We start from the raw sequence: 47,680 nt of genomic DNA, 5'->3' as shown, positions 1-47,680 counted from the left end.
TTCAGCAAAATTAAGCACTTCCGTGCGGTCGCGACCCGATACGACAAGGACCCGGAAAACTTCCTTGCCAGCGTCAAGCTCGCCGCCGTCCGCATCTGGCTTCGGATTTTATGAGTCCGCGACCTAGTCCGCGCCCTCGACCGGGTCCAGAAACGCACGATCCTGTTTCACCGCGACGCCATCGAGACGGGCAAGGCGCAGCTCGCCCAAACGTTTTCCGGGCAGCCGGCGGGCTTCCTGGCGAAGGAGGCCGGCGCCGCGCTCGGCATCTCGCGAAAGTTCTCGATCCCGCTGTTGGAGCACCTCGACACGGTGCGGTTCACGCGGCGCAACGGCGACCGGCGGGTGCTGTTGGGGGAGGAAGGCTGAGGACCGGCCACGCGCCTGCGAAGCGTGGCACGGCAGGCGTTGCGCCGCCTCTCGAGGACGCGCTAACAACATCCGTCGACTGAGTGGCAACTAGGGTTCCGGATGGCCGTCGCCGCCATCGCTGGTCCGAGCGTTGCGGACACCGTGTTCCACCCCACGGCTGCACCCGAGGGACAAAAGCCCAGAGGCGGAGACGTCGAGACCCGTTACGGCCCGGTCCGGGCACGGAGGTCTCATGTCGTTCGCGCCGTTCGTCCTCGTGGTTTCGGCCGCCTTCATCCACGCTCTCTGGAATCTGCTCTCGAAGCGGGCGGCCGATGCCGGCCCGAGCTTCGTCTTCGCCTACAACCTCTTCAGTTGCCTCGCCTACGCGCCCTGGGTGGCGGGGCATCTCCTGCAGGATGGGATGCCGGGGACGGGGCTCGCCGTCGTCGCAATCGGGCTCAGCGGGCTGATCCATCTCGCCTACAGCCTCTGCCTTCAGCGCGGCTATCAGGTCGCCGACCTCTCGGTGGTCTATCCGACGGCGCGGGGAACCGGGCCGCTGCTCTCTTCCTTCGGCGCCTTCCTGTTCCTCGGCGAGGCCGCGACGATCCCGAAGGCCGTGGGCCTGCTCGGGGTCGTACTCGGCATCGGCCTCATCGCGACGCGGGGCGATTGGGTCGCCTTTCGTCGTCCGGGCGGGCAGGCGGGGCTCCGCTGGGGCGTCGCGACGGGGGGCCTCATTGCCCTCTACACCGTCGTGGACGCCTACGCGGTCAAGGAACTCGGGGTGCATCCCGTCCTCCTCGATTGGTGCTCGAACCTCCTCCGCTTTCTCCTGCTCACGCCGTTCGTGTTGCGGGACCGCGTTCGGGCCCGCGCGCGGATGGCGGGACGCTGGCATCTGGCCGTCGCGGTCGGCCTGCTGTCGCCGCTCTCCTATATCTTCGTGCTGATGGCGTTGGAGCAGGGCGCTCCGCTCAGCGTGGTGGCCCCGGCCCGCGAGATGTCGATGATGATCGGCGCCTTGCTCGGCATGGTGGTGCTGCGCGAGGCGGTGGGACGGTGGCGGCTCGTCGGCTGCGTCGTGCTGATGCTCGGCGTCCTGCTGCTCGGGCGGGCCTGACCGCTCTTACGGCTTCACCAGCAGCACGTTCACCGCTTTGGCGATCACGTTGACCCGGTCGCCTTCGCTCAGGCCGAGTTCGTCGAGCGAGTCGACGGTCATCACCGAGGTGACGCGGTAGTCGGTGCCGACGATCTGCGCCTCGACCTGGGCCATTACCGAACCGCGCTTGATCGCCACCACCTCGGCCGGAATGTCGTTGCGGGCGCCGTGCTTCATCGGGGTCGTCTCCTGGGTTCGAAAAAAAATCAGATCACACGGGCTGCGGCCGGGCCGGGCTCGATGCGGCCGACGATCGCGGCCTGCGCGAAGCCGGCGGCGTGGATGGTCGAGAGGATCGCCGCGGCGCGCTCGGGCGCACAGGACACGAGCAGGCCGCCCGAGGTCTGCGGGTCGGTCAGCAGGTGGCGGCGCCATTCCGGAAAATCGGCCGGCAGGGTGACGGACTCGCCATAGGCCGTCCAGTTGCGGCGGGAGGCGCCGGTGACGAAGCCGTCTCGCACCAGAGCCTTGGCGTGAGCGAGCAGCGGCGCGGCCTCCGCCTCGATCACCACGGTGACGCCCGCGCCGCGGGCGAGCTCGAGCCCGTGGCCCAAGAGGCCGAAGCCGGTCACGTCGGTGACGGCATGCACGTCGACATCGCGGGCAAGCTCCGCGCCGATGCGGTTGAGCCGGGTCGTCGTGGCGACGAACTCGTCGTAGCCGCCGTCCGGCAGCGCCTCGCGCCGGATCGCCGCGGAATAGACCCCGACGCCGAGGGGCTTCGTCAGGATCAGCGCATCGCCGACCCGCGCGTCGGCGTTGCGGCGCACCTCGTCGCGGCGGCAGGTGCCGATGACGGCGAGCCCGTAGATCGGCTCCGGCATGTCGATAGAATGCCCGCCCGCGACTGGGATGCCAGCCTCGGCGCAGAGGCTGGTGCCGCCCTTGAGGATCGCTGCCACAGTCTCGGGCGCGATTTTGCCCACCGGCATGCCGAGGATGGCGAGCGCCATGATGGGCTTGCCGCCCATGGCGTAGATGTCGGAGATCGCGTTGGTCGCAGCGATGCGGCCGAAATCGTACGGGTCGTCCACCATCGGTGTGAAGAAGTCGGTCGTGGCGACCACGCAGGTACCGTCGTCGAGCGCCCAGACGGCGGCGTCGTCCGAGGTCTCGTTGCCGACGAGCAGGCGCTCGAACGGGCCAGCCATCGGCTGGTCGGCGAGCAGGCCCCGCAGCATGCCCGGATCGAGCTTGCAGCCGCAGCCGCCGCCATGCGCGAGCGTGCTCAGGCGTATCGGTGCCGCATCCATCCGTTCGCCTCCACTACGCGGGGTGCATATCGCCCGCGGCGTTTTAGGATGTCTACGTCCGATTTGAAGGGCATAATCGGCACTTGATGCCGGATCGGCGCTCGGTAAAAGTCGCGCCCGCACCGGGCGGCGTCCCGCTTCGAGGGTGCGATCTCTCGGAGTTTCCGAATGCTTGTGCGGCGCGCCGCCCTCTCGCTCCTTGCCGCCCTCCCTTGGAGCCTCGGCCCCGCCGTCGCCCAGAAGGCGGCCAAGCCACCGCTGGTCTTCACCGGCATCCCAGATCAGGACGAGAGTCGCCTCGTCGAGCGCTTCGGCAAGGTCGCGACCTATCTGGAGGCCAAGCTCGGCGTACCGGTGCGCTACATCCCGGTAAAGAACTACCCGGCGGCGGTCACAGCCTTCACCAACGGGCAGGTGCAGCTCGCATGGTTCGGCGGCTTTACCGGCGTCCAGGCCCGGAAAGCGGTCCGGGGCGCCCGCGCCATCGCGCAAGGCGCGGAGGACGCTGCGTTCAAGACCTACCTCATCGCCAACACCCGCACCGGCCTCGGGCTCTCGAAGGAGTTTCCGCAGGAGGTTTCTGGCAAAACCTTCACCTTCGGCGCTCGCGCCTCGACCTCGGGCCGGCTGATGCCCGAGCACTTCATCCGACAGGCGTTTCCAGGCCGGACGCCGGAGCAAGTGTTCTCCCGCGTCGGCTTCTCGGGCGACCATTCGCGCACGATCCAGCTCGTCCAGTCCGGCGCCTTCGAGGTCGGGGCGGTCGATTACACGGTCTGGGACCTCGACACCAAGGCCGGCAAGGTCGAGCCTTCCACCGTCAAGGTGATCTGGGAGAGCCCGCCCTATCCGGACTACCAATGGACCGTCCGCGGCGATGTCGAGGCGACCTACGGCGCCGGCTTCACCGAGCGCCTGCGGCAGGCGCTGACCGGCATCGACGATCCGGCGATCCTGGAGCCGTTCGGGCGCACGCGCTTCATCCCGGTCGATGACGCGGCCTACGCGCCGCTCGTCGAGGTCGGCCGCTCGACCGGCCTGCTCGACTGAGTTTTTTTAGTGCCCCATCCCCCGATCGTGCTGGCGAACGCCTCCGCCGCCTATCGCGGACGGACCGTGCTCGCCGGCATCGACCTGACGATCCGGGCGGGGGAGCGGGTGGCCCTGCTCGGCCGCTCCGGGGCCGGCAAGTCGACGCTGATCGGGCTGATCCACGCTCAAAGGGCGGGCGACATCGCCCTGGTGCCGCAGGCCGCCGCGCTCGTGCGGACGCTGTCGGTGTTCCACAACGTCTATATGGGCCGGCTCGACCGGCGCTCGACGCTCCACAACCTGCGCAATCTCGTCCGGCCGGCCAAAGCCGACGTCGAGGCCGTGCGCGGCGCGCTCGCCCGCGTCGATCTCGGCGACGCCCAGTGGGCGCGGGCCGGGGAGCTGTCCGGCGGGCAGCAGCAGCGGGTCTCCGTGGCGCGGGCGCTCTATAACGGCCGGCCGATCCTGCTCGCCGACGAGCCGGTCTCCGCCCTCGACCGGAGGCAGGGCGCGGCGATCCTCGAGCGCCTCGCCGAGACCCACGCGACCCTGATCGTCGCGCTCCACGACGTGCCGCTGGCGCTGGCGCAGACCGATCGCATCGTCGTGCTGGACGCCCAGAAAATTGTCCTCGACGCGCCCGCCCGCGACCTCGACGCAGGCACCCTCGCGCGCTTCTACGAGGCGGCATGAGCCCGACGCTGGCCCGCCCGCCGCTCGGGCACGGACGGGCCAGCGCCGGGTTCGCCCTCGTGGCGCTCGCGGCGCTGGTGCTCGCCGACATCCACATCGCGAGCCTCGATCCCTGGGCCGACCTGTGCCGGCTCCTCGCCGGCCTGATACGGCCGGATTTCGCGGCCGTCGTGCCGCTGAGCATCGCCTACACGGTCGCCTTCGCCGTGCTCGGCGTTGGGCTGGGCGCCGGAGCGGGGTTCCTACTCGCCATCCCCTTCGCCCGCTCGCGGGCCGTGCGGCTTCTCTGCGCGTCCTTGCGAGCGGTGCACGAGCTGTTCTGGGCGCTCCTGCTGATGCAGGTGTTCGGCCTCTCGGCGACGACAGGGCTGCTCGCCATCGCGCTGCCCTATGCCGGCATCTGCGCCAAGGTGTTTTCCGAGATCATTGAGGAGGCCGACCTCGCGGCTTTGCGCGTCCTGCCGCTGGGCACCGGCGCGATCTCGGCCTTCCTCTACGCCCGCCTGCCGGACGTGTCGGCGAACTTACGCCACTACACCCTCTACCGCTTCGAGTGTGGTCTGCGCTCGACCCTGGTGCTCGGCTTCATCGGCCTGCCGACCATGGGCTTCCACCTCGAATCCGCCTTCCGCCAAGGCCGCTACGGCGAGGCCGCCGCGCTCCTCGCCGTGTTCTACGTCCTGATCGGCACGCGCCGGCTCTGGGTGCGGCCCGCGACCCTGCCGTTCCTCGCGCTTGCGAGCCTTCTCGTCCTGCCGGCCACGGTCGGCGCGACCGACATCGGCGCCGGGCTCGCCCGCTTCCTCACCCATTCCATAGTGCCCGCGCCGCTGCGCGACGGCGCGCTCGCCGATCCGGCGACCTGGGCCCGCCTGTGGGCGTGGTTCACTCCGATCCTGACGGGCCAGATTCTTCCGGGCGCGCTCCAGACCCTGGTGCTGGCGCAGATCGCGCTGGTGGCGACCGCCATCGGCGCGCTCGTGCTGTTCCCGCTCACCGCCCGGCGCTTCACCGGGCCCTTGGGGCGCCCGCTCGGGCGCGCGCTTCTCGTCATCGTGCGCTCGACGCCGGAATACATGCTGGCTTACCTGCTGCTGCAGCTCCTCGGCCCCTCCATGCTGCCCGCGATCCTGGCGCTGGCGATCCACAATGCCGGCATCGTCGGCTACCTGATGGGCCGCCACGCCGACGGCCTCGCCTACCGCCTCGACGCGCCGAAGGGCCTGAATCTCTACGCCTACGAGACCCTGCCGCGGCTCTACGGGCAGTTCCTGGCCTACCTGCTCTACCGCTGGGAGCTGATCCTGCGCGAGGGCGCGATCCTGGGGCTGCTCGGTGTCGCCACCCTCGGCTTCTACGTCGATGCGGCGATCAGCGAGTTGCGCATAGACGTGGCGGTGGTGCTGATCGCTGCGACCGTGATCCTGACGCTTGCCGTCGAGGCGCTGTCGCGCCGGCTGCGGAAATGGCTTCGCATCGCCACGCTGCCGACCCGGCTGTCGCGCCCGCTCACCGACGCGGGCGAGCCCGCATGAAGAACGCCAAAAGAACACGATGAGCCAGACCGCCCCCGTCGCGCGCCCGCCCTCGGTCGATCGCCTGCTGGCGCACGAATCCGCGCTGGCTATGACTGAGACCTACGGTCGCTCGGCCGTCACCGACGCGATCCGCGCGGTGCTCGCCGCGATCCGCGCCGGGGAGACGGCCCTGGCAAGCCCGGACGCGCTGCTGGCCCGCTCCGCGCACCGCCTCGCGGACGAAAACCGGCCCTCGCTGCGCCCGGTCCTCAATCTCACCGGCACGGTACTGCACACCAATCTCGGCCGCGCGCCGCTGCCGCCGGAGGCGGCGCAGGCCGTCGCCGCGGTGATGACGGGCGCCTCGAACCTCGAATTCGATCTCGCCCGGGGCGAGCGGGGCGAGCGCGACGACCATGTCGAGGCCCTGATCTGCCGGCTGACCGGCGCGGAGGCGGCCATCGTCGTAAACAACAACGCAGCCGCCGTGCTGCTGGTGCTGAATGCGCTCGCCATGCGGAAAGAAGTGATCGTCTCCCGCGGCGAGTTGGTGGAGATCGGCGGCTCGTTCCGCGTGCCCGACGTGATGGTCCGTGCCGGCTGCCGCCTGCGCGAGGTCGGCACCACCAACCGCACGCATCTGCGCGACTTCGAGGACGCCATCGGCCCCCGCACCGGCCTCGTCATGAAGGTCCATGCCAGCAACTACGCGATCCAGGGTTTCACCGCTGAGGCCGGCGAGGCGAACCTGCACCGGCTCTGCGGGGAGCACGGCGTCCCCTTCGCGGTCGATCTCGGCAGCGGCAACCTGATCGACTTTGCCGCTTACGGCCTGCCGCCCGAGCCCACGGTGCGCGCAGCGCTGGGGAATGCCGACCTCGTCACGTTCTCCGGCGACAAACTGCTCGGCGCTGTACAATGCGGCGTAATTGCGGGTCGGCGCGACCTAATCGCCCGCGTGCGCAAAAGCCCGCTCAAGCGCGCGTTGCGTGTCGACAAGATGACCTACGCCGCGCTGGAAGCGGTACTGCGCCTCTATCTCCATCCCGAACGCCTGCAAGAGCGCCTGCCGACCCTACGTCTGCTGACTCGCAAGCGCGACGACATCGCCGCCCAGGCCGAGCGTCTGCTACCGGCCGTTACGCAGCGGATCGGCAGCATCGCCCAGGTCACGGTCGAGCCCTGCACCAGCCAGATCGGCTCGGGCGCGCTCCCGGTCGAGACTTTGCCGAGCGCCTGCCTCGCCTTCCGGCCACCGGCTACGGTCGGGCGGCGAGGCGAGGGGGCATGGCTCAAACGCCTCGCCGCGGCGTTGCGCGCCCTGCCGGTACCGGTGATCGGCCGTGTCACGGAGGGTGCGCTCCGCCTCGATCTGCGCACCCTGGAGAACGAAACCGTTTTCCTGGCGACGCTCGACCGGTTCGATGGAGGGATCACCGCTTGGTGACGATCCCGGTGCGCGAGCGTCGCAGCGCATTGCCGACGGGATCGTGCTACACGGCTCTCGGAGGCGAACGAGGCCTGGTGGCCTCCCTGGTCTTCAAAACCAGTGCTACGCCAACAGCGTAGGGTGGGTTCGATTCCCATCCGCTTCCGCCACGTTTTTGACGTCTTCGCTGCAGTATATTTCGTGGGCATTGCCTAAAATCTGCGTTAATATTTCAGCCATCTTATGCTTCTGCATGTCAATAGTGCGCCTGCAATTGGCTATCTTAGCCATAAATCGCGCCATATCAAAAGCATTTATTTCGACATGAAAAGGCGCAGAAGTTATAATTAGTATTGTTATCGCATTGTTATGCAAAAAATTTGACAAGGCAGCGTTAGCATGCGGTCTTCGTCGTGGCTCCCGGGCCTCGAGGGTTGCGCAAAGCAGACACTCTGCATCTTTGCGCTGAACATCCGCTTTCGGCCGCTGTCGAGCTCCAAGCGGCCATTCCAGCGGTTTCGGCCCAAGGTCCGCTGATGGCGCGTAGCCGACCAGTCGGCATGCTAACTCCTGACCCATTGCAGACCATCGAGCGTACCGGACCAGAAGTCCGCTCATTAGGAGTAAGCCGACCTGTAAGTGGCGGCTACGACATCATCAGGTACGGGCACATTGGCGACCGATGCTGAACCAGGATGGAAGGCGTACGGGTCCTATCCGGCGTCGTGGTTCACTTCGGCGCGAGCCTCTCCCGGCGATGGCCGCCTCAGAGTTGGCTCGCCTGACGAACCTGTTGCAGGATCGTGCCACGAACCTTTGGCCGACACGACCGCATGCGATGGGAGGTCACCCGATGATGAGGATCATCGCGCCGCTCGTCTTCCTGGGGGCCGCCGCGACCGCGGTTCTCCACTTCGCATACCCGGCGGCAGCGGCCGCGGGTTGCCCCTCCTGCTACGGCTTTACCGACCTGGGCGACGGCGTCTACGTCGAAGGAGGGATGGCCGCGGACCGCCGGGCGGCGGCCAAGGCCACGGTCGAGGCGGCTCGCGCCCGGGTGAGTGCGTTCTACGGCGACCTGCGGTCGTCCCGCGCGTGCTGCTTTGCGCGACCGAGGCTTGCTACCGGCCCCTCGGCGGCTGCTCGAGGGGCATCACCCTGCTCGACCGCGCGCTGATCCTGTCGCCCCGGGGCGCCGATGCGGTCATCGCGGCCCACGAGCTCGCCCACGCCGAGCTTCACCGGAGGATCGGCTTGGCGGCGACCCTCGGGCGAGCGGTGCCGCAATGGTTCGACGAGGGACTCGCCGTCGTCGTGTCGGACGATCCGCGCTACCTCGCGCCCGGGCCGGACCGCTGCCGCGTCGAACCCGGCGGCGACCTCCCGGCCTCGCGCGCGGCCTGGATCGAGACCGCCGAGGCCACGGGCCTCTACGCCCGGGCCGCCTGCAAGGTCAGCCGCTGGCTCCACGTCCACGGTGGCGCGGTAGGCATCCTGCGCCTCGTGGCGAGCCGCTCCTACGAAGGGATCACCTCAGGCACGGGTCCGTGAGCGGCCGGATGCAGGCGACGGCCCCGCGCTCTCACGAGCCGACATCCGCACGCGCCACCGCATCCCCGGCCTCCGTCCCCGGTGCGCGCCACCATCAGGGGGCCGGTCTCACGGTTTGAGACCGGGACAGAGGCGGAAACTCCCGCTGCCACCCCCTGTCAGGTCGGTGTAGCGCCCCGGACCGTCGATGCGGATGACGGAGCGTTCGATGCCCCTTTCGGGCCTCGGACCGCCGTATTCCCTGCAGTCCTGCTCGATCCGGAGGACATCCCCTCGCCGGGACAGGACGCGTGCCCAGCAATCGCCGGCCTTCGAGCTTCCAAGGCCCTTTCCGTCATAGACGCGCAACTCGACGTTCGGCGGGTCCTTGCAGTCCGTGTCGACGCCGACATAGGCGCCGCGGCGCAACGGCAGGGCGTCTGCCAGCACGGGCCAGGTACCGAGGATCAGGAGGCAGGCTGCCAGGGCTCGGATGTTCATCGGTCGTTCCTTGGTGGATGGGTTGGAGGTCGACCGTGCGGGTGTGTCAGGCGCCGACCGGGCCGAGGAGCCGGGAGAGGAAGCCGTAGTAGACCGGCTGCTTCCGGCGGAGCTCGTCCCGGGTGAAGGGCTCGCGGGCGAGGCGGCCGTGCAGGAAGACGCTCGCCGTCATCGCGAAGAACTCGGCTTGGTTCTTCAGGACGTAGGCGCCGGCCGGATAGAAGCCGCCGTTCCTCGCCCGCCCGTAAAAGGTCAGGATGTCGGGGTTGTTCCGGCCACCCGGCAGCTTCCGGAAGTGGTAGACGTGCATGTACTCGTGCAGCAGGATCGGCCGGTCGTCCATCGGGTCGTCGACCGCGATGGTGACGCTGTCGCCGCCGCTGTAGTGGCTTCCCTCGCCCGAGCCCGACCGGACGACGACCGGGAAACGCCGGAGGAAGGCCTTCGTGGACGCGTCGAGCCCGGTCGCCTCCACGAGGTCGACCTGGTGCTCGGCCGCCTGTCGCAACTTGCCGATCTCGGCGTTGGGGACGTCCTGGGCAATCTCGATCCGGTAGCCGCGATAGCGCTCGCCGCCATCGTCGAACCGCAGCGTCCCGCCGGTCGCCGGCCGTGGCGCCGCGTATGCCGGCCCACCGTGGACCGTCATCGTCCCTGCGATGGCCAGGGCCGAAACGACATGCCAGATCGGGGATATCGCCATGATGATCTCGCCTCCGTTCCTCCGGCCCCGCCGGTGTGGCCGCCTTAACGAAGGCAATCCTCGGACCCGGCCCATGCCCCGATATGACGGGAGTCCAGACCCGTGTAACGATGTGTAACGACGCCCGTTTTCGCGTTGCCGACCCGATCCCGCGACCTAACCTCGGGGCATGACCGACGGCACCATCATCGCCCTCGTCGAGGACGACGACGACATCCGCAGCCAACTCGCGGCCTACCTGGAGGACGAGGGATTCCGCGTGGTATCCCTCGACGGGGGCGCCGGTCTCGACCGCCTGCTCGCGACAGGTCCGAGGCCGAACCTGATCGTCCTCGACTGGATGCTGCCGGGCGAGGACGGGCTTTCCATCTGCCGCCGGCTGCGCGAGGCGGGCGGCCCGCCGGTCGTCATGCTGACCGCCAAGGACGAAGACATCGACCGGGTGCTCGGCCTGGAGATGGGCGCCGACGACTACGTGTCGAAGCCGTTCAGCTCCCGCGTCCTGCTGGCCCGCATCCGGGCGGTGCTGCGCCGGGCGAACGGCGCCGCCGCGGCGGAGACGGCGCCCGAGCGGCTCGCCTTCGCCGATCTTGTGATCGATCTCGCCGGCCGCGCCGTCACCGTCGGCGAGCCCGCCAGGGAGGTCCCCCTCACCAGCGCCGAGTACGACCTGCTGCACTGCTTCGTCACCCGGCCCCAGCGCGTGCTCTCGCGGGACCAACTCCTCGACTGGACCCGCGGCCGCACCGCCGACGCGTTCGACCGCACCATCGACGTCCAGGTAAGCCGCCTGCGCCACAGGCTCGACGGTGCCGGGAGCACGGCCTCGGCGCTGATCAAGACCGTGCGCACCGCGGGCTACATCCTGGCGGCGCCGGTGAAGGCCGCACCGTGATGGCCCGCGTCGGCCTGCTCGGACGGATCATGCTGGTCCTGCTCGGCGCGCTCTCGCTGCTGATCGTGGCGACCTTCGGCATCGACCAGTGGCAGCGTGGCCAGGAACGCTGGCCCTATGGCTCGCGCTTTCCCCGCCTCGACCAGGCTGCCGGCATCATGGTCCTGATGAAGGATGCCGGCCCGGCGCAGCGGCCGGCCATCCTGCGCGCGGTGAACGGCGAGGCGCTGCGGGCGGAGATTGCGGACACCCCGCCGGACGAGACCGCGCTGATCCGCGAGCCGGTCCTCGAAGCGCGCCTCCGCCGCCTGACCGGCGACGAGGCCGACGTCATCCGGGCCTTCACCACCACCGACATGCTCTACCGGGGCAACGGCCCCGCGGATGCCGGGACCGGCACCCGGCAGAGGTCCATCGGCAGCCTCGCACAGGCGACCTACCGGCTGCCCGACGGGCACATCCTCGTCGTCTCGGCCATCAGGGGCCATCGCTCGCCGATGCCATGGCTGCTCGGCCAGCCGCTGAGCCTATGGGTGGCCGTTCTGGGCGTGGCGGTCGCGGGCCTCGTCACCGTGGGCGCACGGCACGAGCTCGGCCCCCTGCGCCGCCTCACCGAGGCGGTCTCGCGGTTCGACGGCCGCGCGGCGGAGCCGGCGCCCGCCCGTCAGGGCGCCCCTGAGATCCGGCGCCTGGCCCAGGCCGTGCAGGCGATGCAGGAGCGCATCGTCGGGTTGATGGGCGAGCGCTCGATGCTGATCGGCGCGATCTCGCATGACCTCAAGACCTACCTGACACGGATGCGCCTGCGGGCCGAGCGCGTGGCCGAGCCGGAGCGGCGGGACCGGTTGCTGGAGGATCTCGACGCGATGACCGCGCTGATCGACACCTCGCTGGGCTTCGCCCGGGGCACCGCCGCCGGGGTCGGCCGCACTCCGGTGGACCTCGCCGACATCGTGGCGGTCGAGGTCGCCGAGCACGCCGCCCAGGGGGCCCGCATCAGTCTGTCGGGCGACGATGTGCCGGACGCGACCGTGGCCGGCGACGCCATCGCCCTGCGCCGCGTGATGGCAAATCTGATCGGCAACGCCGTCAAGTTCGGCCGATCCTCAATCGCCGTCGAGGTGCAGCGGGTCGGGGGGAGTTGCGAGGTCGTGGTGGAGGATGACGGACCCGGCATCCCGGAGGACGAGCGGTCGGCGGTGTTCAGCCCCTACTACCGTATCGACCGCTCGCGTAATCGCCGGACGGGCGGGACGGGCCTTGGTCTCGCCATCGCCCGGCAGATCGCCGAGGCGCACGGAGGCACCATCGTCGCCGAGGCGGCCCCATCCGGCGGCACCCGGCTCGTCGTGACGCTGCCGGCTCTGGCCTGACATCGGGCAAAGCTCCGAGGGCCGCCGTTACACGACGATACGATCCGGCGCGAACTCGTCACACCTGAGATCCCCCTCGGGGCGAACCTTCACGCAACCCGATGCGGCCCATCCGCCGCCGGGACGGGACGGCACGGTGCCGCTCCCGGTGATCAAGACGAAGGAGTTCGCCGATGCTCAAGATCCTCGCCCCCGCCGTGCTGCTGGCCGCGCTCGCGATCCCGGCCTCGGCCATTCCGCTCGTGCAGGACGCCGTGTCCGACGGCTCCGACGGGCCTCGGATCATCCAAGTCTACGGCGGTTGCAGGCCCTACGCCCACCGAGGCGTCTACGGCTACTGCCGCACGGGCGGCCAATGGGGTGGCTACGTCCGCGGCGCTTCCTGCCCGGCCGGCTTCCATATCGGTCCCTACGGTCGCCACTGCTGGCCGAACTGAACCCTCCCTTCCTGTGATTCGCGACGTCCGGCCTCACGCCGGACGCCCATGGTGCGCGTCCTGATCTACAAGCTCATTCTACCCATCGCCCTGGTGTCGGGCATGCTGCTCACCGCACCCACTGCGGAGGCCCGCGACGGATGCGGTCCCGGCTTCCACCGCGACTATTATGGCGGGTGCCGGCCGAATTGGCGGCCCTACGCGGATCGCCCGTTCGTCTACTGCCCTGGCTATCGCCGCTTCGGCGACCACCGCTGGGGCGGCGACCGCTGGCACGACCGCTATCACTATAGCGGGCACCGTGACTTCGCCTGGCATGCGGGCCGGCACCGCGGGAGCGGCTTCCGCCATGGCGGTTGGCATCGGCGCTTCTGAAGGATCGAGGCCGATCCGCCGGAACGCGGGCCGGCATGTGGCTGTGCCGCCGCATCGGTCGCCTCGCCTCCGACCGCTCGTCGGCCGCTCTCGCGCAAATCCGCGCCCTATCGGGAGCAGTAGGCCCGGAAGGACTCGACGAGGTGGTTGAACAGGGCGTCGATGCGGAGGCTGCGCCGCACGTCCTCGTGCGCCACGATCCACGTGTCGAGTTCGAACACGACGCGGTCCGGCAGGACGCGCACGAGGTCCCGCTCGCCGACCGGCACCTGCACCACGCCGATGCCGAGGCCGGCGCGTATGGCGGCGAGTTGCGCGGGATGGCTGTCGCTGCGCAGGGCGATCTGCAGCGGCCCGCCCGCCTCCCGGCTCAGGGTGTCCAGGATCGCGACGTAGGCCGGCATGCGGTCGGGCCCGACCATCGCATGCCGGGGTAGGTCCGCGACGGTCTCGGGAACGCCGTTCCGGTCGAGGTAGGACGGCGATGCGAAGAACCCGAGCGGGATGCTGCCGACGTGGCGCGCCACGAGCGAATTCTGGCTCGGCCGTACCATGCGCACCGCCACGTCCGCCTCCTGGCCGGTTAGGTCGGTGTTGGCGTTCGTGAGGAGCAGTTCGACCGCGAGACGCGGGTGGTGCTCGCGGAGATCTGCCAGCATTGGCGGCACGACTTCGATGCCGACGAAATCCGAGACGCTGAGGCGGACCGGACCGGCGACCTCGGACGCCGCGCCCTCGGCCTCGCGCCAGAAGGCCTCGGACGCGTGGGCCATGCATCTGACGTGCCCGGCCAGCCCGAGCGCCTCGGGCGTCGGCGCCAGCCCGTTCACCCCGCGGACGAACAGCGGCTGCCCGATGGCCCGCTCCAGCGTCTCGACCCGGTGCCGGACGGTGGGCTGGGTCAGGCCCAGGGCCCGCCCTGCGGCCGACAGGCTACCGGTGTCGAGCACGGCCAGGAAGGCTCGCTGATCGTCCCAGGCGAAGTCCGCATCGCTCATCGAATTTCGATAGGCGGCCCGTTGAAGCTCGTCAATTTCATCGGCCTCCCGTTCGACGCATCGAGGTGGCGGCGAACGGAGGATCAGGACGATGAGAACGGCTCTGGTGTTGGGGGCGACGGGCGGCGTCGGTGGTGCGGTGACCCGGGCGATGTTGGCGCGCGGGTGGCACGTCACCGCCTTGGCGCGTGATCCTAGACGGGCGGCGGTCACCTGGGGCGACTCGGTCGCGCCGGAGTGGCAGGCGGGTGATGCCATGAACCGGGCGGACGTGGTTCGCGCGGCGGAGGGGACGAGCGTCATCGTCCACGCGGTGAACCCGCCCGGGTATCGCGGGTGGGACCGGCTGGTGCTGCCGATGCTCGACAACACGCTCGCGGCGGCGCGGGACGCGGGCGCCCGGATCGTCCTGCCGGGAACGGTCTATAACTACGACCCCGTCCTCACCCCCGTGATCGACGAGACGACCCCGCAGCACCCGCGCGGGCGGAAGGGCGCGATCCGCGTCGAGATGGAGCGGCGCCTGGCGGAGGCCGCCCCGGAGGTGCGGAGCCTCGTCGTCAGGGCCGGCGACTTCTTCGGTCCGGAGGCGGGCCAGAGTTGGTTCGCGCAGGCCCTGGCGAAGCCGCCGCTCGCGCGCATCGTGAATCCCGGCACGCCGGGCGTCGGCCATGCCTGGGCGTATCTGCCCGACCTCGCCGAGGCCATCCTATGCCTGCTCGAACTGCCTTCGGATCGCCTGTCGCCCTTCGAGCGGCTCCAGTTCCCCGGCTACGACGACCCCGACGGCGGCGGGATGGTTGCCGCGCTTCGCCGCGTCTCGGGTCGCCCCGATCTGCCCGAACGCCGTTTCCCATGGGCACTGATGCAGGCGCTCTCACCGTTCGGGGGGTTCCCGCGCGAGGTCCTGGAAGTCCGCCCGTTCTGGAAGCACCCGGTGCGCCTCGACGGGCGACGGCTGACCGCCTTGATCGGCGCCCTTCCCCGAACGGCGCTCGACGAGGCCGTCGCAGCCTCGCTGCGGGGATCGAGTTGTGAGCGTCGACGTGCGCTGGCGGAGGACAGTTAATGCTACGGAATGCGCTGATGCCGAAAGTCTGACTTCTGTCGTCGATGATTATGCCGCGCTCGGCGGCCATCTCGTCAAAATGTCTTGGCCTCTTGGGCCTGTCATTCAGTGTTAATGTCAGATCCGGGAGGCCAAGCGGCCATTCCAGTAAATCTCCTCGAAGGTCTCCCTATTGGCGCACAGCCGAACAATCGGAGTGCGAACTCCTGACCCTTTGCGGACCTTCCGCCCTGCCTATTCGAATGTCCGCTCGGAAAGCGAAGCGGCCCCGATGCGCTGCATGCCTGTCCCGCCAACCGGCAATCGGCGTTGTTAAGGGCATGGGCGCCAGGTAAGCAGCGCATGCTCGGGCGGCCGGCTACCCAAGTGAAACCGAGGGAACATGACAAGTCAGGTTGCGGGACACGTCCGACTCCCGCCTACCAGACCGTGCCTGGCTTCGGCCTCCGGCAGCGGAAGCTCGATGTACTCGACCTGGGCGGCAGGAAGCGTCCGCCACCAGGCGTCCGGAGCATGGAATGCATCGTAAGTGAACCTTAGCACGTCCTCGGGCTGGACGTGCGACGGGTCGGCAGCGCCGCGCGCCGCGTTTCGAGCAAGAAGCACCTCCCATGGCACGTCGAACACCTTCCACCCGACGGTAAGGCCGTGGCGGGCGACGACATCGAGCTCGGCCTCGACCACGGCGCGGGTCAGGTGGGTATCGGCCATCACCACGCTGAAGCCCTGAGCGAGGGCGGTGTCGAGGGCGGCGACCTTCACCGCATGCAGAAGATGGTGGGACTGCCGGTCCCAGCCCCCGTAGCGAACTTGCCAATAGATCTGCCGGTCCGGCGGCCAGAGCGCCTGACGGAGATCGTCCAGGGTCAGGTGCACCCAGCCCTCCAGCGGGTCGAACCGACGCGCATAGGTCGTCTTGCCCGCTCCGGGACATCCGATCAGACCGACCACCCGCCGACGCTCGGGCTCAGGCATGGTCGGTGGCCTCGTCCTCGTCGGCCGCGGGATCGGCCGCGATGGTCTCGCCCCGGAGGAGGCGCGCCTGGACCTCGGCGACGCGGCGGGCGCCCTGCGCGTGACGGCTCGACACCGGGCTGTCCGGGCGCGGTTCGCCGCCCCGCTTGACCGCGAGCAGGTCCGGATCGCCCCAGCGGTCGAGCAGGACCTGGAAGGCCTCGTACCGGGCGGCGTCGAAGGCGATCCGCCGGCCCATCATGTCCTTGTAGGGGTGAGCCGGGTGGAGGGCGGCGCAGGGCACCCAGCCCGCCGGGATCGGCGTCGTCGCGGCATGCGTGCGCCCGGTCCGCAGGAGCTTGGGCAGGACGTGGGTATGCGGTCCCTCCGGGCTGGTGCCTCCCGGCCCCGGGATCGGAGCATAGACCTCGATGCGGCCGACCTTCGCCAGGAACACGCGATGCGGGCTCATCGCGACGAGGTGCTGACCGATAGGGTTCGCATGGTCGAACAGGGGGCGTCCGACGCCCGACCGGAGGCAGGCGATGGCCTCGGGGTCGCTCGTGCGCACGCAGGCATCGACCGCAAGGAGATCGAGACCAAGGTCGAACAGGATGGCTTCCCGGTCCCGTTCGCGGGCGGCCTCGCGGTCCGGGCCGAGTTCGGTCACCACGCCGCGCCGGCTCATGGCGCAGGCCGCCTCGGGCAGGCAGAGGGCGACCGCGTGGTTCCAGCCGGAGGCGACCGCGGTCTCGTAGGCGACGGGGCGCAGATCGGGACAGGCGCCGAGCGCGATGGCGCCGCGCTCGGTCGCCATGCCGAGGCGGTCGTCGGGCAGAGCGGACACCGCCTCGTCTTGGTCGCGCATGAACTCGGCGATGGCGCCGAAGCTGCCGAGGCTCCAGGCGGTGCCGGGATCGGCCAGGGCCTCGCGCAGCAGGTCCGAGACCGCATCAGCCCGGGATGATGACGCCATCGCTCGTCTCCCTCGTCGCCCCGGACCGCGCCCAGGGCAGGATGTAATGGGTTCCGTCCGCGCTCTCGCCCCGCTCCGCCGTCACGCCGAACACGCGGGCGAGCAGGGAATCGGTCAGCGCCTCCTCCGGCGTGCCGTCCGCGACGATCCGGCCGCCGGACAGCACGACGATCCGGTCGCAGAACCGGGCCGCGAGCGCGAGGTCGTGCAGGACGGCGACCACGCCGGCGCCGTCGCGCGAGGCGGCGCGCAGCAGGGCCATGGCGTCGAGCTGGTGGGCGGGGTCGAGCGCGGTGACGGGCTCGTCGGCCAGCAGCCACTCGGCCTCGACGGCGAGCGCGCGGGCCAGCAGCGCGCGCATGCGCTCGCCCGAGGACAGGGTCGGCTCGGTCCGGTCGGCGAGGTGGCCGACATCGGTGCGCGCCATCGCCCGCGCGACCGCGGCCCGATCGGCGTCGGAGAGCCCCGCGAAGGCGCGGCGGTGCGGCAGCCGGCCCAGCGCCACGATCTCGCGCACCGTCATCGGCCAGCCGACGCCGCCGCCCTGGAACAGGGCGGCGATGCGGCGCGCCCGCTCGTCGCGGTGCAGGTCGGGCAGGGCACGGCCGTCGAGGGTGACGCGGCCGTGGGCGGGGGCGACCAAGGCGGCCAGGACGCGCAGCAGCGTGGTCTTGCCGGCCCCGTTCGGTCCGACGAGCCCGATGAGGCGACCGCGCTCCAGCGCGAGGTCGATGTCCGACAGGATCATCCGGCCACCCAGCGTCACCCGAACGTCGTGGAGGGCGAGGCTCATGCCCGGCTCCCGCGGTTCTTCAGCAGCAGCACGATCAGGAACGGCGCCCCGACGAGCGCGGTGACCACGCCGAGCTTCAGTTCGGGGCGGGTGGCGAGCAGGCGCACGCCGATGTCGGCGGCGAGCACGAGGACCGCGCCGGCGAGCCCGCTCGGCAACAGGTTAGCGCCGGGCCGCGCCCCGACGAGCGGACGCATCAGGTGCGGCACGACGAGGCCGACGAAGCCGATAGCGCCCGACACCGCGACCCCGCTGCCGACCGCGAGCGCCGCACCGGTGACGAGCCGCACGCGGACCGAGACGAGGCCAACCCCCAGGCTCGCGGCGGTGTCCTCCCCGAGCGTCAGGGCGTCGAGGGCGGAGCCGGTCGAGAGCATCAGGCCCCAGCCGACCAGCATCAGCGGCAGGCAGAGGACCACGTGGTCCATGCTGCGGTCGCTGAGCGACCCCATCAGCCAGAATACGATCTCCAGGGCGGCGTAGGGGTTGGGCGACAGGTTCAGCGCCAGGGCGGTCAGCGCGCCCGCAAGGCTCGACAGGCCGACGCCGGCCAGGATCAACCCGAGCGTGGAGCTGCCGCGGGCGGCGAGCGCGTTGAGGAGCAGCGCCGCCACGCCCGCGCCCGCGATGCCGCCGAGCGGCAGGGCGAGGCTCAGTGAGGCGGCGAGCCCGCCGTAGAAGACCAGCACGGCGCCCAGCGCCGCGGCCGAGGAGAGGCCGAGGATGCCGGGATCGGCCAGCGGATTACGCAGGTAGCCCTGCATCGCCGCCCCGGTCAGACCGAGACTGAACCCCACGAGGCCGCCGAGCAGCGCCCGCGGGATGCGCAGCTCCCACAGCACCAGGGCCGGCAGCGCGGTCCGGCCCGCGACGAGGTCGGCGAAGGCGGTGGGCACGTCGAAGGCCGCGTAGCCAATGGCGACCGAGGCGAGCGTCAGAGCGAGGACCGCGGCGCCGAGGACAGCGACGACGGCACGATGGACGCGCGGCGTGTCCGGGCGCCGCGAGACGGGATCGGCGATGGTTCGAACAGGTGCGTTCATGGCCGAGGCGCCCGCGCGTTCGCGGCGGCCGCCCCCAGCCGTGCCACGACCTCGGCGACCTGGGGGCCCGGGCAGGTCCAGAAGCGGTTCGGGATGGATACGGTCCGACCCTTCTCCTTAAGAGCGCGGAAGACGGGATGGTGCAGGAGCGTGTCGGCGAGCGAGGGCAGGCCCGGCGCCCCCTCGTCGGTCACGATCAGGTCGGCGTTCGCGAGCGCGGCGGCTTCAAGCGGTACCTGCCCGAACCGGTCGCGTCCAATCTCGGCCGCGACGTTGACGAGGCCGGCGGCGCGGATGAGCGCGTCGCCAAGGCCGCCGGGGGCGACCGTGAAGGCGTTCGGGCGCATGATGAGGGCCCGCAACGGCCGGGTCGACGGGATGACCGATGCGAGCTTGGCGTCGAGGTCCGTGACCAAGGCTTCCCCCCGCTCGGGGTGCCCGAGTGCTTCCGCGACCTGACGGATCTGGGCACGCACGCCGTCGAGGTCGGCCGGCACGCCGAGTTCGAGCACGGGCGCGCCGACGCGCTTGAGCATGCCGACGGTCGTGCGCGTCGTGAAGGCGCCCGCGATGACGAGGTCGGGCCGGAGCGCGACCACCTCCTCGGCGAGGCCGCGCGTCACCGGAACACCGGCAGCCTCGGCCGCGACCGTCGATCCGCGCGGGTCGTCAGCGAGATAGGTCACGGCCAAGACTTGATCGCGGTCGGCGAGCCGCAGGACGAGTTCGTCCGCGCACAGGTTCATCGAGACCACGCGCACGGGCTCTTCCGCCGCACCGGCAGCACGGGCCGCCGGCATGGTCAACAGGATGGCCCACAGAGCGAGGACGGCTCGCGACGGCATCGTCACCTCAGAAGCTGGTCAGCCGCACGCCGCCGTAGACGGCGAGGCCCGGTCCCAAGAAGCCGGTCGGATTCTCGTAGCGCTGATCGAACAGGTTATCGATCCGCCCGAACACGCTGACGGTCTCAGACACGTCGTAGCTCGCCGCGAGGTTGAGGATCGCGAAGCCGGGATTGCGGATGCGCGTGAAGGCGGCGTCGCGCGCGCCGTCGACGAAGGAGCCGAGCACGATCAGCGTGCCGCTCAGGGTCAAGCCCGGCATCGGGGTCCAGATCGCCGTGGCGCTGCCCTTGTGACGCGGGCGGCGCAGCAGCTCGCGGTTGTTCACCTCATCCTTCGAGACCGTGTTGGTATAGTCGATCCGGCCCGACAGCGTGTCGGTGAACCGCACCGCCAGGAACGCCTCCGCCCCGTAGGTCTCAGCACGACCGATATTCACGTTGGTGAAGAGGAAGGTTTTCGGGTCGAACGTGCCCTGGATCAAATTCCGAAAATCGTTGGCGTAGTAGGTCGCGCCCGCGAGCACACGCTCACCGAACGGCTGCTCGAAGCCGGCGTCGTAGCCGAAGCTTTCCTCGGGCCGCAGGGTCGGGTTGCCTTTCTGCCCGAAGGCCGGGATGTCCACGAAGAGCTGGTTCAGGGTCGGGGCCTTGAAGCCGGTGCCGACGCTGCCCTTCAGGCGCGTGCCGGTGCCGGGGACGATGTAGCTCGGCGCCACGCGGTAGGTCGTGGCCGGGCCGAAGGCGTCGTTCTCGTCGTGGCGCAGGTTGGCCACGAGGGAGGCGCCCTCGAACGGCGTCAGCTGCACCTCGCCGTAGCCGGCGGTATTGACGTTGCGCGCCGTGATGATGTTGTTGGGGTTTTCGGTGAACAGCCGCTCTTCGTCGCGCTGGGCCCCGAACAGGACGAGGTTGCCCGGCGAGAGTTCGTAGTCGCCGCGATACTCGTACCTCAGCCGTTCGCCAAGGTTGTTCGAATCGCCCGGCAGCGCCAGCGGATTATAGATGTTTTTGAGCTGTCGATTGTACAGGTTCGAGTAGTTGACGGCGAAAACGTTGTGGAAGCCCGGCAGCGGTGTCCATTCGGCCTCGTTGCGGGTGAAGACCTGCTGTACGTCGGCCTGATTGCGGAACTCGCCGACCCCCAGCAGCGGGAACGGGCTGTAATCGTCGTTGCTGAAGCGCAGCTTCGAACCGATGAAGCGGGTGATCGAGTTGATCCGGAACGTATCGGTGAACTGGTAGCCGAAGCGGGCCGAGACGGTCTCGTTGTCGTAGAAGTTCGGGTAGATCGGTTTGCCGGGCCGCACGAGGTCAGGCGGCGTCACCGGGGTCGCGGCGGCCCGCAGGTGCGAGACCGAGAGGGCGTAGTCGAACCCGCCCTCCGCACCCGCGATGCGGCCATACTGGTTGAAGGTGCCGAACGAGCCGCCCTCGACCTTGGCGACGGCACGGGCCGGTCCCTCGCCCCGGCGAGTCGTGAACGCGATCACGCCGCCGATGGCGTCCGAGCCGTAGAGGCCGCTCTGGGGGCCGCGCAGCACCTCGATGCGCGACAGGTCCTCGGTGAGAAGCTGGCCGAAATCGAACGAGCCGTTGGGGTTCGACGGGTCGGTGGCGTCGATGCCGTCGATCAGCACCTTGGTGTGGTTGGAATTGGCCCCGCGGATGAAGACGGAGGTCTGTCCGCCGGGGCCGCCCGTCTGCAAGACGTTGAGGCCCGGCACCTGTTGGAGGGCGTCCGACACGGTGCGGCGCTGCTGCTGTTCGAGCGTCCGCGCGGTCAGGACGGTCACGCTCGATCCGACCTGCGTGGTCGGTGTCGGCAAGCCGGTGGCCGCGACCGAGATCTCGTCGAGGGTGGTCTCGACGCCGGCCGGGGCTCCGGCGAAGGGCGCCGCGGTCTGCTGGGCGTGGGCGAAGGTTGCTGTGAGCAGGGCCGATCCGGCGCAGGATAGCGCCAGGACGCTCCGGAGAGCGGAACCAGGGGAATGGGGCACGGGAGACAAGCCTCGGGTGACGGCAGTGGCACGTCACCGCGAACGAGGCCTCGGCGCTCGCGTCCTCACGGGATCACGGCGCTTCGACACCCACCAGGACACCCCGCCCGATGCGTTTCGCGTGTGACCACGACTGACGGCAGGTCTCCTGGCTCGCGGGTCGCTGCCCTCTCACCGTCTTCCCGGGCGAGGCTGCCCAGTGACATGGTGGCGGAAGGCTCGCCGCTTACAGTTGCGGGGGCAGCCGCGGCATCGAGCTTACGCCCTCACCGCGTTCCCTTTTGATCCCCGAGGGGAACCGTCAAGCTAGTGTTATTTCAGGGCCGCGCGTCGAGTCAACGAAATCGAGGGCGAGACTCCCACTGTCTTCGTGCCGGGGCGCCGACGACCAGCCATCGGCTCCCGTGCCGCACTCCGCGCTACAGGTACTTGAGCCAGGCGATGTCGCGCCTCGACGCCTTGAAGCGCGCGAACCACGCCGTCGGCCCGTAGAGGGGCACGATCAGCCCGGCGTACCACACGAGCACCCACCCGTAATCGGCGACGCCGAACACGGTGCCCTGGGTCGCGCCCCAGATCGCGGACGCGCCGTGGTAAAGCAGCCGCAGCACCGTCAGGTGGAGCAGGTAGAAGAACATCGGCGCGCCGCCGAACACCGCCAGCGCCGCGACGGGCGGGCGATCGCCGATCCGCTCCAGCGCGGTGAGCAGCAGCGCCCCGGTCCCGAGGGTCAGCAGCAGGAACAGCAGCGAGGGCGGATACTTCGTGAGCGCGAAGAAGCTTATGGCGGTCCGCAAGGCGCTGCCCTCGACGACGAACCAGGGCGTATCGCCGTAGCCGTTCACTAAGCGCAGCAGCGCGAAGGCGATCAGCATCGCGCCGCCGAGGGCCGCGAAACGGCGCTGTCGCGTATGCGGGGCGATGCCGGGCAGGAACCACGGGCCGATGACGTAGCCGAGCACGATGACGCCGATCCAGGGCAGCACCGGATAGGTCGTCTTGGCGACTAGGCCGAAGGGCAGCGCGATGACGTCGCGCTGGTGCAGCAGGGCCCAGACGGGAAACAGCGGCTGGCCGGGTTGGAGCCGGATCGGGTCGAGGAGGTTGTGACCGCACACGATCGCGAGCCCGACCGCGAGGAGAACGGAGCGCGGCAGGCCGATCAGCGCCGCGAGCACGATCATGCACACGCCGATGCACCAGATCACCTGGAGCCAGAGCGTCGGGCTGGCCACGCCCCAGTACAATTCGGAGAGGTAGAGGACCTCGAAGGCCATCAGCACGAGGCCGCGCTTCACCAGATAGGCGCGTGTCTCCGCCAGCGTGTGCCGGGTGCCGAACAGGTAGGCGGCCACGCCCGTCAGCACGATGAAGATCGGCGCGCACAGGCTGACCGCGAGGCGGGCCAGATACAGGGCCGGCAGGGCGCTCCGCGCGTCGATCGGATCGGCGACCGGGACGTGCAGGAACCATGTCTCGCGCAGATGGTCGAGGAGCATCAGCACCATCACCAGCCCGCGCAGGGCATCGATCGAGACGATGCGGGCGGACGCGACCGGCGATCCTGCGGGGGGCGACGGTTCGGGCATCGGGTCGGCGTGCGGGGCGATCATGCCGGCCATTGCCCGAGACGCCACACTGCAAGCGCCGCGAGAAGGAGGGCCGCGGCTGCGAGGCAGGCCAGGGTCAGCAGCGCCTGACGCTCGGCTGCCCCGCGCGCGTCGGCGGGGGCGAAGGCCGGCACGGCGTCGTAGGCGTCGAAGTCGAGGCGCGCCGGGCAACCCGCGCAGACGGGCGCCGGGTCGAGGGCTTGAGTGAGGATGCGCGGCTCGAAGAACGCACGCAGGCTGCGCCGGTAGGTGGCGGACTCGGCGAGGAAGGCCGCGTGCCGCCCGGCATCGGCGCCGGAGGCGGTCTCAAGCGCGAGCGCGAGGGCGGTGGCGGGCGAGAGCAGCGCGAGTTTTCGGCTCCAGGCCGAGGCCGCGCGCGCCTGCGCGCGCGCCGCCCGGTGATGGTCGGCCAGGGCCTCGTCGTAATGGGCGTCGCGGGCGAGGCGCTTCAGTTCGGGCGCATCGGCGAGGCCGGGCCGGAGCGCGTCATCGGGGAGCTTCGTGGCAAGCCACGCGGCGGTGACCCTCCGGGCCTCGTCCCCGGCGTAGAAGCGGGCCTGCGCCTGCCGGCTCGCGTCGATCGCGGCGATGCGTGACGGGACCGGCGCCAGGGCATCGACCGCGAGGCCGAGCGCGGTCGGCAGGGCGACCGTCAGGCAGGCCCAGGCCAGCACGAGGCCGGCCAGCGCCGCCACCGCCCCGCGCCACAGGCTCGCCGCCAGCGCGCAGGCCGCGACCCAGAAGACGACGTAGGCCGCGAGCGCCGCCGCGAGCAGCGCCGCCGTTCCCGACCAGCCGGCGAGGTTGCCGAGCCCGCCCGAGAGCAGGAGGGCGAGCGCCGTCCCGCCGAGCGTCGCAGCGAGGGCGACGAGGGCGGCGGCGCCGAACTTGGCGCCGGCCACGCGGCGCGGATTCACGGGCTGCGCCGCGATCATCCGCAGGATGCCGCTGTCGTGCTCCGAGGAGAGGCGCGTGCCGGCAAGCGCGATGGTCGCGAGCGGAACGAGGACGACGAGGACGAAGGCGAGATCGAACGGGCCGAGCCGCAGGGCGGCCGCGGAACCGATCTCAGTGGCGGTGTCGTCGAAGACCGTGCTGAAGCCGAAATCGATCTTCGTCACCGCCGGCTGCACGTCGGAGGGGCCGGCGGCGAGCACGGAGAGCGGCGTCGGCGGCTTCACCGCGTAGGCCGCCATGAAGTAGGTCCGATAGCCGAAGGCGTCGGTCGGGTCCTGCCAGTAGTTCACCTTGATCGCGGCGGGCTGGCTGTAGCGGAGGTGTGCGGCCTTCGCCTCGCGGACGGCGCGTTCGCCGTCGGCGGCGGCCGCCGCCAGGGCCGTGCGGGCGACGGCGATGCGTTCGGCGCCGGTCCAGGCGGCGAGGCCGAGCGCCGCGACGAGGGCGGCCAGGATCGCCCAGGTGAGGCGCTCGCGCAGGATCAGGCGCAGTTCGGCCGCGAGCAGCCGGGGAAAGCGGGCGGCGCTCACGGCTTCAGCCTCCGGACCAGGGGGACGCACAGGCCGCCGACGCCCGCGAGCCAGAGGGCGAGCACGAGGGCCGGGACGGCGGCGTCCGCCCGCGCGCGGGCCAACGGCAGCGGCGCGTGGGCGAAGGGCGGGATTTCCCGCCACAGTTCGGGCCCGGCGACGAGGGTCGTGCCGCCGCGCTCGGGACGGTCGCGGATTTCGGCGTTCATCCGCTCCGAGATCGAGCGGCGATAGGCCTCCGCCGTCCAGACGAAGTGGGCGTGCTGGGCGAAGTCGGTGCCGGCGAGCGTCTGCGACAGGGCCTGCAGGGCGACCCGCGGGGACAGGAGGCCGGCCCAGGCGAAGGCCCGCTCCCGGGCCGCGATGCCGTCGAAGAAGGCGCCGAACTCGCGGTCGTAGAGGGCGAAGTGGTGGTCGTCGTTCTCGACCATCATCAGGCCGCGCAAGTCGACGGGCAGTTCGTCGGCCTCGCTCACGCCGTAGCGGGCCAGGATCTCGCGGGTGCGGCCGTCGTTGGCCTCCGCCGTCCGGTGGGGCCGCAGTTCCGCGTCGAGGCGGGCGCGGACCTCGCGGTAGGACACGGCCGGCACGACGGCCTCGACCGCGGCGGTGGCGAGGCGGGGCGCGGCGATGCAGAGGCCGACCCAGATCGCGAGCGCGGCGGCGAGCGCGTGGCAGGCCGTGCGGGCGCGGAGCGAGGCCAGCATCGCGACGAGCAGGAACAGGGCGGCGTAGGCGAGCTGCGCCGCGATCCAGGCTAGCAGGCGGGGCCATGCCTGCCAGCCCGCGGCGTCCCGGCCGAGGGCGGCCAGCGCACCGATCCCGAGGAGCGGCAGGCCGACGACGAGGACGAGGGCGAGGAGCAGCGCCGCCAACCGGCCGGCGAAGAGGCGGCCCGGCGCGATGCCGTTGCCGAGCGCAAGACGCAGCGTGCCGCGCTCCCGGTCGGCCGCGAAGGCGGAGAAGCCGAGCAGGATCGCGGCGAGCGGCACCACGAGCCCGACGATGTCGGCGACGCTGCCGAGGCCGGCGCGAGCGAGCGGGCCGGCCTCCTGCACGGCGCGGTAGACCGCATCGTTGAAGACGTGGGCCTCCACCCGCACCATCCGGCCGGTATAGGGCTCGCTGCCGGGATCGAGCACGGCGAGCGGCGACGCGGGCTTGAACACCCACAGGCCGAAATGATCGGCCGAATGCGGGTTCTTGGCGTCCTGCCCGAGCCAGCGCGCGCGCTCGGCGGCGGTGACCGCATCGACGTCGTGCCCGGTGCGCACGGCGTCGCGCCATGCGCCGAGCCCGGCCACGGCGAGCAGCAGGGCGAGCACCGCGCCAATCCAGCGCAGCCGCGCGTCGTGCAGGCACAAGCTGAGTTCCGCGCCGATCCTCCTCATGCGCGGCCCTCGGCGAGCCGGTCGATGTAGAGGCGCTCCAGGGCAACGTGGTCGAGGGTCCTGGGGTCGATCTCCTCGACGATCCGCCCGCCGCTCAACACGCCGACGCGGCCGGCCATCTCGCGCACCCGGTAGAGGTCGTGCGTCGCCATCAGGACCGCGGTGCCCCGCCCGGCCGCCGCGCGGATGGTGGCGGAAAAGTCCGCGGCGGCGCTCGGATCGAGGCCGGAGGTCGGCTCGTCGAGCAGCAGCAGCCGCGCCCGGCGCGCCAGCGCCACCGCGATGCCGACCTTCTGGCGCATGCCCTTCGAGTAGGCGCCGGCCGTCCGGTCATGGGCTTCCGGGGCGAGCCCGGCCTCGGCGAGCAGGGCGCGCGCCGCGTCCTTCGACGGGTCGAGGCCGGCGAGCGTCGCGAAGTAGCGCAGGTTCTCCACGCCCGAGAGGCCGGGATAGAGCGCGACCTGCTCGGGGATGTAGGCCACGTGGCGGCGCGCGCCGATGGGGTCTTCCCCGGCCTCGATCCCGCAGACCCGGATCGTGCCGGCCTCCGCCCGGAGGAAGCCGAGGATCAGGTTGATCGTCGTGGTCTTGCCCGCCCCGTTGGGGCCGAGCAGCGCGAAGACCTCGCCGTCGCCGAGGCGAAGATCGAGCCCGGCGAGCGCCGTGCGGCTCCCGAAGCGCTTGACCGCGCCGTCGATCGCCAGGACCGGCTCTTTGAGTGGAATAGCGGAAGCGCCCATCAGAACCGCACCGTCATCGTGCCGGTGAAGCGGCGCGGCGCGCCCGGATAGACCCGGAACCGGTTGAGCGAACTCTCGTAATACTCGCTGTCGAAGATGTTCTCGACGTTCAGCCCGAAGCGAACATTCTCGTAGCGCCAATAGGCCAGGGCATCGACGGCGACGTAGGCCGGCAGGCTGAAGCTGTCCGTGGAATCCGCCGCCTGCTCGCCGACGCCGCGGATGCCGCCGCCGAGCCCGAACCCCTTCCAGGGCCCGGCCTGAACCTCGTGGACCGCGAGCAGGCTGCCCGAATGGCGCGGCACGTTGATGAGCGGCGTGCCGACCGGCAGGGCCGGATCCTCGGTCACCACGGCGTCGGCGTAGACGTAGCCCGCCAGGATCTTGACCTCCGGCGTGAGTTGACCCGCCGCCGTCAGTTCGATGCCCTGGCTGCGCACGCCGCCGACCGCCACGGAGATGCCGCTGCCGCTCGCTTGCGGCGTCAGCACGTTCTGCCGATCGACCCGAAACAGGGCCGCGGTCAGGCCCAGCGCCCCGCCGAACAGGTCGAGCTTGGCGCCGATATCGGCGCCGATGCCGGTCTCGGGCGCGAAGGGGCCGGATGCCGAGGCGGCGGCGGCGTCCGGGCCGATATTCGGCCGGAAGCTCGTGCCGACATTGGCGTAGAGGGCGAGTTCGGGCGTCGGCTGGTAGACGAGGCCGGCGCGGGGCGTGGCCGCGAAGTAGGTCTGGTCGACCTGGGAGCGCGGGGTGCGCTCGCGGAACGACTGCTCGAAGAAGTCGAACCGCGCGCCGACCAGCGCCTTCCATTCCGGGCCGAGCGCGATCTGGTCCTGCACGTAGAGGGCGGTGTTGGTGATCCGCTCCAGGTTGTTGCGGAAGCGGTCGATCGGCGGTAGCGCCTGCCCGTATTGCGGATTGTAGATGTCGATGGTGTAGGGGTTATTCGCGATGGTCGAGCGGTTGTAGACGACCCGGCTGTCGGTGCTCTCGCGCTCGAAGCCCACGAGCAGCGTGTGGCCGATCCCCGCCGTCTCGAAGCGGCCGACGAGTTCCGCCTGACCGATCGCCACGTCCCAGCGGTAGTCGCGCAGGTTGCGGTCGCGCGAGGCGATGCCCTTGTCGGTGATCGCGCGGATCTCGGCGGATTCGCCCTCCAGCGAGCCCGTATTGAAATAGGTAGCGAGCCGCATCTGCCAGTCGGCATCGAAGCGGTGATCGACCCGCACCTGCATCGAATCGTTGGTCTGATAGGTGCTCTGTCCCGGCTCGCCGAGGAAGCGCGAGATCGGGATGGCGCCGAGCCGCCCGTTGTTCACCGCGACGACGCCGCGGTCGAACACGATGCGGTTGCGCAGGAACTCGGTCTCGATCGTGATCCTCGTGTCGGGCGTGACCTGCCAGGAGATCACGGGCGCGACGAGCAGTCGGTCGCCGTCCACGAAGTCGCGAAAACTGTTCTGGCGACCCGCCGCGAGGTTGAAGCGGTAGAGCAGCGTGCCGTCCTCGTTCAGGGCGCCGCCGGAATCGAGCGTGCCGCGGAACTGCTCGAACGAGCCCCAGAGCCCGCCCATCTCGACGAAGCGCTCCCGCGTGGGCTGCTTGGTGATGATGTTGACGAGCCCGCCCGGATCGCTGCGTCCGAACAGGCCGCCGCCGGGGCCTTTCAGCACCTCGATGCGCTCGACGTTCTGGGCGTCGGGCGGGGGTGGCGTGCCGCGGTTGAGCGGAAAGCCGTTCTTGTAGATTTCCGAGGTGGTGGTGCCGCGGATGGCGTAGCTGAAGATCGACAGCCCGCCGAAATTGTTCTGCTGGGCGACGCCCGGCGTGTAGTTGAAGACGCGATCGACGCGGGTGGCGGCGAGATCGGTGATGACCTCCCGCGGGGCCACGGTGACGACCTGCGGCACGTCGCGCTGGGGCGTGTCGGTCTTGGTCGAACTGACCGCCCGGTCGGCCCGGTAGCCCGGGCTCGGCCCGATCAGGCCGATCGCGCCGGAGGCCGCCGTCCGTCCGGAAGGCGGCGCGTTGCCGGCGGCGCGACCCGTGCCCTCACCCTCGACCGAAATCTCGTCGAGCGTCGTGCTCTCCTGCGCGCGGGCCTCGAAGCCCGAGGCGCCGGCCGAGAGGATGGCGGCCAGAGCGAGGCGCGGGGCGCGGCGGCGTCCGGCGGAGGCCGCGGAGTTCGGGGCAAGCGGGTTCGAACGAACGGTCACCAAGTCGCTCAAGGTTGTCGAGCGGCGGCCGTGCGGGTGCCCTCGCGGGTGCCGGCTGGTTCAGCCGGGCCCGCGCCTGCGCTCCGCCGGGGCACCCCGCCCGAGAGACGTATCATCGCCCAAGGCAGGTCTCCTGGCTCGCGGGTCCGCACCCCGGCCTGGCCTTCCCGGTGCGTGGCACCAGTGACCCGGACGGCAGGGGCTCGCCGCTCACAGTTGCGGGGGCAGCTTCGGCCTCGCTCCGGAGAGCCCACCGAATTCCCTCTTCGCCCACGGACCGAAACCCGCGGGAACCTTGGCCCTTCGAACCTCGCCGATCAGGCCGGCCCGGTCAATGCGCTGCGGCGCACAATGCAACAATGTTACATATCCCGTGGCCAATGGGACACAGGCGGGCGCCAATCCTGTCCGCTCGAGCGGCGGACCCTGACCCGCAGGCCATACCTCGGGGCGGACCACTTCAATGGGGCGGATCAGTCAAGTCCGCAGTGACGGTGTCTCTTCCTGAGAGCCTGCTTGACAGGCTCATCCCAACACATCCCCTCATCCTGAGGTGCTGCGTGAGCGGTTTTGAGCGAGGGCTCCAGATGTCGCGCGATCCCTGGAGCCCTCCTTCGAGGCTACGCTTTGCTCCGCACCTCAGGATGAGGGGATTTGTTGGGATCACCGCAGCATCGCACTGTTTCGATCCCGATGAGTCAAATCAAACAGGCTCTCGAAGCCGTGCCCGGCCTACGCGATCCGACGTGGCCGGCGAAGACGAAGTTCGGGCCGCCGCCGTTTCATGGGGCCGTCCGGCCCGATCGGGCGTCGGTCGGCGCGGGCCGCGAGCTGGGGGTCGAGCCGCTCCTGCCCACGCTGTTCGGCCCTTGAGTTCCCAGACGACGCCCTTGAAGACTCCCTTGGACTGGACGACGCGGACCGCCATCGGCCAGGGGCCGCCCTCCGCGGGACGGTCCGCCAGGTAGAGGGCGATGTCGAGTTCATGCCTGGCCGAGCGCGTGGCATCGCGCTCGCTTGCGAAGGCGACCTTGCCGAAGGTGTCGCGCCAGAGTTGCCCGTCGAGTCGCAGCTGAACCTTGAACATCGTGGCACGACGCCTTTCCTGCTCGGGACCTCGGATGCAACTGGCGATGAAACTCGAAGACGGTGCCGGCCGCCTCAGTATTTGCGCACGACCGGCTCGACCGGCGGGGCCGGGGGCGGGGCGTTGAAGGTGTAGCGCAGGCCCCCGTAGATCGAGAGCGGCTGGGCGAGCGTGGTGGTGCGCGGATCGTTGATCTGGAAGCGGTTGGCCACGGGCCCACCTTCGACGTAGGTGCCGAAGGTCGCGTAGCGGTTGTTGGTCAGGTTGGTGACGAGGCCGAACAGCTCCAGGCTGTCGTTGACCCGGTAGCTCGTGTTGAGGCCGAGCACGTAATAGGGCGGCAGCTTGCGGTTCAGGTTCGACTCGTCGCCGCGGTAGTAGGCCGAGGAATAGGCCTGCAGGTTCAGGCCGACCCGCCAGCCCGGCAGCAGCAGGTAGTCGAACCCGACCTTGAACTGGTGGTCGGGGATCAGCGGCACCTTGTTGCCGGGGCGCACGGTGATCGCGCCGTCCTCGCCGGCCAGCGGGTTGTTCGGCGAGGAGAGCGTGCCGTTGAACTGGAAGGTCGCGTCGATCAGCGCATAGTTGGCGTAGACCGAGAGGTCGCCGCGGCTGTACTCGGCCCCGACCTCGACGCCCTGGCGGCGGGTCGCCGGCACGTTGACGTAGTAGCCGCGCGCCGCGTTGCCGGGGGTCGCGAGCTGGATGATGTCGTCCGACAGGTCGGTGCGGAAGGCGCTGATCTTGTAGGTCAGCGCCCCGTCGTAGACGCCCGCCACCGCGCCGCGGATGCCGGCCTCGTAGGTCCGCGCCGTCACCTGCTTGAGCGGCGGGTCGGCGACCAGCGAGTTCGGCAGCAGGCACGGCCGGTCGGGATTGGCGCAGGACAATTCCAGCGGCGTCGGCGCGCGGTTCGATTCCGAGTAGCTGCCGAACAGCGAGAGTTCCGGCATGAAGCGGTAGGTCAGGCCGGCGACCGGATTGATCTTGGTGAAGGTGTGGGTACCGTTCACGTCCGGCGCGAAGCCGGTGAGATCGCGCGTCGTCACCCGGGCGAAGTTGAGCCGGGCGCCCGCGGTGAGAGCGAGGCGGTCGGTCAGGTCGAGGGTGTCGGTGGCGTAGAGGCCCATATAGAGGTTCGAGCCGATCACGCTGCTCGGGGCGATGCCGAGCGCGCCTTCCGTGCGCAGGTAATCGGTGCCGAGGCCGGGGATGAGGCCGTAGGTCGGGTTGTTCGGGTTGGTGGTGACCGACAGGTTCGGGTTGATGACGGCGAGCGTGCTCGACGACTTGAACGAGTAGTCGGCCACATCGATGCTGCCGCCGACGACGAAGCTGTTGGTGAGGCCGAACACGCGGTCGCGGTTGGCCGCCTGGAGCGAGCCGCCGTAGCCGGTCGCCTCGGTCTTGGTGACGTCGATCGTGCCGTAGGGGATGCCGTCGCGGTAGGGGATGATCTGCCCGTTGCGCCCGCGGATGCGGAACTGGTTCTGGGCGATGTCGTCGGAGAAGCCGTCGCGCTCGAAGCAGAGGGCGTTGGGCGTGTTGGAATCGTCGCCGCAGGCTTCGAAGTTGCCGTCGTTTCCGTCGACGTAGACGTTGCTGAAGCGCCGGAAGTAGGCGTTGCCCGACAGATCCCAGGTCGGCGAGACATCGACGCGGCCCGTCACCTGCAGCGTGCCCATCTGGGTCGTCGTGGTCTGCGGATAGGTGAAGATCGCCCGCGGGTCGAAATGGGTGAAGTCGACCGGCGTCGCCGCGGCCGCCCCGAAGAAGGTGCGGGCGAAGGCGCCGATGACGTGGAACTCAGCGTCCTGCGAGCGGTAGCCGAGATCGGTGTAGATGCGGCCGATCGTGCTCGGGCTCTCGTAGCGCCAACCGCGGTCGTTCAGCCCGTCGCCGTTGAAGTAGAAGCTGAACGGCCCGCTGACCTGGCCGTGCTGCAGACCGCCGGCGATGCGCCCGTCCGAACCGCCGAGCGCGGTCACCTCGGTGCCCTGCCAAGTGAAGCCGTTCTTCATGCCGATGTTGATGGCACCGCCCAGCGCGTTGAGGCCGAAGACGGGGTTGCCGGTCACCACATCGATGCGCTGGATCGCCGAGGGCGGGATCAGGTCGAACTGGACGATGTCGCCGAAGGCCTCGTTGATGCGCACGCCGTTCTGGTAGACGGCGAGCCCCTGCGGCACGCCCTGGACCGGCGAGGCGGTGAAGCCGCGATAGTTGATGTCGACCCGGCCCGCACTGCCCTGCGAGTCCGAGATGTTGAGGCCCGGCGTGCGCCGCGCGAGCGTGGCGACGACGTTGCCGGTGCCGCGGTCGGCCTCGAGGTCGGCGGCGGTGACGGTCTCGACCGTGCTCGGGATCTTGTAGAGCGGCTGCGCGCCGCCGCGCAGGCGCGGCTCGACCGGGGACGGCACGGGCAGGGCTGGTGCCGGGCCGACCGGGGGCGTCGCCGCGCGGATGCCGGTGCCGCCACCGACCGGGGTGGTCGGGACGACGCTGATCTCGTCGAGCGTGACCTGCTGCTGGGCGTGGCCCATCGTCGGCAGCAGCGCGACCGACACGAGAAGCGTGCTCCGTAGCATCCGCATGTGGCGATCCGATCCGGCTAACCGGGCCATCCTGGGCCCAAGCGTGACGGTTCAGGATGTGCGGGAGACCGCCGCCACCGAGCAAGAGGGGCACGATCACAGAGCGAAGGTTAATCCGGCCCGATGGGGGATTATCTCGAGATGTGATCGACAAAGCACATCGATGGATTGGTCTTTCGGCAACTTTAACAGGATAATTTGGCAAATCAAGCGTTGGCGGCACGGATGGACGGACGAGGTCGACCGCTTACGGTGCCGCCGCAGCGCCGGTCCGTGGCGACCCGTAGCAGAGGCCGTGCATGCCCTCCGGCGTGAGACAGACGAGGCCGTCGCTCTCGTCCTCGACGCTCATGGCCGCCGTTGCGTCCCACAACCGACGCGAAACGGCCGGTCGTGCGTGCCAACCCTCCCCCGCGGAGGGGGGAGAACGCTCTCGGGTTCTAATAGGGCTGCAAGCCGCGCGATCACCGCTGCGCCCAGGGCTGTCCCTTCGAGTCGTACGTGCAGAACGGATCCGCTTCGCGGTCGAGAACCGCGGATCGGATATCATGGAAGAGGACTTGTACGCCCGTGCCTCAGGCCAAGGTTGGGCGCTGCCGAAACCTTGAGATCGACGCTCTGCGCGACCGCGGTTGAAGGTCGGGATCGGACCGCGACGGTTCGTCCGCCCTGCGGACATCGCTGGCTTCGCGAAAGCTGTGTATCGGCCGCAGGCTTCACATCCCGACGCGGTCGAAATCCAGCGCCGAGGCGCAGAGCGCCACCTGGGTCCGGTTGCGCACGCCGAGCTTGCGCATGATCTCCGAGACGTGGGCCTTCACCATCGAGTCGCCGATGCCGAGTTCGAACGCGATCTGCTTGTTGAGCTTGCCCCGCTTGATCATGGACAACACGTTCATTTGCGCGGGCGTCAGCGCGGCGATGCGCGCGGAGGCGTCCGCCGTCTTGCTCGCCTCGGCCTCGTGCGAATGGGCGAGGTCCGGCACGTAGATCGAGCCGCGCATGATGCTGTCGAGCGCCTCCATGTAGGTCGCCCGCGTCGCCGATTTCGGCACGAAGCCCGCCGCCCCGAGCCGCAGGGCCTCGCGCACGATCCGCCCCTCCTCCAGGCCCGAGCAGACCAGGATCGGGATGCGGGGGAAGCGGATGCGCAAGCTCATCATCCCGTCGAAGCCGGTCACGCCCTTCATCGACAGGTCGAGCACGATCACGTCGATGCCGGGCCGCTCGGCCAGCACGGTCTTGGCCGCCTCGATCGATTCCGCCTCCTCGATGCGGGCGTGCGGCAGGCCGATGCGGATTGTGCTGCGCAAGGCCTCGCGGAACAGCGGATGGTCGTCCACCAGGATGATGTGCATCGCGTCCACTCGTTCGGGCGCAACCCGCGGCGCCTGGACTGTAAAAGTGATGCTCGCGCCGCCGGACGAGCGTCAAGGGCGCAGTTTCAAACAAATTCATTATGGTCATCGAGCCAGATCGCAATTCTAATATGGCAAATCGGGCCGGGATGAACTTGCAATTCTAAGACTTCCATATGAGGCATGGACAAAAGTTAGCGTGCGGCGGGCAATCTTTCCCGCCATACCTACATTCGAGCCCGGCCTCGGGACGCCAAGCTCTCACGAAGTATTCGGGTCGCCCGCTCGTCGCGGCGGATCGTCGGATGCTTGTCGTGAGGCTCCCGCGGACCGGCTCCCCATCAGAATCGAAAGACGCGGCGCGGCCCACGCGACCGCCAGGGAGAGACGCATGGCCAGGAAGACAGCGGGGCACGGCCCCCGCACGCTGATGCTCGCCGCCGCTTCGTCGCTGATCCTGTCCGGCCTGCTCATGGCGCCGCCCGCCTCGGCCCAGAAAACCGAGACCAAGGATGCCCCCAAGGCCGAGAAGGCCTCGACCGGCGCCGCGGTGACCTGGGAGGACATCCTCAACGACCAGAACACCGACAAGGACGTGCTCATGTACGGCATGGGCATCAAGGCCCAGCGCTATTCGGGCCTCGACAAGATCAACACCAAGAACGTCAGCCTGCTGAAGCCGCGCTGGTCGTTCTCGTTCGGCGACGAGAAGCAGCGCGGCCAGGAAGGTCAGGCGCTGGTGCATGACGGCGTGATCTACATCACAGCCTCCTACTCGCGCATCTTCGCCCTCGACGCCAAGACCGGCAAGAAGATGTGGTCGTTCTCGGCCCGTCTGCCCGACGACATCCGCCCGTGCTGCGACGTGGTGAGCCGCGGTGCCGCGATCTACAACGGCAAGATCTATTTCGGCGCGCTCGACGCTTCAATGTACGCGCTCGACGCCAAGACCGGTAAGGTCGTCTGGAGCAAGAAGTTCGACGACCACGCCGCCGGCTACGCCTACACGGGCGCGCCGAACATCATCAAGGACAAGAAGACCGGCAAGGTCGTCCTGATCCACGGCAATTCGGGCGACGAGTTCGGCGCGCAGGGCAAGCTCTACGGCCGCGATCCCGAGACCGGCGAGGAGATCTGGATGCGGCCCCTCGTCGAGGGCCATATGGGCCGCCTCAATGGCAAGGACTCGACCACGACGGGCGACGCCAAGGCGCCATCCTGGCCCAACGACAAGGACGGCAAGAAGGTCGAGGCGTGGAACCACGGCGGCGGCGCCCCCTGGCAGACCGGCGTCTACGACGAGAAGACCAACACCTTCGTCATCGGCACCGGCAACCCGGCCCCGTGGAACCACCATTACCGCTCCGGCCCCGGCGGCGACTGGAAGCCCTACGACAGCCTCTACACCTCTGGCCAGATCTACATCGACCCGTCGAACGGCGAGCCGGTGGGCTTCTTCCAGCACACCTCGAACGACGCGTGGGATTACTCGGGCAACAACGAGATCATCCTGTTCGACATGGAGAAGGACGGCAAGACCATGCGCCTCGGCGCGCATGCCGACCGCAACGGCTTCTTCTTCCTCACCGACACCGACAAGCTCGCCGCCCGTGACGGCCAGATCAGCAAGCAGACGGCGCTCGTCGCCGCCTACCCCTTCGTGCGCGACATCACCTGGGCAACGGGCTGGGACCTGAAGACCGGCCGCCCGATCGAGGTCGAGGGCCAGCGCCCGCCGGCCCCGGAGGAGGGCCAGGCCAAGGGCAAGTCGATCAAGGTGACGCCGAACTTCCTCGGCGGCAAGAACTGGAACCCGATGTCCTACTCGCAGCAGACGGGGCTGTTCTACATCCCGTCGAACGACTGGACTGAGGATTACTGGACCGAGAACGTCACCTACAAGGCGGGTTCGGCCTATCTCGGCCAGGGCTTCCGCATCCAGCGCAAGTTCGACACCCATGTCGGCGCGCTGCGCGCGCTCGATCCGAAGACCGGCAAGATCGTCTGGGAGCACTTGGAGGCGATGCCGCTCTGGGCCGGCACCATGACGACCAAGGGCGGGCTCGTCTTCACCGGCACCTCGGACGGCTACGTGAAGGCCTTCGACGCCAAGAACGGCAAGCAGCTCTGGGCGTTCCAGACCGGCTCGGGCGTGGTCTCGGTGCCGAGCACCTGGGAGATGGACGGCAAGCAGTACATCGGCATCTCCTCGGGCTACGGCGGCGCGGTGCCGCTGTGGGGCGGCGACATGGCGGACCAGACCAAGCTCGTCTCCCAGGGCGGCTCGTTTTGGGTGTTCGAACTGCCGACCGATACCGCCTCGGCGCAGTGACCTGAGGCGCGGGAGGGCTTTTTGGGCATCCTCCCGCCGCCACGGCCGAGCCGGCGCGCCACTGCGCCGGCTCATTGTCGAGACATCCGATAGAATCCGAAAAAAGGAGCTGACCCGATGTCGGCCCGGACGAACGGCGCGCTCCGCGCCTTCCTGATCTCCGGCCTGCTCGCGCACGCCCTACCGGCTGCGGCGCAGACCGTGGTCCACAACAAGGACGAGCGGCCCGACCCCTGGGTAGTCGGCAGCTGCACCATCGCGCCGGGCGCCAAATGTCCCGGCGCCGACCTGCGCCACGCCGACCTGAAGAACGCCGACCTCGGCGGGGCCGATCTCACCGGCGCCAACCTCGCCCGCGCGGATCTCCGCGGGGCGAACCTGCGCGGCGCCATCTTGGAAAAAGCCAATCTCAGCGGGGCCCAGCTCCAGATCGCCTTCATGCAGGGCGTGAAGGCCAGGGACGCCCGCTTCGTCGGGGCCAATCTCGACCACGCCCGCATCGTCGGCGGCGATTTCAGCGGCGGCGACTTCACGGTGGCCGACCTCGAAATGGTCCAGGCCAAGCGCGCCCAGTTCGTCGGCGCCCGCTTCATCGACACCGACCTGCAGGAAGCGAAGTTCTACGAGGTGAATCTCACCGGCGCAGTGATGGACGGCGCCAAGATCCGCTTCGCGATCTTCCAGGACGCCTGGATGCAGGATTGCAAGGGCTGCCCGGTCCACTGGCAGACCGACAAGCCGGTCTGGGAGGCCTACCCGGCCGCCGTCGCCCCGAAACACGAGGACGAACCGCAGGCGGGCAAGTGACGGCGCGGCCGATGGCGCTCGCGATGCTCGGCACGATCCTCTCGCTGCCGGCTCTGGCCGCGGGCGAGGCGGAGGCCGGGATGCGCGCCGCCTTCGCCAAGTGCCGCGCGACCGTCGAGGGCACCGAGCGGCTCGCCTGCTACGACCGGCTCGCCGCCCACCTCGCCCTGCCCCGCTTCCAGGGCCGGCTGACCGCGCAGACCGACCTCTTCGAGATCACCGCGCCCACAATGCTGCGCTACGAAAGCGATGGCCCGATCTTCGTCCTGTACCTCAAGGACGCAGCCGGCGGCATCGTCCAGAACCTGCACATCGGCGGCGGCGGCAGCGCCACCCACCGCATCGACACGCCCGGAACCTACTCGCTGCAGGTCAGCGGGTCGGAGACTTGGCGCATCTGGCTGGACCCGGCCCCGTGAGCTGCGCCCGCCCCTCCGTCCGTCACGACGCATTCCCCTCCGAGAAGAAAAGGCACAGCCGATGATCCGCACGCTCCGGGCCGCCGCCCTCGCCCTTCCGCTCGCGATCCCGCTCGCCCTCGCCACGACCGCCCTCGTCCACGCCCACGGCGACGGCGCGCCCTCGGCCATCGACACGACCGGCCTGGAGCCGCTCGGCGAGAACGACCGCGACAAGAACCCCTATGTCGGCAACGCCAAGGCGGTCGAGATCGGCGCGTCGGGCTACAACAAAAACTGCGCCCGCTGCCACGGCATCGACGCCAAGTCCGGCGGCATGGCCCCGGACCTGCGCGAACTCGACAAGACCGAAGCCTCCGACGTCTACTTCCTCACCCGCGTGCGCGGCGGCGCTCAGCGCGACGGCCGCTACCGCATGCCCCCCTTCGCCGACATCCTGAGCCAGGAGGCGATCTGGGCGATCCGCACCTACATCGAGAGCGAGGCCGACAAGGACCCGGCCATCGCGGCCAAGATCAATTGATCCCGCGGATGCTCGCGCATTCGGCCTCGGCGCTCGCGCTGGCGGGAGGACTGCTCCTGCCCGCGCCCGCGCGCGCCGAGGTCAAGGAATACCAGATCCGGCGCATGCTGATGCTGAAGACGGACTGCACGGTGACCGGGCTCGACACCGCCCGGATCGCCGACGATCCGCGCCTGCGCGAGCGCTTCCGCGCGACCTGCGAGAACGTCAGCCACTATCCCGACGGGGTCGAGATCGTCTGCCCCGACACCGAGGACGAACGCGACTGCACCCTGCTCACGGCCAAGCGCGAGTTCCCCCACCTGAGGCTGCTGGCGCGATGACGGCCCCCGCGCCCTGGCCCGGCCGCCTCTCGCTCAGCCTGCACTGGGGCGTCGGCGCGGGCGTGCTCGGGCTGCTCGCCTTCGGCTTCTGGCTCCAGACGGTGAAGGGCGGCCCGGACAAGACCGCGCTCGTCCAGATCCACAAATCCGTCGGCGTGCTCGTCCTCATGGCCGCGCTCGCCCGCGTGGCGTGGCGGATGCGCGAGGGCTTTCCCGCACCCGCCGGGCCGCACGCCGCATGGGAGCGGCGCGGCGCGATTCTCCTCCACGTCTTCCTCATCGCGGCGACTCTGCTGATGCCGCTCTCCGGCATCCTGCGCTCGCTCGCCTATGCAAGGCCGGTCTCGGTGTTCGGGCTGCCCGTGATCCCGAAGCTGTTCGAGACCAAGCACGAGACGCTCTATGCGGTGGCCTCCAACCTCCACGACGGGCTGGCGCTCCTCTTGAGCGCGGCGCTCGCGCTCCACGTCGCGGCGGCCCTCAAGCACCACTGGATCGACCGCGACGCCACGCTCACCCGCATCCTGGGCCTCACCCGGAGGACCGGGCGATGAGGTGCGCCGTGCTCGCCGCAGCGTTCGGTCTCGCCGTCCTCGCGGGCGCCGCCAGGGCCGACCTCGCCTCCGACTTCGATACCGACGAGGCCACAGGCTACCGGGTGCAGAACTACCGCGCTCCGGTGACCCGCCCGGTCGAGGGCGGCGAGCGGATCGATCTGCCCGCCCTCGACCGCCTGCGCGACGAGGGCGCGGTGCTGATCGACACCATGCCCCAGCGCGGCGGCTACGACCCCGCCACCGGCGCGTGGCGGATCGTGGACAAGCGCGAGACGATCCCCGGCGCGACCTGGCTGCCCGAGACCGGCCGCGGCCGGCTCGAACCGCGGCTCGCCGCCTACTTCGCCCGCCATCTCGCCCGGCTCACGGGGGGCGACCGGGGGCGTGCGATCGTATTCTTCTGCCTCGCCGATTGCTGGATGTCGTGGAACGCGGTCAAGCGCGCCGCCGCCCTCGGCTACGGGCGCCTCTACTGGTTCGCCGACGGCACCGACGGCTGGGCGGACGCCGAGCGCCCCCTGATCGAGGCCGTCCCGCCCCCCGTCCTGCCCTTCGAAGACCGCTGAGCCGAGGCCCCGCGATGCCCTTCCTCTCCCCCTTCAGGCCCTCCATCGACCGGCCGCTCGTCCGCGCGGCGGCCCCGTCCAGCGGCAGCCGCGACCCGCTCGATTCGCCGCTCTGGCCGACCATGGCCGAGCGTTATCTCGGCGGGCGCCGCGCCGTGTTCGACGACGCGGTGCAGGTGGTACTGCCCCCCGTCACCGAGGATCAGACCCAGGTGCCGGTGACCGTCGATGCCCGCGCGCTCGGGTCCGCCGACGAGGTGCTCGTCATCGCCGACCTCAACCCGTTTCCGCTGACCCTGCGGCTGGAGCCGCTGGCGGCCAAACCCTTCGTAGCGTTCCGCATGAAGATCGAGCAGGGCACGCCGATCCGCGCCGCGGTGCGCCGGGGCGAGACCTGGCATGTGGGCGGGCGCACTCTGGATGCGGCGGGCGGCGGCTGCTCGGTGCCGCCGGTGGTGGAGAAGAAGGTCGATTGGAAGAGCCTCGGCGAGACCCGGGCCCGGGTCTGGAGCGAGGCCGACGGCCTTCGCCTGCGCCTTCGCATGACGCACCCGATGGACACCGGCATGCTCGCCAACATCCCGCTCTTTCTGATCGAGGAGTTGAGCGTGGCCGATGCCGCCGGCGCGGTGCTCGCCCGCCTCACCCTGCAGGAGCCGGTGGCCGACAACCCGACCCTGACGCTGCTGCCGGACCGTCCGGCCGCGGGCGAGGCGCTGACGCTGAAGGCCCGCAACACCAACGGCACGACCTTCACGGTGCGGGTGCCGATCCCGCCGAATGCGGATTCCGCGGCCGCTCCGGCCGCCGGGCAGGAGGGACGGCTGTGAGCAAGGAAACCACGATCACCCGCCGCGCCGGCCTCGCCCTCGGGCTCTCCGCCGCGGCCCTGCCCTGGCTCCCGGCCGAGGCCGCCCCGCTGGCCTACCCGCTCGCCCCGGTCGAGATCGCCCCCCGCGTCTGGACGATCTACGGCGCGCCAGAGCCCATCACCCGCGCCAATGGCGGGGCGATCGCCAACATCACCGTGCTCGACACGAGCGACGGCGCGGTGCTGATCGATGCCGGCCCTTCGCACCGCTACGGCACGGCGCTGAAGGCGCTGGCCGAGCGCCTGACGGGCAAGCCGGTGGCGCGGGTCTACCTCACCCACATCCACGCCGACCACGTGCTCGGCGCCACCGCCTTCGAGCCCGGCACCGTCAGCGGCGGACCGGCTCTGCGCGGCGACCTGAAGCGGGCCGGCACCGACCTCACCAACGGCATGTACCGGGTCGCGGGCGACTGGATGCGCGGCACCGGCGTGCCCGAGCCCGGCCGCGTCGCGGAAGCGGGCGTCGAGACCATCGGCGAGCGCCGCTTCCGCATCCTGCCGCTTGCCGGCCACACCCGCGAGGATCTCTGCCTGTTCGAGGAATCCTCCGGCCTGCTGTTTCCCGGCGACCTCGTCTTCCTCGACCGCGCCGCCACCACCCCCGACGCCGATCCCGAGCGCTGGCGCGGGGCACTGACGACACTCGGTGAGATCGACCACCGCCTGCTGATCCCCGGCCATGGCCCGGTCGAGGCCGGACGCCGCGGCATCGATCAGACGCGGCGCTGGCTCGACACGGTCGAGGCACGCATCGGCGACGGCTTCTCCCGCGGGCTCGATGTGACCGAGTTGATGGCCGAGCAGCTTCCGGACTGGACCACCGGCCTCGCCGTGGCGCGCTACGAGTTCGCCCGCTCGGTGATGCACCTGCTGCCAGCCCTGGAGCGTCGCGGCCTGCCGCGATGCACTCAAGCTTGATCCGAGACCAAACAGTAGTTCAAAGCCAGCATGTCCAAGGTTGGCTTCGGGCGCGTCCGTAGCCATTCCCACGAGCCGCGGCCACCCTGGGAGTGGCTCATATGCGCGATGTTGGAAACGATCTGGTGCCAGTCCGACACGGATGCTTCCGGCATCCCTCGGCAGCGACGTCGCCCAGGGGACCTCGCTAATGCGAACCACCATCAGAATGTTGTGGCCGCCAAGACTCGCCACTCTATGCCAATGGCAGCTTTCTGAGGCTGAGCGGCCATTCCAGTGAATCTGTTCGAAGGGCCGCTTATGGCGCGAAGCCGAACAAGGCGGGGGCGAACTCCTGATCGACGGCAAGCCCGGCGAATGACAAGGCAGCTTTCACCTTGGCGCGGAGTGCCTCGAAACGCGCGGGCACGCGCAGGTATCGGTCGGGCTTCATCACCTGCCGCAGGAACTTCAAGATGGCACCGCGGTCGCCGCGTTTGTTTTGACTTTCGGCGAAGGCGTTGTGCAACCGGTGGCGCTTCGTCAGACCGGCCCCCGGATCCTTCATGGTCGCGACGTTCAGGAGATGCGCGATCTCACTTCCGGTTAGGCCGTCGGCCGTATCGCCGAGTGCGGCGGTCAATGCCTCGATCTGACTCTGCGTGAAGGTTGCCATGCTCAGGCAACGGCGAGTTCGAGGTGTCTGACCGAAACGAGCCGAAGCCAGGGCCAAGCCTCACCGAAAGGCTCGTCCGGGGGCCGGTCGCAGACCTCAGCCTGCGTGGCGAACAGGACCGTGTTCGTGCCTGGCATCGTGGTCGCGCTCCGGTAGCGCACGCCGTCGATCGGCCCACCCGCGAAGGGAAAATCGCGCAGGAACTCGGTCAGCACCTGTGTCGGTATGTAGTCGATGTGCGTCCGGTCATCGCCCGCGACGGGTTTGGCGATCAGGCCGGCGAAGGCGTGTAGGAAGCGGTAGCCCTGGCACTCTCGACGGCTCGCAGCCGAGAAGAAGCCGGGCACCGGCGCGAGCGTCGCCAAATCCAGCAACCGAACCAGACGGTCGGCGACGAAGCGCCCGACCGAAAGCAGCGGCTGCCGGGCCTCGGCGCACGCGAGCGCGCGGTTCTCCGCCCCGTAGAACATCGGGATGCCCGGCGGGTTCACGCGGTTGAACTGGGTGGCGAATTCGGCGGGTGGCGGTCCGAGTTCCCTCGCGGTGGTGAAGCGTAAGCCGGGCTCTCGCGCCCTGGCGCGATGTAGTGCGTAGCCAACGGGCATAGTCTTTATAAGTCCAAGCTCGTCGATCAACCGCCCAAGGTCGTAGAGGAACTCGTGGAGCGCACGAGCGTCGGGATCGTGTGGTTCGCCGGGCCCGATCGCCAGGAAGAAGAAGCGCCGCTGATGCTTCACCGTCGTGCAGAATCTGTTCCAGTCGAGCGCGAAGCTCTCGTCGATTTCGAGCTTCAGCCACTCGAAGCTGGTCCAGGCATCGTCACCGATCTCGTCCAGCAGGGCCTGCGCCAAACGGCCGTCGCCGTCGTGGGGCAGGTCCAGGCCGATTTCACCGAACAGCAGTTCCCTGGTGTCCGGGTGCCATCCTTGATAGCCGCCCTCGCGACCGTCGTAGGGCAGTTGGTCGACCGCCCGACCGTAGAAGGTGCCCATGCGGTCGGCAATGTATCCAGCGACTTCGCCGACGGCTGCCGTCGGGGCTGAGCAGCGGTTGCAGAAGCTGCACCCGCGTGGCCCGGCCTGCGCACGGATGTAGCGCCGAAGATCCGCGTCCTCGAAACAGCCTGCGCAGACCTTCTCTCTGCTCGACCAAGCAGAAGGAAGGCAATCCGAATCGACACGACTCATGGCAGGCGTCAGGCCGGCAGGCGGACACGGGCGCGGAGACGCGCGTAGAGCTGCACCTCGGCTTGGTGCTTCAGCTCGACGACGACGGCGAATCGCTGGCGCGTCTCGAAGTTCGCCGCCCAGCCGGCTTCGCAGCGCACGACGAGATGATAGCTGTCTCCGTAACGGTCTGTGTCGCGCGAGAAGGTGACGCTGGCGCTCTGCAGCGTGCTGCGCTCGCGTTCGCGTGGACCGGGCTCTAGCCCGCAGTTGTACCGGCCGTCGATGTCGGGGCGGCGACCTTCGGCCTGCGTCCGGCGCCGGTAGTGGTCGAAGATCAGAGCCGATTCGCAGCCGCGTACCAGACGGAAACTCATGCCGACGCCGGTATAGTCGGCGCGTGTGTGGCGGACCGGCGGATCGAAGGCAAGGCTGACGCGGATGGTGCGGCGGCCGCCGCTCTGGAAAAGCTCGGGGATCGGCAGCTTGTAGACGGCGAAGTGGTCGAGCGGCAGTTCGTCATCGGCGTAGAAGACGACGCGATGATCGTCGGAGTAGGCGGCGCGCACGGCATCGATCCGACCATGTCCGCAGACCGAGCGCAGTGCCTCTCCACCGAGCGGCTGAAGTTTCAGCACCGCTTCGTCGGGCGACTGCGCCGCGCCGGCCAACAGGGCACGGACGAGGTTGGCCGACGCGGTCGGGAACCGGGCAAGGATGCGAGCCGCCTTGTTGGCGACCAGCGGCGCGGCATAGGAGGTACCGGACCCGGTCGTGAACAGGCGATCGAGCGCGCGGTGGTGAAGTGTCAGGACGCCGGCGGTAGGCAGGTCCTCGCCCAAGCGCAGGCGCGTCACAACCGGATCGAAGACCATGGTACCGCCGACGTCGACGAAGTCCGGCTTGAGCGCGCCACCGATGCCTGGGCCGACGCGAGTGAAGGGTGAGGGCTCGAGGGCGCGAGTGATAGCCCGGACATGGACGTCTTCGTGGAAATCGGGCCCGATACCCTCGCCGTGGGCGAGCGAGCCGACGGTGATGACGTTCATCGCGCCGGCCGGCTCGCACAGTCTGTTCGCGGGCTCCAGAAGGTAGCCGGGATACTCGGTCACCGCCTGCTCGATGCGGTTGCCGCCGCGCGGTGCGCGGTTGCCGGCGGACACGACGATGACGACGTCGAGCTCGCGCGCCAGTTCGTCGAGGGTTGCAGCCCAAGGCCCGACTTTGCTGCCGTCGTAGATCCGCTTGGCGTCGCCTAGCGAGATTACGAAGAGGCGGCACCCGAAGCGTTGATGGAGCGTCGTGAGCGCCTCGCGCATCTGCGAGGGTACGAGACGCATCTCATCGAACGCGCCGCGGTCGTTTACGACCTTGGCGGAAGCGATTCGGGCGACGCGTTTCAACATTCCCCCGGCGAGCTGAGAGCGCAGGTCGCCGAAGAGCGCGATCCCGCCGACCCGGGTGCCATGGCCTAAGTCGTCCGCCTCGCCGAGCACCGCCGGAACACCGATCGCCCCGACGACGACGTCGTCGATCAGCGGGTGTGCGTTGAGGCCGCTGTCGACGACCCCGATCACCGGAGCATCCGCCGCTAAGGGCTCGAGCGCCGGCAGTTCGGCGAGCGTCAGCTCAAGCGCATCGCCGGTCGCGATGTCGGGCTCTGGCGGCGCGTCGATGACGGCGACGACATCAAGGTCGAGCAGCGTGCGCACGACCGAGCCGGAGAGCCGCGCGCGCAACATGGTGATCGAAGGACCGACGTAGCGATCGAGCACCTCGCCGGCACGCGCCTCGATGTAGTCGGCGATCTGATCGAGCTTGCGGGTCCGGACCTCGCGTCGGCCGAGATCCCAGAGCTCGACGTCGAGCAGGAAGATGCGGTCGGCTGCGAAGTCGTCGGCACCGGTGAAGCCATCCTCGCGCAGCCTCAAGCCGATACGGTCGCGCGGCTGGAGCGAACTGATCTCCTCCACGCGATTTATGAAGGCAGCATAGGAAGGCGCGGCCTGGCCGGGCGGCGTGCCGCGCGAGTAGGCGTCGAGTCGCTCGCGGAAACCCTGCATCTCATCGCTCGAGGCGAAAAGGATCAGCGTCTTGTCCTCGTCGCTCGCCAGCAGAGTGAGCCCAAGGCGTTCCCAGTCCTCCTCCAACGTCATGCCGTTCATGCGGACGCGGAGAATCAGGGACGGATCGACGAACTCCGGTCGGCGCCGGCGTTGCTGCTCAGCGACCAAGGCGTCCAGCTCGGTTCGGAGCTTTCGGCTGTGCCCGCCGGGTTCATGAACCGGCGCAGTGCCGCCGCCTGAGCGCCTTCGGCGCTCCAACTGCTCGGGCAGGCGGACGAGTCGCAGATGGTCGTATCGTGCCAAGGCCGCGCTCTAGGATATCTTCGAGAGGCGCGCGGTTCCGGAGCGCCGACGGGTCTCATCGGCGATGGCCCGCTTGAAATCGTTTTCGCGAACCTGCTTGCGGCGCTCGATGATCGCCGACTTGATCGCAGAGATGCACACCCGCTCGATTTCGGCGTAGCTGTAGCCCTCGAGCGCCTTGGCGTGCTCGAGCGGATCGAAGCTCGCCTCGACATTCTTGAACTTGAATTTCACGAAGCGTTCGATCATCGGCCGGTCCGGCTTGTCGAACCAGATCACCTCATCGAAGCGCCGCCAGATGGCAGGATCGAGCGACTGATCGAGATTGCTGGCCGCAATCAGAAAACCATTGGGGCGTAAACGATCGATAAAGATCAGAAGACTGTTGACGACGCGACGCAGTTCGTTGTGCTCGCTTGTATCGTCACGCGATCGAGCGAGTGCATCGAACTCGTCAAAGAACAAGGCGCATGGCTGCTTGCGTGCGAACTCGAATATCTTGCGAACATTGGCGGCAGTCTCGCCCAGATAGGACGAGATTAGCCGGTCGATCTTCACTACGAAGAGCGGCAGACCCATTTCGGCTGCGAATACCTCGGCGCAGAGCGTCTTGCCACAACCGGGCGGACCGCAGAACAGGAGCTTCGAACGCACGGGGAGCCCGCGGCGTCGAATATCCTCGCCGCGGCGGAACTCGCGCATGAGACCGAGGAACACACGGACGTTGGCTTCGCTCAGCACGATGTCGTGCTTGTTACGCTCGGGCTCGACGCGCTCCACGAAGTCGTCGGCTGCGTCGGGGAAATGAATAAGCGGGGCCAACATCTTAGGCGCGGTGGCCGGTCGGTGCGAGCTGTTGTCGAGAGTTTTGCGAAGCGATCGGGCAAGAACCTTGTTGTTCTTCTGCTCCTCCTCGAGAATGATTTGCTCGGCCACGGCGCGGAACTCCTCGTCCCGGCCGTAGCTCGCCAGCAATCTCTTCATCAACTCGCCGCGTGCCATCGCTCTTCGACTAACACCTTCCAAACCGGACCATAGCGGAAACCGCAGGCACGCGCCATGTGCCCGTCACATCGCAAAGGGGATCGATGGAAGGCTTTTCATGCGCAGCGACGGTTCGCCACGCCGCGTAGAATTCCGGTGGCCACACCTTCGGCACATCTCGTACGCGAGCCTTGCGTACCACCCCATCTAACGCCGATCTCCGAAGGGGATTGCCACCGATGCGAAGATCCGACGACGGCCCGCCGATCTCTACTCGGAAACCTCCCGGATACGGTCGATCAAATCGTGGACGTCAAACCCCATGACGTCCGCAAGCGCGAGCAGCTCGACCACATCGATCCGTCGCCCGCCCCCTTCCATGGCTGCGACAACCGACTGGTAGCGGCCCAGTCGATACGCCAGCTCGCTCTGCGTCAGTCCGGCCTGCTCGCGAATCTCGACGAGCCGGTCGACCAGCTTCCTGTGCCGCTTCGTGTGGAGCGTCTTGGGCATCAGCCCGTCGGGAGTTGTGGAACCTGACAGGCCCGTTAGACCGGATTTCAGATTATCAGAAAATCTGGTTATACGTTTGCGGCTCGCATCTATCCCGAACGACCCCATGGATGCCGGTGATGGCGATTGTCCGTCGTCAGATGATTTGAGACGGTTTGGGCTGCTCAGGAACGGAGGCTCTGGTCCATCTGGGTTGAGAGGTTAGGCGGCCTGCGCGTGATGGCGCAAGCGGCGATCGATGAGGGTCTGACGCT

44 protein-coding genes, 1 tRNA gene, 1 pseudogene and 2 riboswitches are annotated in these 47,680 nt (G+C 69.4%); of the genes and pseudogenes, 23 read left to right on the top strand and 23 right to left on the bottom strand.

The genetic code is table 11. From position 1 onward, the window contains the following. From AAHG03_RS24960 to AAHG03_RS24950, 3 genes and pseudogenes are all read left to right on the top strand, one after another. Positions 1–114 (top strand): annotated as a pseudogene (locus tag AAHG03_RS24960) (IS5/IS1182 family transposase); the annotation flags it as partial. A 45-nt stretch (positions 115–159) separates the two neighbouring features. After that, complete coding sequence (locus AAHG03_RS24955; RefSeq protein WP_342154147.1) at positions 160–369, top strand: SelB domain-containing protein; 210 nt, start codon at positions 160–162, stop codon at positions 367–369. Between the two features lie 235 nt (positions 370–604). Then, positions 605–1,477: an EamA family transporter gene (locus tag AAHG03_RS24950; protein WP_342154143.1), complete on the top strand. Its 873-nt coding sequence runs from the start codon at positions 605–607 to the stop codon at positions 1,475–1,477. A gap of 6 nt (positions 1,478–1,483) precedes the next feature. Here AAHG03_RS24950 and AAHG03_RS24945 read toward each other — a convergent pair whose 3' ends face one another. Continuing rightward, positions 1,484–1,696, bottom strand: a complete 213-nt coding sequence (locus AAHG03_RS24945) for a TOBE domain-containing protein (RefSeq protein ID WP_342154141.1) — start codon at positions 1,694–1,696, stop codon at positions 1,484–1,486. Between the two features lie 29 nt (positions 1,697–1,725). Next, complete coding sequence (gene selD, locus AAHG03_RS24940; RefSeq protein ID WP_342154139.1) at positions 1,726–2,772, bottom strand: selenide, water dikinase SelD; 1,047 nt, start codon at positions 2,770–2,772, stop codon at positions 1,726–1,728. 168 nt (positions 2,773–2,940) lie between these two features. Here selD and AAHG03_RS24935 point away from each other — a divergent pair, with 168 nt between their 5' ends. From AAHG03_RS24935 to AAHG03_RS24910, 6 genes are all read left to right on the top strand, one after another. Next, positions 2,941–3,822 carry a putative selenate ABC transporter substrate-binding protein gene (locus tag AAHG03_RS24935; protein WP_342154137.1) on the top strand — a complete coding sequence of 294 codons (882 nt, stop codon included), beginning with the start codon at positions 2,941–2,943 and terminating at the stop codon, positions 3,820–3,822. Positions 3,823–3,831: 9 nt separating this feature from the next. Next, entirely contained in the window at positions 3,832–4,497 is a 666-nt protein-coding gene (locus AAHG03_RS24930; protein ID WP_342154135.1) for an ATP-binding cassette domain-containing protein, read from the top strand. Continuing rightward, a complete protein-coding gene (locus AAHG03_RS24925) occupies positions 4,494–6,032 on the top strand; it encodes a PhnE/PtxC family ABC transporter permease (RefSeq protein WP_342154133.1) in 1,539 nt (512 codons plus the stop codon). Before AAHG03_RS24930 ends, AAHG03_RS24925 begins: the two co-directional genes overlap by 4 nt. A gap of 19 nt (positions 6,033–6,051) precedes the next feature. Beyond that, positions 6,052–7,461 carry an L-seryl-tRNA(Sec) selenium transferase gene (gene selA / locus AAHG03_RS24920; RefSeq protein WP_342154130.1) on the top strand — a complete coding sequence of 470 codons (1,410 nt, stop codon included), beginning with the start codon at positions 6,052–6,054 and terminating at the stop codon, positions 7,459–7,461. A 59-nt stretch (positions 7,462–7,520) separates the two neighbouring features. Beyond that, positions 7,521–7,613, top strand: a tRNA-Sec gene (locus tag AAHG03_RS24915). Positions 7,614–8,538: 925 nt separating this feature from the next. Continuing rightward, a complete protein-coding gene (locus AAHG03_RS24910; protein WP_342154128.1) occupies positions 8,539–8,994 on the top strand; it encodes a hypothetical protein in 456 nt (151 codons plus the stop codon). Positions 8,995–9,102: 108 nt separating this feature from the next. Here the strand turns inward: AAHG03_RS24910 and AAHG03_RS24905 are convergent, their stop codons facing one another. Further along, positions 9,103–9,474, bottom strand: a complete 372-nt coding sequence (locus AAHG03_RS24905; RefSeq protein WP_342154127.1) for a hypothetical protein — start codon at positions 9,472–9,474, stop codon at positions 9,103–9,105. 46 nt (positions 9,475–9,520) lie between these two features. Next, complete coding sequence (locus tag AAHG03_RS24900; RefSeq protein ID WP_342154125.1) at positions 9,521–10,177, bottom strand: hypothetical protein; 657 nt, start codon at positions 10,175–10,177, stop codon at positions 9,521–9,523. A gap of 169 nt (positions 10,178–10,346) precedes the next feature. Between AAHG03_RS24900 and AAHG03_RS24895 the strand changes: the two genes are divergently transcribed. From AAHG03_RS24895 to AAHG03_RS24880, 4 genes are all read left to right on the top strand, one after another. Then, positions 10,347–11,072: a response regulator transcription factor gene (locus AAHG03_RS24895; RefSeq protein ID WP_342154123.1), complete on the top strand. Its 726-nt coding sequence runs from the start codon at positions 10,347–10,349 to the stop codon at positions 11,070–11,072. After that, the gene (locus AAHG03_RS24890; RefSeq protein ID WP_342154121.1) at positions 11,072–12,445 is read left to right on the top strand and encodes a sensor histidine kinase; all 1,374 of its coding nucleotides are present in this window, start codon (positions 11,072–11,074) and stop codon (positions 12,443–12,445) included. The genes AAHG03_RS24895 and AAHG03_RS24890 overlap by 1 nt, the downstream gene beginning before the upstream one ends. 173 nt (positions 12,446–12,618) lie before the next feature. After that, a complete protein-coding gene (locus AAHG03_RS24885; protein WP_342154119.1) occupies positions 12,619–12,882 on the top strand; it encodes a hypothetical protein in 264 nt (87 codons plus the stop codon). A 60-nt stretch (positions 12,883–12,942) separates the two neighbouring features. After that, entirely contained in the window at positions 12,943–13,257 is a 315-nt protein-coding gene (locus AAHG03_RS24880; RefSeq protein WP_412759792.1) for a GCG_CRPN prefix-to-repeats domain-containing protein, read from the top strand. 107 nt (positions 13,258–13,364) lie between these two features. Here AAHG03_RS24880 and AAHG03_RS24875 read toward each other — a convergent pair whose 3' ends face one another. Next, positions 13,365–14,255 (bottom strand): LysR family transcriptional regulator, encoded by an 891-nt coding sequence (locus AAHG03_RS24875; RefSeq protein WP_342154115.1) that lies wholly within the window; start codon positions 14,253–14,255, stop codon positions 13,365–13,367. A 91-nt stretch (positions 14,256–14,346) separates the two neighbouring features. Here AAHG03_RS24875 and AAHG03_RS24870 point away from each other — a divergent pair, with 91 nt between their 5' ends. Next, positions 14,347–15,324, top strand: coding sequence for an NAD-dependent epimerase/dehydratase family protein (locus AAHG03_RS24870; protein WP_342154113.1), 978 nt, complete (start codon positions 14,347–14,349; stop codon positions 15,322–15,324). Between the two features lie 390 nt (positions 15,325–15,714). Here AAHG03_RS24870 and AAHG03_RS24865 read toward each other — a convergent pair whose 3' ends face one another. The 13 genes from AAHG03_RS24865 to AAHG03_RS24805 all read right to left on the bottom strand — a co-directional run bounded on the left by AAHG03_RS24865 (position 15,715) and on the right by AAHG03_RS24805 (position 34,420). Further along, positions 15,715–16,299, bottom strand: a complete 585-nt coding sequence (locus AAHG03_RS24865) for an AAA family ATPase (RefSeq protein WP_342154111.1) — start codon at positions 16,297–16,299, stop codon at positions 15,715–15,717. Then, positions 16,292–17,254: a DUF6925 family protein gene (locus tag AAHG03_RS24860; protein ID WP_342154109.1), complete on the bottom strand. Its 963-nt coding sequence runs from the start codon at positions 17,252–17,254 to the stop codon at positions 16,292–16,294. Before AAHG03_RS24860 ends, AAHG03_RS24865 begins: the two co-directional genes overlap by 8 nt. Further along, positions 17,232–18,047, bottom strand: coding sequence for an ABC transporter ATP-binding protein (locus AAHG03_RS24855; RefSeq protein ID WP_342154107.1), 816 nt, complete (start codon positions 18,045–18,047; stop codon positions 17,232–17,234). Before AAHG03_RS24855 ends, AAHG03_RS24860 begins: the two co-directional genes overlap by 23 nt. Continuing rightward, entirely contained in the window at positions 18,044–19,090 is a 1,047-nt protein-coding gene (locus tag AAHG03_RS24850) for a FecCD family ABC transporter permease (protein ID WP_342154105.1), read from the bottom strand. Before AAHG03_RS24850 ends, AAHG03_RS24855 begins: the two co-directional genes overlap by 4 nt. Further along, on the bottom strand, positions 19,087–19,935 hold the full coding sequence (locus tag AAHG03_RS24845) for an ABC transporter substrate-binding protein (RefSeq protein WP_342154103.1): 849 nt from the start codon (positions 19,933–19,935) through the stop codon (positions 19,087–19,089). The genes AAHG03_RS24850 and AAHG03_RS24845 overlap by 4 nt, the downstream gene beginning before the upstream one ends. A gap of 7 nt (positions 19,936–19,942) precedes the next feature. After that, positions 19,943–21,934 (bottom strand): TonB-dependent receptor plug domain-containing protein, encoded by a 1,992-nt coding sequence (locus tag AAHG03_RS24840; RefSeq protein WP_342154101.1) that lies wholly within the window; start codon positions 21,932–21,934, stop codon positions 19,943–19,945. A gap of 121 nt (positions 21,935–22,055) precedes the next feature. Further along, positions 22,056–22,252: riboswitch (cobalamin riboswitch) on the bottom strand. A 101-nt stretch (positions 22,253–22,353) separates the two neighbouring features. Further along, complete coding sequence (locus AAHG03_RS24835) at positions 22,354–23,547, bottom strand: DUF1624 domain-containing protein (RefSeq protein ID WP_342154099.1); 1,194 nt, start codon at positions 23,545–23,547, stop codon at positions 22,354–22,356. Further along, positions 23,544–25,031, bottom strand: a complete 1,488-nt coding sequence (locus tag AAHG03_RS24830; RefSeq protein WP_342154097.1) for a DUF3526 domain-containing protein — start codon at positions 25,029–25,031, stop codon at positions 23,544–23,546. Before AAHG03_RS24830 ends, AAHG03_RS24835 begins: the two co-directional genes overlap by 4 nt. Further along, entirely contained in the window at positions 25,028–26,422 is a 1,395-nt protein-coding gene (locus tag AAHG03_RS24825; protein WP_342154095.1) for a DUF3526 domain-containing protein, read from the bottom strand. The genes AAHG03_RS24830 and AAHG03_RS24825 overlap by 4 nt, the downstream gene beginning before the upstream one ends. Beyond that, positions 26,419–27,162, bottom strand: a complete 744-nt coding sequence (locus AAHG03_RS24820) for an ABC transporter ATP-binding protein (protein WP_342154093.1) — start codon at positions 27,160–27,162, stop codon at positions 26,419–26,421. The genes AAHG03_RS24825 and AAHG03_RS24820 overlap by 4 nt, the downstream gene beginning before the upstream one ends. Next, positions 27,162–29,297, bottom strand: a complete 2,136-nt coding sequence (locus AAHG03_RS24815) for a TonB-dependent siderophore receptor (protein ID WP_412759791.1) — start codon at positions 29,295–29,297, stop codon at positions 27,162–27,164. Before AAHG03_RS24815 ends, AAHG03_RS24820 begins: the two co-directional genes overlap by 1 nt. Positions 29,298–29,487: 190 nt before the next feature. Beyond that, positions 29,488–29,694, bottom strand: a riboswitch (cobalamin riboswitch). Between the two features lie 848 nt (positions 29,695–30,542). Continuing rightward, on the bottom strand, positions 30,543–33,062 hold the full coding sequence (locus tag AAHG03_RS24810) for a TonB-dependent receptor (protein ID WP_342154091.1): 2,520 nt from the start codon (positions 33,060–33,062) through the stop codon (positions 30,543–30,545). A 716-nt stretch (positions 33,063–33,778) separates the two neighbouring features. Beyond that, complete coding sequence (locus AAHG03_RS24805; protein ID WP_342154089.1) at positions 33,779–34,420, bottom strand: response regulator transcription factor; 642 nt, start codon at positions 34,418–34,420, stop codon at positions 33,779–33,781. A gap of 391 nt (positions 34,421–34,811) precedes the next feature. Between AAHG03_RS24805 and AAHG03_RS24800 the strand changes: the two genes are divergently transcribed. From AAHG03_RS24800 to AAHG03_RS24760, 9 genes are all read left to right on the top strand, one after another. Continuing rightward, positions 34,812–36,752 (top strand): PQQ-dependent methanol/ethanol family dehydrogenase, encoded by a 1,941-nt coding sequence (locus tag AAHG03_RS24800; RefSeq protein WP_342154087.1) that lies wholly within the window; start codon positions 34,812–34,814, stop codon positions 36,750–36,752. A 117-nt stretch (positions 36,753–36,869) separates the two neighbouring features. Then, the gene (locus AAHG03_RS24795; RefSeq protein ID WP_342154085.1) at positions 36,870–37,559 is read left to right on the top strand and encodes a pentapeptide repeat-containing protein; all 690 of its coding nucleotides are present in this window, start codon (positions 36,870–36,872) and stop codon (positions 37,557–37,559) included. Between the two features lie 11 nt (positions 37,560–37,570). Next, on the top strand, positions 37,571–37,978 hold the full coding sequence (locus AAHG03_RS24790) for a hypothetical protein (protein ID WP_342154083.1): 408 nt from the start codon (positions 37,571–37,573) through the stop codon (positions 37,976–37,978). A 61-nt stretch (positions 37,979–38,039) separates the two neighbouring features. After that, positions 38,040–38,501: a cytochrome c-550 PedF gene (pedF, locus tag AAHG03_RS24785; protein WP_342154081.1), complete on the top strand. Its 462-nt coding sequence runs from the start codon at positions 38,040–38,042 to the stop codon at positions 38,499–38,501. Between the two features lie 8 nt (positions 38,502–38,509). Beyond that, positions 38,510–38,824, top strand: coding sequence for a hypothetical protein (locus AAHG03_RS24780; protein WP_342154079.1), 315 nt, complete (start codon positions 38,510–38,512; stop codon positions 38,822–38,824). Next, complete coding sequence (locus tag AAHG03_RS24775) at positions 38,821–39,378, top strand: cytochrome b (protein ID WP_342154077.1); 558 nt, start codon at positions 38,821–38,823, stop codon at positions 39,376–39,378. Before AAHG03_RS24780 ends, AAHG03_RS24775 begins: the two co-directional genes overlap by 4 nt. After that, on the top strand, positions 39,375–39,947 hold the full coding sequence (locus tag AAHG03_RS24770; protein WP_342154075.1) for a rhodanese-like domain-containing protein: 573 nt from the start codon (positions 39,375–39,377) through the stop codon (positions 39,945–39,947). The genes AAHG03_RS24775 and AAHG03_RS24770 overlap by 4 nt, the downstream gene beginning before the upstream one ends. Positions 39,948–39,961: 14 nt before the next feature. Beyond that, on the top strand, positions 39,962–40,777 hold the full coding sequence (locus AAHG03_RS24765; RefSeq protein WP_342154073.1) for a quinoprotein dehydrogenase-associated SoxYZ-like carrier: 816 nt from the start codon (positions 39,962–39,964) through the stop codon (positions 40,775–40,777). Then, on the top strand, positions 40,774–41,739 hold the full coding sequence (locus tag AAHG03_RS24760) for a quinoprotein relay system zinc metallohydrolase 1 (protein ID WP_342154071.1): 966 nt from the start codon (positions 40,774–40,776) through the stop codon (positions 41,737–41,739). The genes AAHG03_RS24765 and AAHG03_RS24760 overlap by 4 nt, the downstream gene beginning before the upstream one ends. Before the next feature lie 298 nt (positions 41,740–42,037). On the opposite strand, the gene AAHG03_RS24755 is transcribed toward AAHG03_RS24760, so the two are convergent. The 5 genes from AAHG03_RS24755 to AAHG03_RS24735 all read right to left on the bottom strand — a co-directional run bounded on the left by AAHG03_RS24755 (position 42,038) and on the right by AAHG03_RS24735 (position 47,426). Then, complete coding sequence (locus AAHG03_RS24755; RefSeq protein WP_342154069.1) at positions 42,038–42,394, bottom strand: hypothetical protein; 357 nt, start codon at positions 42,392–42,394, stop codon at positions 42,038–42,040. A 2-nt stretch (positions 42,395–42,396) separates the two neighbouring features. Beyond that, positions 42,397–43,581 (bottom strand): HEPN-associated N-terminal domain-containing protein, encoded by a 1,185-nt coding sequence (locus tag AAHG03_RS24750; protein WP_342154067.1) that lies wholly within the window; start codon positions 43,579–43,581, stop codon positions 42,397–42,399. Between the two features lie 8 nt (positions 43,582–43,589). Further along, complete coding sequence (locus tag AAHG03_RS24745) at positions 43,590–45,929, bottom strand: S8 family peptidase (protein ID WP_342154065.1); 2,340 nt, start codon at positions 45,927–45,929, stop codon at positions 43,590–43,592. A gap of 9 nt (positions 45,930–45,938) precedes the next feature. Next, on the bottom strand, positions 45,939–46,931 hold the full coding sequence (locus AAHG03_RS24740) for an AAA family ATPase (protein ID WP_342154063.1): 993 nt from the start codon (positions 46,929–46,931) through the stop codon (positions 45,939–45,941). 252 nt (positions 46,932–47,183) lie between these two features. After that, on the bottom strand, positions 47,184–47,426 hold the full coding sequence (locus AAHG03_RS24735) for a helix-turn-helix domain-containing protein (protein WP_342154061.1): 243 nt from the start codon (positions 47,424–47,426) through the stop codon (positions 47,184–47,186). Between the last annotated feature and the right edge of the window lie 254 nt (positions 47,427–47,680).

The sequence above is a fragment of the Methylorubrum subtropicum genome (assembly GCF_038442325.1).
GTDB lineage: Bacteria > Pseudomonadota > Alphaproteobacteria > Rhizobiales > Beijerinckiaceae > Methylobacterium > Methylobacterium subtropicum.
Note: the sequence above shows the minus strand (reverse complement) of the source record. Positions and strands in the feature narration are given on the sequence as shown.

Bases quoted from the DNA above. Each gene is read 5' to 3' on its own strand.
- AAHG03_RS24950 (WP_342154143.1), top strand. From the start codon at position 605: ATGTCGTTCGCGCCGTTCGTCCTCGTGGTTTCGGCCGCCTTCATCCAC.
- AAHG03_RS24945 (WP_342154141.1), bottom strand. From the start codon at position 1,696: ATGAAGCACGGCGCCCGCAACGACATTCCGGCCGAGGTGGTGGCGATC.
- selD (WP_342154139.1), bottom strand. From the start codon at position 2,772: ATGGATGCGGCACCGATACGCCTGAGCACGCTCGCGCATGGCGGCGGC.
- AAHG03_RS24935 (WP_342154137.1), top strand. From the start codon at position 2,941: ATGCTTGTGCGGCGCGCCGCCCTCTCGCTCCTTGCCGCCCTCCCTTGG.
- AAHG03_RS24925 (WP_342154133.1), top strand. From the start codon at position 4,494: ATGAGCCCGACGCTGGCCCGCCCGCCGCTCGGGCACGGACGGGCCAGC.
- selA (WP_342154130.1), top strand. From the start codon at position 6,052: ATGAGCCAGACCGCCCCCGTCGCGCGCCCGCCCTCGGTCGATCGCCTG.
- AAHG03_RS24905 (WP_342154127.1), bottom strand. From the start codon at position 9,474: ATGAACATCCGAGCCCTGGCAGCCTGCCTCCTGATCCTCGGTACCTGG.
- AAHG03_RS24900 (WP_342154125.1), bottom strand. From the start codon at position 10,177: ATGGCGATATCCCCGATCTGGCATGTCGTTTCGGCCCTGGCCATCGCA.
- AAHG03_RS24895 (WP_342154123.1), top strand. From the start codon at position 10,347: ATGACCGACGGCACCATCATCGCCCTCGTCGAGGACGACGACGACATC.
- AAHG03_RS24890 (WP_342154121.1), top strand. From the start codon at position 11,072: ATGGCCCGCGTCGGCCTGCTCGGACGGATCATGCTGGTCCTGCTCGGC.
- AAHG03_RS24885 (WP_342154119.1), top strand. From the start codon at position 12,619: ATGCTCAAGATCCTCGCCCCCGCCGTGCTGCTGGCCGCGCTCGCGATC.
- AAHG03_RS24875 (WP_342154115.1), bottom strand. From the start codon at position 14,255: ATGAGCGATGCGGACTTCGCCTGGGACGATCAGCGAGCCTTCCTGGCC.
- AAHG03_RS24870 (WP_342154113.1), top strand. From the start codon at position 14,347: ATGAGAACGGCTCTGGTGTTGGGGGCGACGGGCGGCGTCGGTGGTGCG.
- AAHG03_RS24865 (WP_342154111.1), bottom strand. From the start codon at position 16,299: ATGCCTGAGCCCGAGCGTCGGCGGGTGGTCGGTCTGATCGGATGTCCC.
- AAHG03_RS24860 (WP_342154109.1), bottom strand. From the start codon at position 17,254: ATGGCGTCATCATCCCGGGCTGATGCGGTCTCGGACCTGCTGCGCGAG.
- AAHG03_RS24855 (WP_342154107.1), bottom strand. From the start codon at position 18,047: ATGAGCCTCGCCCTCCACGACGTTCGGGTGACGCTGGGTGGCCGGATG.
- AAHG03_RS24850 (WP_342154105.1), bottom strand. From the start codon at position 19,090: ATGAACGCACCTGTTCGAACCATCGCCGATCCCGTCTCGCGGCGCCCG.
- AAHG03_RS24845 (WP_342154103.1), bottom strand. From the start codon at position 19,935: ATGCCGTCGCGAGCCGTCCTCGCTCTGTGGGCCATCCTGTTGACCATG.
- AAHG03_RS24835 (WP_342154099.1), bottom strand. From the start codon at position 23,547: ATGATCGCCCCGCACGCCGACCCGATGCCCGAACCGTCGCCCCCCGCA.
- AAHG03_RS24825 (WP_342154095.1), bottom strand. From the start codon at position 26,422: ATGAGGAGGATCGGCGCGGAACTCAGCTTGTGCCTGCACGACGCGCGG.
- AAHG03_RS24820 (WP_342154093.1), bottom strand. From the start codon at position 27,162: ATGGGCGCTTCCGCTATTCCACTCAAAGAGCCGGTCCTGGCGATCGAC.
- AAHG03_RS24810 (WP_342154091.1), bottom strand. From the start codon at position 33,062: ATGCGGATGCTACGGAGCACGCTTCTCGTGTCGGTCGCGCTGCTGCCG.
- AAHG03_RS24805 (WP_342154089.1), bottom strand. From the start codon at position 34,420: ATGCACATCATCCTGGTGGACGACCATCCGCTGTTCCGCGAGGCCTTG.
- AAHG03_RS24800 (WP_342154087.1), top strand. From the start codon at position 34,812: ATGGCCAGGAAGACAGCGGGGCACGGCCCCCGCACGCTGATGCTCGCC.
- AAHG03_RS24795 (WP_342154085.1), top strand. From the start codon at position 36,870: ATGTCGGCCCGGACGAACGGCGCGCTCCGCGCCTTCCTGATCTCCGGC.
- AAHG03_RS24790 (WP_342154083.1), top strand. From the start codon at position 37,571: ATGGCGCTCGCGATGCTCGGCACGATCCTCTCGCTGCCGGCTCTGGCC.
- pedF (WP_342154081.1), top strand. From the start codon at position 38,040: ATGATCCGCACGCTCCGGGCCGCCGCCCTCGCCCTTCCGCTCGCGATC.
- AAHG03_RS24780 (WP_342154079.1), top strand. From the start codon at position 38,510: ATGCTCGCGCATTCGGCCTCGGCGCTCGCGCTGGCGGGAGGACTGCTC.
- AAHG03_RS24775 (WP_342154077.1), top strand. From the start codon at position 38,821: ATGACGGCCCCCGCGCCCTGGCCCGGCCGCCTCTCGCTCAGCCTGCAC.
- AAHG03_RS24770 (WP_342154075.1), top strand. From the start codon at position 39,375: ATGAGGTGCGCCGTGCTCGCCGCAGCGTTCGGTCTCGCCGTCCTCGCG.
- AAHG03_RS24765 (WP_342154073.1), top strand. From the start codon at position 39,962: ATGCCCTTCCTCTCCCCCTTCAGGCCCTCCATCGACCGGCCGCTCGTC.
- AAHG03_RS24755 (WP_342154069.1), bottom strand. From the start codon at position 42,394: ATGGCAACCTTCACGCAGAGTCAGATCGAGGCATTGACCGCCGCACTC.
- AAHG03_RS24750 (WP_342154067.1), bottom strand. From the start codon at position 43,581: ATGAGTCGTGTCGATTCGGATTGCCTTCCTTCTGCTTGGTCGAGCAGA.
- AAHG03_RS24740 (WP_342154063.1), bottom strand. From the start codon at position 46,931: ATGGCACGCGGCGAGTTGATGAAGAGATTGCTGGCGAGCTACGGCCGG.
- AAHG03_RS24735 (WP_342154061.1), bottom strand. From the start codon at position 47,426: ATGCCCAAGACGCTCCACACGAAGCGGCACAGGAAGCTGGTCGACCGG.